The sequence below is a fragment of the Curtobacterium sp. 1544 genome (genome assembly GCF_040544915.1).
Lineage (GTDB): Bacteria > Actinomycetota > Actinomycetes > Actinomycetales > Microbacteriaceae > Curtobacterium > Curtobacterium pusillum_C.
The window spans coordinates 1-54098 of the sequence record NZ_JBEPKX010000026.1 but is presented as its reverse complement, the minus strand read 5'-3'; the positions used below and the strand labels follow the sequence as shown (position 1 = coordinate 54098).

Sequence of the window (54098 nt, the reverse complement as noted above, 5' to 3'; positions counted from 1 at the left end):
TCGGACGGTGCCGTGCTGCCGATCCTCAACCTCAACGGGTGGAAGATCGCCAACCCGACCGTCCTGGCGCGGATCCCCCACGACGACCTGCACGCGTACTTCCGCGGGCTCGGGTACGAGCCGATCGTGGTCGACTCCTCCCGCGTCGACGACGACCCGTTCGCGGTGCACGCCCTGTTCGACGGAGCCCTCCGCCGAGCGCTCGCCACGATCGACGACATCCAGGCCGCGGCACGTGCTCAGGCCCAGCGCGCCGCCGCCGGGCAGCCGGCGGGGGCCGCCGAGCTCCGCCCCCGGTGGCCGATGATCGTGCTCCGCACCCCGAAGGGCTGGACCGGCCCGAAGGAGGTCGACGGTCAGCAGGTCGAGGGCACCTTCCGCGCCCACCAGGTGCCCCTTCCCGCCGTCCGCGAGGACGACGAGCACCGTCGGCAGCTCGAGGAGTGGATGCGTTCCTACCGCCCCGAGGAGCTCTTCGACGACGACGGACAGCCGATCGGCATCCTCACCTCGATCCGGCCGACCGGCGACCTCCGGATGAGCGCGACCCCGCACGCGAACGGCGGACGGCTCCGCACCGCGCTCGACCGGCCAGGCCTGGAGGAGTTCGGCGTCCCCGTCGGCACCCCGGCGAGCGCCACCGGGACCCTCGGACCCTGGCTCGCCGCGCTCATCGAGCGGAACGGCTCGACGTTCCGCCTGTTCGGGCCCGACGAGACGATCTCGAACAAGCTCGACGCCGTGTTCGACGTCACGTCGCGCGTCTGGCGGGCCCAGCGTGCCGTCGGTGACGAGCACCTCGGTGCACTCGGCCGGGTCACCGAGGTGCTGTCCGAGCACCTGCTCGAGGGGATGCTCGAGGGCTACGTGCTGAGCGGACGTCACGGCGTCCTCAACACCTACGAGGCGTTCGCGCACATCATCGACTCGATGGTCGGGCAGTACGCGAAGTGGTTGGAGTCGTCGACCGACATCGACTGGCGCGCACCCGTCTCGAACCTGTCGATCCTGCTGTCGTCGCACGTCTGGCGACAGGACCACAACGGCTTCTCGCACCAGGACCCCGGGTTCCTCGACGTCGTCGCCTCGAAGCAGCAGGACCTCGTCCGGATCAAGCTGCCCGCCGACGCCAACACCCTGCTCGCGGTCGCCGCGCACGCGATGGAGACGACCGACCGCATCGAGGTCATCGTCGCGGGCAAGCACCCGGAGCCGGTCTTCCTGTCGCTGCCCGACGCGGTCGAGCACGTCGCCGCGGGGCTGGGCGTCTGGGGCTGGGCCGGAACGGAGGAGTCCGTCGGCCGCGTCGACGTCGTGCTCGCCTGCGCCGGGGACGTCCCCACCGTCGAGGCCGTCGCCGCAGCGGACATCATCCGCCAGCACGCCCCGTCCGTCGGCGTCCGCGTCGTGAACGTCGTCGACCTGCTGTCCATCGGTGACCCCCGGAAGCACGAGCACCCGATCAGCGACGACCGCTACGACGAGCTCTTCCTGCCGGGCACCCCGACCGTCTTCGCGTTCCACGGGTACCCGTCGCTCGTCCACCAGCTCACCTACCGGCGGCACGGGCACGACGACCTGCACGTGCACGGGTTCCTCGAGCAGGGCACCACGACGACGCCGTTCGACATGCTGATGCGCAACGAGATGGACCGGTTCGCACTCGCGCACGATGCGCTGACGCGCGTGGACGCTTCGGCGCACGAGGACCTGCTCGGTCGGTTGACCGAGGCGCGGGCCGCAGCACGGGCGTACGCGTACACGAAGGGCGAGGACCACCCGTCGGTCGGTGGGTGGGAGTTCTCGGGGTGGCCGGTAGGCGACTGACGTCGCCGGTCCTCCACAGCCTGGAGGAGCGGATCACGTTCCACAGGACCGGTCGCGCAGTGCGCGTGGCCGGTCGCCGTGCGTCACGGTGGTCGGCATGGACGTCGGGTGGACGAGCGCGGTGGTGTCGCTCCTGAGCGCATTGGTGGCGGTGGCGAGCGTCGTCGTCACGATGGTCGAGGGGCGGCGGGCGCGGCGGAATACAGAGTTCTTGGGACATCGCGACCACTGGTGGCAGCGTTGGTCGTGGGTGGTCGAGCGGGCGTTGTCGGACGACGAACGAGGGCGTGATGCGGCCGCCCTGATGACGCACGCGCTCATGACTCGTGCGTGGGTCACGAGCGACGACGCGTGGGTGCACGACGCCCTCGATGAACGCGAGACACGCAAAGCGCGAAAGCGTGGCGATGGAGAGGAACAGACGGACGATGATCTCCGACGAACCTGACGACACCTTCAAGGCACGACTCGACCGGATGGAACGTCGAGCACCGATCTTGCTCGCAGATCCGCACTACGGTCCGCTCTACCGGGCCAAGGGCGGCCCGGAGCTGATCGAAGAGATGCGGATCGAGTGGCGGGAGCGCGAGGAACGCGCACGGGCGCGGAAGCTCCGGTGGGAGGCCTCGATCAGCGAGGGCTGAGCGGCGGCACCACCGCAGTGCCACGCTGGACCGGTGAGCGACCTCGTCATCCCCGCCCCGCCCCTCCCGACCGTCCCGACCTCGACCGGCGGGCGGTTCCCGGTGCGGCGGGTGTTCTGCGTCGGACGGAACTACGCGGCGCACGCGCGGGAGATGGGCCACGACCCGGACCGCGAGCCGCCGTTCTTCTTCACGAAGCCGGCCGACGCGGTCGTCGTCGACGGTGCGGACACCCCGTACCCGAGCGTGACGGGACGGCTCGAACACGAGGTCGAACTCGTCGTGGCGATCGGGACCGGTGGCGCGGACATCGCCGTCGCGGACGCACTCGGCCACGTGTGGGGCTACACCGTCGGCCTCGACCTGACCCGCCGCGACCTCCAGGCCGAGGCGAAGCGGCTCGGCCGGCCGTGGGACACCGCGAAGGGGTTCGACGCGTCGGCTCCGGTGGGGATCCTCGTGCCGGCGGCGGACGTCGACCCGACAGCGGGGTCGATCGACCTCCGGGTGAACGGCGACCTCCGACAGTCCGGCGACCTCGCCGACCAGATCTGGTCGGTGGCCGAGACCGTCGCCGAGCTCTCCCGCTTCGTGGCGCTCGCTCCGGGCGACCTCCTCATGACCGGGACTCCGGACGGGGTCGGGGTCCTGGAACGCGGTGACGTCCTGCAGGGTGCGATCGCCGGCGTCGGGTCGGTCCGCACCCGTATCGTCTGACCGCACCGCTCCCCACGACCGTTTCACGCATGTGTCCGGGCCCTGGGAACGCTCGCAGCACCGGCGAGTAGCAATGTGTCGACGCCGCTGCGGGGTGCGCGGCGTCTCCACACACGGGACACGTCGTTCGTGACGGGGCGTCGAGCGTGTCCGGACAACGGAGGTGACGCCGTGCAGGAACACGACCTGCTCGCGACGTCCTGGACATGGGCGGGCACCGAGCCGATCGCGGAGCGCATCCGCGCCGTCGGTGCTGCCGGGTTCGCGGGACTCTCGCTCACGCTCGGGGACCTGCACGAGGTGCGGGCGACCACCGGGTTCGCCGAACTCCGCCGCGTGCTCGACGGAGCCGGCATCGTCTGGGTCCAGCTCGGACCGCTCGAACAGTGGTGGACCTGCTCCGGGCGCACTGCCGAGCAGGACGCCGATCGCGGGGTCGTGCTCGAGGCCGCCGCGACCCTGAGCGCCTGGCAGGTCGTCGTCCGTGCCGACACCACGCTCCCGGGCATCTCGCCCACCGCGATGGTCGACGACTGGAACGACCTCGCCGGTCAGGCCGCGAAGGTCGGTGCACAACTCGTCCTCGAACCGGAGCCGTGGTCGAACCTGCCGACGGTGGAACGGGCCTCGCGGTTCGTCGCTGCGGCCGGGCACCCGAACGGTGGACTCCTCGTCGACGCGATGCACGCGCTCCGGGGTGGCTCGACGCTCGCGTCCATCCGGCAGGGTGTCGCTCCGGCGACGCTCGCGGCGGTCGAGCTGAGCGACGGGTTGCTGCACACCCCGGCGGGCATGACGCTCGCCGAGGAGTCGCGCGAGGCACGCCATCTCCCGGGCGCGGGCGCGTGGGACATCCCCGGGTTCATCCGGACCGTGCGGGACCTCGGGTACGACGAGCCGTGGGGCGTCGAGGTCCGGACGGCGGCGCACCGTGCGATGCCGCTCGGGGACGCCCTCCGCACCGCCGCTGCGGCCACCCGCGCGGTGCTCGATGCCGCGGACGCGTACGGCACGCCGGCGGCACCGGCCATGCCGACCACGCCTGCTCCGACCTCCGCGGTCGACTTCGAGCCGCCGACGGCACGACCGCGGACCAGCCCGCGGCGCGATGCCGACACAGGAACGCCCGCGTAGCCTCGGCCGCATGACCGACCACGCAGCACACGACGACGACCTGCTCCGCCGTTCGCAGGAGTCCATCGACGAGGCGAAGGCCGCAGCAGCAGAGGTGAGCGAGCCCGAGGAGGACGAACTCATCGACGAGGGCGTGCCGGTCGCCGACGACGCCGAACCGACCGACGGCCCCGCGCCGGCCGCCTGACCGCGCTCTGTCGGCCGCCTGACCGCGCTCCGCGACGTCAGTCGATCTCGACGACGCGAACGGTGACGTCTGCCGGACGTCGGCCCAACGACTCATCGGCCGCCGCGACGACGGCATCACGGACGGCACGGACGAGCGCGATCGTCGGTGCCCGGCGGTCCGAGGTGACGACCACGCGGATCCGTGCGCCGTCCGCACGGTCCTGCACGAGCACCGCCCCGCCGTCGCGCGGCAGGTCCAGCACCGAGCGGATGTCCCGCACGAGCGTGGCGAGCTTCGGCCCCGGTGGCACGACCGACCGCACCCCGGGCACGCCGAGCACGACCTCGGTCAGTCCACGCGAGACGCTCCGCACGTCGGCGCTCATCGTCGTCTCCCGTCGATCAGGTCCGCCACCCGGACGGTGAGCGAGCGCACCGTGAAGGGCGCGTGCGCGGAGAAGGCCGCGGCCACGAGATCCCGGAGCGCCTCGGCTCGAAGGTGCACCGGCCCGTCGGCGGTCACCGCGATCGACACCTCGACGTCGACCTGGCCGCCCGGCCCCTCGACGTCGCCGGTGAAGCGGGTCCGCCGGACGGTCACACCAGGGACGTCGTCGCCGAGTGCCCGGACGAGTGCCCGCAGTGCGCCCTCGGTCACGACGAGCGTCGAAGCGGGGTCGTCGTCCGGCACCGGGATGTCCCGCCCAGCGTGCGCCGTGGTGCGGATGGACGTGAGCACGCTCGCGATCCAGCCGTCGTCCGCGCCGACGGCCTCGGCGTCGAGCAGGTCCCGCGACGCGGTCCGGAGCAGTTCGAGCCGGGCGAGAGCAGCCGCAGCCTCGGGGTCGTCCTCGATGTCCGGGCGGACGGGAGTCCGGTGCGAGTCGAGGTAGTCGGACAGCTCTTCGAGGGTGAAGGCGCCGAAGCGTTCGTCGTCGGTCATCGCCACCCCTCCATCTGTTCCAGGACACGACGCCGTGTCCGGGCGAGCACCCCGCGAACCGTCGCCTGCGGCATCCCCGTCGCCTCGGCGATCTCGGCGTAGGACGCCCCACCGATCTCCCGCATCACCCAGACCGCGCGCGGGCCGTCCGGGAGAGCCTGCACGATACGCGCGAGTTCCTGGACCTGCAGCCGTGCGCTCACCACGTCGTCGACCGGACGGTCGTCGACGGACTCGGCCACTGCCTCCAGGTCGAGGTGGGGGTGACGACGCCGGAGGCGGTCGAGCGCCTTGTTCGCGGCGATCCGGAACAGCCAGTTCCGCACCCGGTCGGGGTCGTCGACCCGGTCGATGCGCTGCCACGCCTGCAGCGCTGCCTCCTGTACGGCGTCGTCGGCCTCGCCGTCGCCGTGCCCGAGGATCCGTGCGGCGTAGGCACGCATGTGCGGACCGTACCGGCGGATGAGCACACCGAACGCGACGGTGTCGCCGTCCGCGCTGCGTTCGACCAAGGAGGCGTCCGACAGGGACGCCAGGGCGTCAGCGTCGCTCAGGATCGACTCCTCGGTGCTGGTTCGGATCGGGCATTTCGGGATGGAACGTGACGAACGGTGCATTGGTCACGTCATACATACGTGCCTACCAGGTGTGCTCCGCGCGCCCGGTACGAGAGCGCGTCGTGGCCGGCCATCCCTGAACGGTCGGTCACGGCGCTTCGACGGCGGCCCGTGCGTTCCCTGATCCGGCGCACGGGTCGCCTTCCCCCACGGTCGGGCGTTCCGCTACTCGTCGACCTCGTCGCCCAAGAAGTCCGCGTACGTGACCTCGGACTCCGACAGCGCGCCCGGATCGACCGGTGTCCTCGCTGACCGGTCCCCCGCGACCGTGACTCGTTCCTCCGCGGTGAACGGGGGCAGGTACTTGCTCGCGCTCATGCTCGCGCCCTTTCGTCCCGGTGAACGTAACAGCCCACGACGGAAACCCAGGCGATCAGGGCACAATCGTCCCCCGGTCGAGGGTCGAACGGGGGACGGAAGTTCGCCGCGGGCTGACCCCATGCGGACGCATGCTCAGGTCTCCCGGACGACGTCCGACGGGTCCTTGTCCACCCGCCATCCGCGCCAGGACGGCTGCCGCAGCCGACCGTCCGACGTCCACTCGGCGAACTCGACCTCGCCGACGCGCTTCGGAGTGACCCAGTGCGCGTCGCGCGCATCGGGTCGTGGGACGTCGACGAACGGCGAGGACTTCCGTTCCAGTGCGTCGAGCACGGTGCCGATCTCGTCGAGGTCCCGGTCGCGGAAACCCGTGCCGACCTTCCCGATGTACTCGAGCCCGTCGGGCCCCGGCACCCCCAGCAGCAGGGAACCGACGCCACCGGCCCGCCGGCCGCTGCCGGGCTTCCACCCGCCGACGACCACCTCCTGCGTGGCGTGGTGCTTCAGCTTGAGCCACGCTTCCGAGCGTCGCCCCTCGGCGTACTTCGAGGACCGCTTCTTCGCCACGACCCCCTCGAGCCCCTGCTCGGCGGAGTCGGACATCGCGCGTGCCAGGTCCCCCTGGTACGCCGGCGGGATCTCGATCGCACCGCCGGGTTCGACGACGGTCTCCAGGGCCTGCCGCCGAGCGTCGTACCCGAGCCGTGTCAGCTCGTGCCCGTCAGCCTCGAGCACGTCGAAGAGCAACAGACGGACGGGTGTGGTCTCGCGGGCGGCGTCGACCTCCCGCTTCCGAGTCAGCCCCATGCGGTTCTGGAGCAGCTGGAACGAGGGGCGTCCCCGATCGTCGAGCGCCACGATCTCACCGTCGAACACACCGTCCACGCCGGCTCGGTCGCCGAGATCCTGCAGCTCGGGGTACTGCATCGTCAGGTCGTTGTCGTTGCGGCTGCGGAGCGTGACCGCGCCGTCGCGGACGGTCGCGAGGGCGCGGATCCCGTCCCACTTCATCTCGAACGCCCAGTCCGCCGGGTCGAGGGTCGGTTCGCCCTTCGCGAGCGAGGCCTGCATGGTCCGGCGGTCCGCCGGCGCGGTCTCCGAGTCGGCGGCCCGGTCGATGCGCCCCTGCCCGTCGTGCGCGGTGCCGGACCGGGAGGCGCGGCTCGGCTCCGCCGGTCGGCCACCGTCCGCAAGGCGGTCCGGTTGGTCCTTCGTGCGGTGGATGAGCCAGTTCTTCTCGTCGCCGTCACGGCCGCGACCACGCCCACGGGTGTGCAGGAGCGCCAGACGGCGAGCGCCGCCGGTCCGACCGTGCAGGGTGACGATGACCTCCTCGCCCTCGCGCCACTTCTCGAGTTCGTACGTGCCGTCGTCCCAGATCGTGACCGTGCCGCCGCCGTACTCGTCCTTCGGGATCGTGCCCTCGAAGGCGCCGTACTCGAGCGGGTGGTCCTCGGTCTGCACGGCGAGGTGGTTCTTGCCCGGGTCCGTCGGTTCACCCTTCGGCAGCGCCCAGCTGACCAGGACGCCGTCGTGCTCCAGCCGGAAGTCGTAGTGGTCCCGGGTGGCGTGGTGCTCCTGGATGACGAACGTCGGGGTGCCGTCCTTCCGGACCGTCGGCGCGTCCTCGGGGACGGGCTCCGGCGTCTTCGACGCGTCGCGCTTGGCTCGGTAGGCGGCCAGCCGGTCGAGACCCGGCTGCTCGGCCTCGTTCGCCTGTCGGGTCCGATCGCCGTCCCAGTGACCGTGGTCGTCACGCCCGACCGCCAACGAGGCGGACGCGACCGGGTGCAGGAAGTCCCCCCGTGCCTCCAGGCGTTCCAGGACCTCGTCCAGCGTGAGCTGGGCCAACCCGCGTTCCTCGAGTTCCTTCCAGGTGCGAGGCGCGGCGACCGTCGGCCGGTCACGGCCGCGCAGCGAGTACGGCGCGATGGTCGTCTTGTTGCCGTTGTTCTGCGACCAGTCGACGAAGACCTTGCCGGTGCGTTCGGCGCGGCTCATCGACGACAGCACGAGGTCCGGCATGTCCTGCTCCAGCGCCTTGGCGAGCTCGTGCGCCACCTCTGAGACGTGCGCGGTCGTCGCTCGGCCGTCCAGCGCGGCGTAGAGGTGGATGCCCTTCGACCCGGAGGTCACCGGGTACGGGTCGAGCCCCATGCCGTGCAGGAGCTCCCGCGCCGCGACGGCCACCTCGACGCACTCGGGCAGGCCGACGCCGTCCCCTGGGTCGAGGTCGAGCACGAGCCGGTCCGGGTTCTGCTGGCCGCCACGGGGGCCGAACCGCCACTGCGGCACGTGCAGCTCGAGCGCGGCCTGCTGCGCCATCCACACGAGCGTCGGCAGGTCGTCGACGATCGGGTACTCGTTGTCGTGCTCGGAGTGGTGGATCGTGTGGTGCCGGACCCAGTCGGGGGCGGAGTCCGGCAGGTTCTTCTCGAAGAACACCTTGCCGTCCACGCCGTTCGCCCACCGCTTCCGGGTCACCGGACGGTCCTTCACGTGCGGGATCATCCACGGCGCCACCCGCTCGTAGTACTCGATCACCCGTCCCTTGGTCGTGCCGGTCTCGGGGTAGAGCACCTTGTCGGTGTTCGTCAGCGCCAGGCGGCGGTCCCCCACCAGGACCACGGTCTTGCGTGCCGTCGGACTCACAGCGCGACCCCGGTCGCACCGGCCACGGTGAGGGTCGTGCCGGACGTGTACGACGACTCCGGACCGGCCAGGTAGACGTACGCGCTGCCGAGCTCGACGGGCTGCGCGGGCCGACCGAACGGGGTGTCCTGGCCGTACGCCGCGATCTCGTCGCCCGGGTAGCTGATCGGTTGGAGCGGCGTCCACACCGGACCCGGCACGACGGTGTTCGCGCGGATGCCCTTCGCCGCGAGCTGCCGGGCCAGTCCGTTCGTGTACGTGATGATGGCTGCCTTCGTCGCCGCGTAGTCGATCATGCGGTCCTGCGGCTGGTACGCCGACACCGAACTCGTCGTCACGATCGCGCTGCCGGGGGCCATGTGCGGGACGGCCGCCCGGACCAGCCAGAACAGCGAGTACAGGTTGACCTTCATGGTCCGGTCGAAGTCCGCGGTCGGCTGCTCGGTGACGTCCTCATGCACCTGCTGGTGGCCCGCGACGAGCACCAGCGCGTCGAGCCCGCCGAGCTCGCTCACCGCGTCGCGGACGAGCGTCTCGCAGAACCCCTCGTCGGTGAGGTCCCCGGGGAGCAGCACGGCCTTCCGCCCGAGGTCGCCCACGACGTCCCGGACGGCTTCCAGATCGTCGCGTTCCTCGGGCAGGGCGTTCAGCGCGACGTCGGCCCCTTCCTTCGCCATCGCGATCGCTGCCGCTCGCCCGATGCCCGAGTCAGCCCCGGTGACGAGCACGCGGTAGCCGGGCATGCGCCCCGTGCCGAGGTACGACGTCTCCCCGTGGTCGGGCTCGGGGTCCATCGCACTCGCCAGCCCGGACCCCTGCTGCGTCTGTGCTGGGAAGGGTGGGCGCGGGAACTGCGAGCGAGGGTCCTGCTTGTCGAGCTGGCTCATGCGCCCATCGTGCTCGCGCGCCGCCCGCCCCGGTTCAGTCAAGCGGGAACTGTGGAGAACCCGTCGGCTGCGGGCGCTCCTGTGCAGACACGGGCATCATGTGCCCATGAGGTCGATCTGGAAGGGCTCCATCGCGTTCGGGCTCGTCAACGTGCCCATCAAGGTCTACGCGGCCACCGAGACCCACGACGTCTCGCTCCACCAGGTCCACGACGAGGACAAGGGCCGCATCCGGTACAAGCGCGTGTGCGAATTCGGCCACGAGGTCGAGTACGCAGACATCCAGCGCGCCTACGACGACGGCGACAAGACGGTGGTGCTGACGGCGGACGACTTCAAGAAGCTCCCCGAGGAGCAGTCCCACGAGATCGAGGTCCTCGAGTTCGTGCCGGTCGAGCAGGTCGATCCGATGATGTTCGAGAAGTCGTACTACCTCGAGCCCGATTCGCGCTCCCCGAAGGCGTACGTGCTGCTGCGCGAGACCCTGGCGAAGACCGACCGGCTGGCGATCGTGCAGTTCACCCTGCGCCAGAAGACCCGGCTCGGCGTCCTCCGGGTGAACGACGAGGTCATCCTCCTGCAGGGCCTGCTCTGGGGTGACGAGGTGCGCGCTGCGGACTTGAAGGCCCTCGACACGTCCGTCAAGGTCAGCCCGACCGAGCTGAAGATGTCGTCCTCGCTCGTCGACAGCATGTCGACGGACTTCGACCCCGACCGCTACACCGACTCGTACCAGGCGGAGCTGCAGCAGCTCATCGACGCGAAGCTCGAGGCCGGCGACGACATCGACACCGAGAAGACCTTCGGTGAACAGACGGACGAGGACGACGATGGCGAAGGTGGTGACGTCATCGACCTGATGGCCGCCCTGCGGGCGTCCGTGGACAAGAAGCGGTCTGGAGGCACGGGGTCGCGTTCCCGGAGCGGGTCCGGTTCCGCGAAGAACGAGTCCACGGCAGACGAGTCACCGAAGAAGGCGCCCGCCAAGAAGGCACCGGCGAAGAAGACGCCGGCGAAGAAGGCCCCTGCCAAGAAGCCCGCCGCGAAGAAGCAGGCGAGCTAGCCGGACCCGCGACACGAGGCGGAAACACGCGTCCGCCAGACTTGGCACATGACTCCAGAAGAGCCTGGGGCCTTGTCGTCGCCACCCGCGACCGATGGCCCGCCCGTCACCGTCTCCATCACCCGCCTGGTCGAACCCGAACGGATCCCCGACGTCACCCGGTGGGTGCAGTCCGGCGTGAACCTCGCGAACCGCTACCCGGGCTTCCTCGGCTCGGGGTGGGTGCGATCGCACGCGACGAGCCGCGAGTGGCACATGCTGTACCGGTTCGCCGACCACGACTCCCTCGCCACGTGGGAGAACTCCGACGACCGGCTGCGGTGGCTCGACCTCGGCCGTGACCTCGTGGTGGAGTCCCGCGTCGAGAAGCGCACCGGGATCGAGGGCTGGTTCGACGCCCCGGCCGATGCCCCGGCGTCGAGCGCTCCGCCGCGGTGGAAGCAGGCGGTGAGCATCTGGCTCGGGTTCTTCCCGGTGAACCTGGCCTTCACGTACCTGGTCGGCTGGCTGGTCCCCGCGTTCGGCCACCTGCCCGTGCTGCCCCGGGTGCTCGTGACGACGCTCGTGCTCACCCCCATCATGACGTTCTGGGTGCTCCCCTTCGTCACCCGGATGATCCGCCCGTGGCTGCTCGCACCCCCGCGCGCCGTGCGGGCGGTGCAGCGCGCCTAGACCCGGTCGTGCCCGAGCGCGCTCCAGCCGACCCGGAGCACGTACGGCCGTGCCTCGGTGGCCGACGCCTCGGTCTCGTAGGTCAGCGCGAGCATGGCGATCGCGCCGAAGGCGCCGGAGACCCGGGCCCGACGCTCGAGCGACGTGGCGTCGGCATGCTCCATGTCGATGCCGAACGCGGCGAGGAGCGCCCGGGCGACGGGTTCGAGCCGGATGCCGACGTCGTCGCCCCGACGGAGCGTGAACGCGGCGAGAGCGAGTTCCGCCCAGCCGGGTCGGGTGAGTGCGAGGTCCGTGATGCCGGCCAGTGCGGCGGCGTCACGGTCTGGTCCGGCGGGGACCTCCGACACGGCCGCCCGGATCACCTCGGTCTGCGCGGTGCACTGCGCCAGTGCCGCGTCGACGAGCGACTCCTTGTTCGTGAACCGCGCGAGGATGCCGGCCTTCGAGTACCCGGCCTGGTCCGCGACGGCCTGCACCGCGGTGTCCTTGATCCCACGCCGGGCGATGAGTCCGGCGGTGATGTCGAGGACGTCGCGGTCGATCTCCTCGCTGGACGGCCTGCCCCGGCGCGGGGTCATCCGCGACCCCGCAGCGACGACACCGCCAGGGTCACGCCCGTCATGAGCTCCCACGCCACGATCGTGTACACGGAAGCACGCTCCCACACTCCGTCGGGGAACACGTCGACGACGCTCGACGACGAGTCCACCAGGAGCATCACGAGCGACACGATGCCGACGACGCCGAGCACGACGCTCACGACCCGGTAGGCCCGGGGAGCCCGCAGCGCGGAGGACCCGGTGCCCGCCACGATCGCCAGGACGTTGCCGCTCAGGATCGCCACCGCAGCCCCGCTCACGTGCAGCACGATCGCACCGCTCTCGACGCTCGCCTCGCTGCCGTGGAACAGCCCGACGAGCAGGATGCCGACGAAGTGCAGCGCGGCGAGGACCCCGACCGCCGCCCGGACCCGGCTGGACGCCGACCGGACGAGGACCGCGACGAGCACCCCGGCCAGGCCGAACAGGATCCCGTGCCCGATGAACGTCGTGTTCATGACGGCGTGCAGCGGAGAGTCGATCGCCCGGCCCTGGAAGGACCCGACCTCGGGCACCCCGAGGTCCGAGATGTAGTTCGTGGCGTAGCTGTAGCGCGGGTACGCGGCGGCGGTGATCGCCTCGCCGGTCAGCCAGCCGACGCCGCCGAGGATCCAGAGGAGCGCTGAGAGGCCCATACCGCGAGTGTCCGTTTTGGTCATACTGTGACCATAACGGTCAAATCTGGGGCTCAGCCCAGGACGCTCAGCTGGTCGAGCCGCTCCAGGATCACGCCCTCGCGGAGCGCCCACGGGCAGATCTCCAGCGCGGGCAGGTCGAAGATGTCCAGGCACGCCTCGGCGACGAGCGCTCCCGGGACGACCTGGTGTGCCCGGCTCGGCGAGACCCCCGGGAGCTCAGCCAGCTCGGCCACCGACATCGTGAGCAGCGACGGCAGCTTCGTCCGCAGTACCTCCCCGTCGAGGGCGCGCGGCACGAGCGGCCCGGCACCGGACGGCGCGGCGCCGCAGATCCGGGCGATCGAGCGGAAGGTCTTCGAGGTGGCGACGGCACGGTCCGGCCGCCCGGCGCGCAGGAGGAGCCCGGCATCGCGGGCGATCTCGACCCGGATCTCGTGGCGGATCCGGCGGACGTCGTCCTCGGTGGGGGTCCCCGCGGCGAAGTACGAGCGGGCGAGCCGAGCGGCACCGATCGGCATCGACCACGCCACGTCGGGGGCCTCGTCGCCACCGCCGGCGATCTCGAGCGACCCGCCACCGATGTCGAACACCGCGAGCCGCCCGGCCGACCAGCCGAACCACCGCCGGACGGCGAGGAACGTCAGGCGCGCTTCGTCCTCGCCGGAGAGCACGGCGAGCTCGACGCCGGTGGCCGACTCGACGTGGGCCAGGACGGCCTCGGAGTTCACCGCGTCGCGCACCGCGGAGGTCGCGAACGCGAGCATGTCCTCGCACCCGCGTTCCTCGGCGACGCGGACGGCATCGGCGACGAACGCGGTCAGTGCCTCGACGCCCGCCTCCGTCACCGCACCGGCGTCGTCGAGGTGCTCGGCGAGCCGGAGCGGCTGCTTGAACGACGACGCCGGCAGCGGCGCCGCGCCGCCGTGGGCGTCGACCACCAGGAGGTGGCCGGTGTTGGACCCGATGTCGAGGACTCCCACGCGCATGCATGCAGAATACCGGCGCGTAGGGCCCGTGATGGCCGAGCCCGCAGGGAGGATCACCGGGCCAGGAACGACTCCAGTTCCGCGGTGGTCGGGTACGACGCTTGTGCGCCCGCCTTCGTCGCGGCGTACGCCCCGACACCGACGGCGAACCGAGCCGCGTCGACGAGGGCGTCCCCCGCCGCGAGCCGCAGCGCGACCGCACCCATGAACGCGTCGCCGCAGCCCGTCGTGTCGACCGGCTCGACCCGCACGGCGTCGATCGACACCGGATCGTCGTCGCCGTCGTGCACGGTGCAGCCCGCGCCACCCCGGGTCACGATCGACCGCTTGACACCGTGGTCCCCGAGCTCGGCTGCCTCGTGCTCGTTCACCAGCAGCACGTCGGTCAGCTCGAGGAGCTCGGCCGGTACGGCACCGAACGGGGAGAGGTTCGTCAGCACCGTGACGCCCGCGGCACGAGCGGCCCGGGCGGCGGCGAGGACGACGTCGATCGAGACCTCGAGGCAGAGCCCGAGCACACCGGCGCCCTGGAAGGCATCCGACGGCACGTCCGAAGGGGTCAGCGTGCCGTTCGCGCCGGCGGAGATCACGATGGTGTTCTCCCCCGCGCCGTCGACCGTGATGACGGCGGTGCCGGTGGCCACGCCCTCCCGGACGGCGATGTGCGTCGTGTCGACACCCGCCGCCGCGACGGAGTCGCGGAGCAGTGCACCGTTCCCGTCGTCGCCGACCGCACCGATCATGCGCACCGTGCCCCCGAGCCTCCCGGCAGCCACTGCCTGGTTGGCGGACTTGCCCCCCGGCAGGATGGCGAGGTCGGACCCCTGGAGGGTCTCACCGGGCTTCGGGAAGCGCTCCGTGCGGACCACGAGGTCCGCGTTGAGGCTCCCCACGACGACGATGCCGGTCATGCGGCGGCTCCTGTCTCGGCCGAGGCCGGGCGCGGGATGAGGAAGGACGTGGCGAGTGCCGCGCAGGTGATGACGGCACCGAGCAGCATGCCACCGGAGTAGCCGGCGGTGCCCGCGGACCCGCCGGTCCCGAGCGCGATCTGCAGGGCCGGCAGGACGGCGAAGCTGATGCCGGCACCGAGGTTGAACGCACCCGCGTTGAGACCGGGCAGGAAGCCCGGGTTCGACTCCGGCGAGAGCACGATGCCGAGGCCGTTCAGGATGATGTTCGCGATGCCGGCGTAGGTGATGCCGATCAGGACCGTCGCCGCGATGAGCACCGGCAGCGAGTGCACGCCGACCAGTGCCATGACCACGGTGGCGACGATGCTGCCGACGAGACCGACGCGCAGCACGGCGCGGTAGCCGAGCGTCGGTGCGAGCCGGCCGGCGAACGGTCCGACGACCCAGCCGACCAGCGCGTACGGGGTGAGGAACGCGAGCGAGGCGAGGTCGGCCTCCATGCCGAAGCCCGCGTCCCGGTTCTGCGCGAGGCTCGTGACGAGGCCGTTCACGACGGCGAACACACCCGTCATGGTGAGCAGGGTCGTGACGAGGAGCGCCCAGGTCGCACGGCGCTTGAGGAACCGCGTCTCGACGAGCGGCTCGCGCACCCGCGACTCGACCGCCCAGAAGACGCCGAAGGCCACGAGTGCCAGCACGATCCCGCCGACCACGAGCCCCCAGTTCGCCGCGGCGAGCTTGCCCGCCTCGTTGAACGCGGTGAGGAGTGCACCGACGCTGATGACGAGCGGGAGAACACCCCACCAGTCCATCCGGGTGCCGGCCGACGGCTTCGACTCGACACCCCAGGCCGCGACCATGACCGCCGCGATGACCGTGACGATCGCGATGACCCAGAAGATCCCGCGGAACCCGAAGTGCGTCGCGATCCAGCCACCGGCCAGGGCGTCGACGCCGGCGATGCCGCCGTTCACCGCGGTGAGCAGGCCGAGCGCGGCGCCGTAGCGCTTCGGGTCGGCGATCTCGTTGCGGAGGATGAGCAGCCCGATCGGCACGACCGGACCGGTCACGCCCTGGATCATGCGACCGACGAACAGCATCGGCACGTTGACCGCGAGGGCGGCGACCACGCTGCCGACGAGCATCACCGCGAGCATGCCGAGCAGGACGCGCTTGCGACCGACGATGTCGGACAGGCGCGGCAGGAACAGCGAGAACAGCGCGGCCAGGGTGAAGAACAGCGTCTGCGACAGGCCGATCGTGGCGTCGTCGGTGTGCAGCTCGCGCGCCATCGTGACCAGGGCGGGGCTGAGCATGCTCGCGTTGAGCTGGAACGCGATGCAGGCAGCGAGGAGCGCGGCGGTGAGGGCGCCGATCGACTTCTTCGTCGATGTGGTGGTCATGGGGGTCAGTGCTCCGTGGTGGTCGTGGTGGTTGCGGTCCGAGGGGTCCAGCCCGTGTCCGGGGTCTCGCCGATGCGCTCGAGGGCATCGACCACGAGGTCCCAGAACCGGCCGTGGTCGAGCTCCATCGCGGCGCTCGTGCGGCAGTCCTCCGGCGCGGGCGCGCGGAAGTCGGCGACCGTCATGCCGAGGGTCAGGGTGCCCTGCGTCTCGATGTGGATCGGGACCTTCACGGCACGGACGACGGTCGGGTCGATGACGTACGCGACGGCGCAGGGGTCGTGCACGGGCGGGGCGTCGAAGCCCTGGGCGTCCTTGTACGTCTGGCCGAAGAAGTCGAGCAGTTCGCCGACGAACGCGGCCGGCGCGGTGCCGACGGCGGCGATGCGCGCGGCGACCTCCGGGGTGGCGAGCGCCTGGTGCGTCAGGTCGAGGCCGACCATGACGACGTCCCAGCCCGCGTCGAAGACGATCGAGGCGGCCTCGGGGTCGATGACGATGTTGAACTCGGCGACCGGGCTCCAGTTGCCGACGTGCACGCCGCCGCCCATGAGCACGACCTGCTTGACGCGCTCGACGATGCGGGGCTCCTTGCGGGCCGCGAGGGCGATGTTCGTCAGGCCACCGGTCGGCACGAGGGTGACGGTGCCGGGCTCGTGCGCCATGACCGTCTCGATGATGAGGTCGACCGCGTGCCGATCGTCCAGCTCGAACGACGGCTCCGGGAGCATCGGACCGTCGAGACCGCTCTCGCCGTGGATGTCCGGCGCGACCTCGATCTCGCGCAGCAGCGGGCGGTCGGCGCCGGCTGCGAACGGCACCCCGGTGATCCCGGCGATGCGGGCGACGGCGAGGGCGTTGCGGGTGACCTTCGGGAGCGTCTGGTTCCCGACGACGGTGGTCACGGCCAGGAGCTCGATGTCCGGGTTGCCGTGGGCCAGCAGGATGGCGACGGCGTCGTCGTGGCCGGGGTCGCAGTCGAGGATGATCTTCTCGGGCACGGGCGTGCTCCACTTCTTCGGGGATGAGGTCTGGGCCCGACGTGGTGGGGGTCCGCGGCGGAGGATCAGCTCCCGCGGCACGTCAAGCGTTTGACATCAGAACACGTCAAGCGTTTGACGTCAAGTCAGAGCGGCACGTCCCGACGCGGCGCCCGGCCTCGCGCACCGCCGGTCGGTAGCATCGTCGGGTGCCATCCTCCGCCGCTCCCGGCCGCCGTGTGACCGCAGCGATGGTGGCCGAGCGCGCCGGCACGAGCATCGCCACCGTCTCCCTCGTCGTGAACGGCAAGGAGCGCGGGCGGGTCTCCGAGCCGATCGCCACACGGGTGCGCGACGCCGTCGACGCCCTCGGCTACGTGGTCGACCACGCGGCGAGCTCCCTGGCGCGGGGTTCCGGCGACCTCGTCGTCCTCATCGCCCCGGACCTGTCGAACCCGTTCTTCGCCGAGGTCATCCGTGGCGTGCGGGACACCGTCGGCGACCGCTTCCAGCTCGTGCTCTCCGTGACCGAACGCGGCGCGCAGCCCGTGGCCGCGGACGTCCGGCGCTTCGAACGACTCCGGCCGGCGGGGATCCTCGTCGACGCCCCGGCCGCCGGCGAGGCCATGACCGCCACCGTGCCCGTGGTGCTGCTCGACGCTCCCGGTGGCGAGGAGGCCGTCAACTACGACCTCTCCCCCGGCGTGCACGAACTCGTCGCGCACCTGCACGAGCGCGGGCACCGGCGGGTCGGCTACCTCGACGGGACCTCGCGGGCGGCGACGTTCGGCGTCCGTCGGGAGCTCTTCGAGCAGGAGTGCGCCGCGGTCGGCATCGAGGTCTCCGAGGTCACCGCCCGGGCCGACCTCACGGTGGACGCTGCGGCATCGGCGACGGAGCACGTCCTCGAGGCCTGGCAGGACGACGACGTCACGGCGGTCGTCGCGGCCGCCGACACCCTGGCGTACGGGGTGCTCCGGGTCGCCGGGCGGCTCGGCATCGCGGTCCCCGGGGAGCTGGCGGTCGCCGGCTTCGACGACCTGCCGTCGTCCTCGGTCACCGCGCCGGCCCTGACGAGCGTCGCGCTCCCGGGCGCGGACCTCGGCCGCGCAGCGGCGCTGCGGCTGCTCGCGACGCTCGACGGCACCGCGCCCGAGGCCGCCGTGCTGCCCGCGCGGCTCGTGCGCCGCGCGAGCACGGGCGCGTAGCGCGCCGCGCCGCGGTTCCTGTCCCGAAAAGCGACGACGGGGCCGTGGGCGCGTGGAGCGGCGGCCTGGAGGCACGGTGCGGGGCCGCCCCGCGCCTCCAGGCCGGCGGTGGTCGCGACCACCCCGCCAAGGCGACAGATCCCGCGGATGGGGACCGGCGAGACCGCGAAAGCGACAGTTCTCCGCGGATGTTCCGCGGAGAACTGTCGCTTTCGCGAAGGTGGGCGGGCCGGCCTACCGGTCGGCTTGCTCCGCCGACGCGGCCTGCTCCGCGGCCGGAGCCGCGTGGCCCGCGCGCTGCGCACGCTCGAGCTCGTCGGCCTCGTCACCGCCGACCGCCTCGCCGCGGGCGACCATGCCGGCCGTGTCGGAGAGCTTGATCTGCGGCAGGAACAGGGCGAGCAGGAACGCCACCGCGATGAACGGCAGCAGGTACCAGAACACCGGCGCCAGCGAGTCGGCGTACGCGTTCACGATGCCGTCCTGCACGGCCTCGGGCAGCTTCGCCACCGTCGCGGGGTCGATGCTGCCCGCCGACGACGCGGCATCGGTCGCCGAACCACCGGCACCGCGGAACACGTCGGTGAGCGACGTCGTGAGCCGGGCCGTGAAGAGCGCTCCGAACACGGCGGTGCCGAGGGAGGCGCCGACCTCACGGAAGTAGTTGTTCGTCGACGTCGCGGTGCCCACCTGCTCGGCCGGCACGGCGTTCTGCGCCACGAGGACGACCACCTGCATGATGAGGCCGAGGCCCGCACCGAAGACGAACAGGTACGCGCAGATCAGCCAGATCGGGGTGTCTGCCGCGAGCTGGGTCATGGCCAGCATCGCGAGGGCGACGAGGATCGTGCCGATGATCGGGAACATCCGGTAGCGGCCGGTCTTCGTGATCAGGTTGCCGGACGCGATCGAGGTGCCGATCAGGCCGACCATCATCGGCAGCATCAGCAGACCCGAGACCGCGGCCGAGGTGCCCGATGCCATCTGCAGGAACGTCGGGACGAAGCCGATCGCCGCGAACATGCCGATGCCGAGCACGAGGCCGATGCCGGTCGCGAGCAGGAAGGTCCGGTTCTTGAAGAACGACAGCGGCAGGACCGGGTCCGCCGCACGCGACTCGACGAGAACGAGGAGCGCGGCCGACACGACGAGACCGGCGAACCAGGCCCAGGTCTCGGGGACGTCCCAGCCGTGGTCCTTGCTGCCGCCGAACTCCGAGAAGAACACGAGGCACGTCGTCGCGGCGGACATGAACAGCACGCCGAGCACGTCGATGCGCTTCGTCGCCTTCTTGCTCGGCAGCGTGAGCGCGAACCAGGCGACGAAGAACGCCGCGATGCCGACCGGGATGTTGATGTAGAACGCCCAGTTCCAGGTGAGGTGGTCGACGAAGAAGCCGCCGAGCAGCGGGCCGCCGATCGCCGACAGGCCGAAGATCGCGCCGAGCGGGCCGAGGTACTTGCCGCGCTGGGAAGCCGGCACGATGTCGGCGATGATCGCCTGCGACAGGATCATCAGACCGCCACCGCCGAGGCCCTGCATCGCACGGAACACGACGAGCTGCGTGAAGTCGCCGGCGAAGGCACAGCCTGCGGACGCGATCGTGAACAGGGCGATCGCGATGAGGAACAGGTTGCGGCGACCGAGGACGTCGCCGAACTTGCCGTACACGGGCATCACGATGGTCGAGGCGAGGAGGTACCCGGTCGTCAGCCACGCCTGGTGCGCGACGCCGCCGAGCTCGCCGACGATGGTGGGCATCGCCGTGGAGACGATGGTCTGGTCGAGGCTGGAGAGCAGCATCCCCGCGATGAGCGCGGAGAAGATGATCCAGATCCGGCGCTGCGTGAGGAGCAGCGGCCCGTCGGAGCCTGGGCGAGCACGCTTGGTCGTGCCCGGCGCGGTGGCGCTCATGGAGTGGTGTCCTGTCCGGTCGTGATGGCCGCCCTCAGCAGGCGGAGGTTCGTGGTGAGCAGCTCGTCGAACGGCGGCCCGGTCGCTTCGTCGAAGGCGTCGTCGAAGAACGTCTCGGCGGTGACCTTGAGCAGTGCGGCCGCCGCCTCGGTGACCAGCCGTGCACGTCGGTCAGCGGGGTCGCCCCAGCCGAATCGCTGCCGCACGGCCTCGGTGATCCGGGCGAGCTGCACGTCGGTCGCGGAGAGGAACCGGGCGACGAGCGCCGGCTCCCGCTCGAACACCCGACGGACGAGGGCCTCGTCCGCACGGTCGATGCCGACGCGGTGGAACTGGTCGATCGCCAGCGCGACGATCGAGTCGAGCGGGTCGAGGTCGCCGGGGACGATCCCGCCCGCGGCGTACTCGTCGATCGCCTCGACGTCGGCGTTGATCTCGATGCCGAGCACGGCGTCGTCCTTCGACGCGAAGTGGTTGAAGAACGTGCGCCGGGACACCCCGACGGTCTCGCAGAGCTGCTCGATCGTGAAGCCGTGCAGCCCGTGCTCGACTGTCGAACGGCGCGCTTCGACGATCATGCGTCGGCGCAGCGCGCGGGTGCGTTCGGTGGTGCTCACCGAGCAAGAATTGCACTCTGTACCTGAAAGTGCAACGAGAGGTCGGGTTACAGCGCCTTCTCGAAGCAGAACGACCACGGCATCGTCGCGGCGTAGGGCTCGTACACCGGGATCCGCGTCCAGCCGGTCTTCTCGTAGAGCGCCACGGCCTCGGGCTGCTTGTCGCCCGTCTGCAGGATGAGCCGCTCCGCCCCCTGCTCCCGTGCGACCTGCTCCCCCTCGGCGAGCAGGGCGGTCGCCGCACCCTTGCCCCGCGCGGCGGCGAGCACGATGAGGCGCTTCAGCTCGACCTCGTCGCCGAGTCGTCGGACGGCGATGTGCCCGAGGGCCTCGCCGTCCTCGTCGATCGCGAGCAGCGAGGTGATGATCGTCGCCGGGTCCACGGCGAGCGCCCGGCCACGCTCGGCCGTCACCGCCGGGTCCTCGTCGCCGTTCGACGCGCCGTAGCGCTCGTGCATCTCCTCGTCCATGCGGGCGCGGAGCGCCACTCCTCGGGGGTCCTCCCACGCGGCGCGTTCGATCGTGATCACGACGGACGATCCTGTCACGGATGCCAGCGTCGGCGCGACGTCTGCTCCTCGTAGGGCTGCGGGTCCGGGTAGGTCAGGAGTTCGACGGTGCTCCCCCACGGCGTGCGGACGTAGACGAACCGGTTGCGGTCTCCGGCCTCGGGGCCCGGCAGCGGTCGCGGCTCCCCCAGCGCGGTGGCCCCGGCGGTGACGACCCGCTCGAGGGTGGCGTCGAGGTCGTCGACGTACAGCGCGAGGTGCTGCCAGCCCAGGTCCGACGGCACCGCGGGGTCGTCCTGGTCGACGTGGTCGAACGCGAACAGCTCGATGCCCGGACCGCCGGGCAGGGCGAGCATCCGGATCCGGACCTCACGAGCGGTACCGGGCACGCCGAGACGACCGGTGGTCGCCGGCCCCTCCTTCGGCGGCTCGTCGGCACGCAGCGTGTCGTACAGCACCTCGGCGTCGAAGGCCCGGACGAGGAAGTCGGTGGCGGCCTCGACGTCGGGCACGGTCACGCCGACGTGGTCGATGCCCCGGACGCTCATGCGGCCTCCGCCAACGCCGCGATCGGGCCGTCGCCGGCACGGAACGCGGCGAGCACCGCTGCCGCGTCGTCGTACACCTCGGCCGCACCGGCACCGCGGAGTTCGTCGCCGCCGATCCCACCGGTCATCACGCCGACGCAGGTCACGCCGACGCGGCCGGACGACTCGACGTCCCACATCGCGTCGCCCACCATGACCGCGGCGTCGGCGTCGACGCCGGCCTTGCGGAGCGCGACCTGGATGATCCCGGGGTCTGGTTTCGCCTGCTCGACGTCCTCGGAGCTCGTCACGGCCGCGATCCACCGCTCGGCGTCCAGCAGGTCCCGCAGCCGCACGAGCTCGTTCTCCGGAGCACTGGTCGCGAGGACCACGGCGTGCCCGGCCTCGGCGACCGCCTGCAGGAGCTCGCGCGCCCCCGGGAGCAGTCGGAGCCGCGGCTGGTGCTCGGCGAAGTACGCCGAGTGGTACTGCTTCGCGGTGCCCCGGGTGTCGTCCGAGGCGTCCGGGAGCAGTTCCCCGAGCAGCTTCGCGGAGTCCATGCCGATCGCCCGGTGGATGTGCCAGGCGTCGACGGACTCGCCGACCGCCAGGAACGCGCGCCACCAGGCGTCGATGTGGGCGTAGTTCGAGTCGACGAGGGTCCCGTCGATGTCGAACAGGACAGCGGTGGAGGGTGCGTCCGGCATCCCTCCACCCTGGCCTGGAGGCACGGATCGCCTCCCAGGGGCGACCCGCGTCCGTCAGACGGTGATCGACTCGCCTGCGGGCAGGATCTGCACCGGCACCGGTCCGAGGCCGTCCGGGCCGAGGAACCGCGCGGCGGACTGCTGTCCGAGCTCGCTGAGCATCGCCTCGTGGATCTGCACGGCGTGCTCCGGCGAGACCGCGCGGACGTAGTCGACGGCCTCGGCGGTGCTCGTCCACGGGCCGCTGGTCGGCAGCAGCAGGGTCTGCACCGGGACGCCGGGCTTGAGATAGGCGTCACCGGGGTGGAAGACGACGCCGTTCACGAGGTAGCCGACGTTCGCGATGGTCGGGATGTCGCCGTGGATGACGGCGTGCTCCTCGCCGAAGACCTGCACGGAGAACGGGCCGACCTCGAACGCGTCACCGGCGGAGACGGCGGCGACGCGGCCGTCGTGGGCGCCGAGCTGGTCGACGATCGCGGCGGGGCCACGGACGACGAGCGCGTCGTTCGCGTCGAGCGCGGCACGGACGGCGTCGACGTCGAAGTGGTCGAAGTGCTCGTGGGTCACGAGGACGGCGACGGCTGCCGTCGCGAGGTCGGCACCCTCCGGCGTGAACGTGCCCGGGTCGATGACGAGGGTGGCGCCGTCCTGCTCGAGGACGACGGTGGCGTGGTTGTACTTCGTCAGCTCCATGCCCCCGATTCTACAACCGTGTTGTACATCTCCGGGTCGATCCGGATGAGAGGTCGTTCACCGTTCGAGCCGTGCCGCGATGCGGTGGAACAGCTCCGGCACCCGGGCGAGCGCCGCACGGTCCGCCTCGGACAGCTCCGAACCGATCACGGACGCGAACGTCCCGGCCCGGGCGCTGCGCTCCCGCAGCATGACCGTGCGACCGGCGTCCGTCAGCCGGATCACCGAGACCCGCCGGTCGCCGTCCGCGACCCCTCGCTCGACGAACCCGCGCTCCTCGAGCTCCGCCACCGTCCGCGACTGCCCCTGGTGCTTCACCCCACGGGCACGGGCGAGCTCCGCGATGGTCTGCGGCCCCTGCCGGTCGAGCAGCCCCAGGCTCGCGCTCTGCGCCTGCGGCAGCTCGTCGGTGAGTGCCCTGGTGGCCCGCACGATCCGCCCGATCGACTCGCGGAGCTCCTCGGCGAGGTCGTCCGGGGTCGTCGTCATGCCCTCGACCGTACCGCCGGAGCCCAGCACCGGCGGCGACGCCGGACGTAACCCGCTGCCGGACGGACCGCTGCACGACGAAGTGTGACGCGCCTCCAGGCCGGATCAGCGGCCCCAGACGCAACGCGACGCAACCCGGGGACACGACCCGTCACCGAGCGTGCGGAGCCCGCACCGGCGACCCGATCATCGGGTCCCATGACCACCACCACCACCGCACCCGCCCGGACCGACCGCGCAGCGGACCTGGTCGACGCGCTCGGTCGCCTGCACCCCGACATCGAGGTGCGCCCCGCCGGCCGCGCGACGAGCGCCTACCGGTACGACGCCGGCACCACGCCCCGGAACGGTGCGCCCGTCGAGGGCGACGGGCCGGCCGTGGCGTTCCCGTCCGACGCCGCTGCGGTGCAGGCAGTCGTCCGGCTCGCCGGCGAACACGGCGTCTCGATCGTGCCCCGGGGTGCCGGCTCCGGACTCTCCGGCGGCGCCACCGCGACCCGGGACCAACTCGTCGTGTCCACCGAGCGCCTCGACCGCATCGTCGAGGTCGCTCCGCTCGACGAGGTCGCCGTCGTCGAACCCGGCGTCGTCAACGCGGCGCTCAACGCCCACCTGGAGCCGTACGGGCTGTTCTACGCACCCGACCCGGCCAGCTTCGAGATCTCGACGATCGGCGGCAACATCGCGACGAACGCCGGCGGCCTGCGCTGCGCGGGGTACGGCGTGACGCGGGAGTCGGTGCTCGGCCTCGACGTGGTGCTCGCGGACGGCAGCCTGGTGTCCGTCGGCCACCGGTCGGTCAAGGGCGTCAACGGCCTCGACCTGACCTCGTTGTTCGTCGGCTCCGAGGGCGTGCTCGGCATCGTCGTCCGCGCGATCGTCCGGCTCCGGCCGATCCCGGTCGCCCGCCGGACCGTCTCCGCGTTCTTCCCGAGCACGTCGGCGGGGCTCGACGGACTCGACGCGATCACCCGCTCCCCCGTCCGGCCCACCGTCGTGGAGTTCTTCGACGAGCCGAGCCTCACCGCGATCGACGCCTTCAGCGGCACCGCGCTGCGGGACCGGGGCGCGTCGCTCGTGCTCGTCGAGCTCGACGGCTACGGCATCGACGAGCAGACCGCCGACCTCACCACGGCACTGACCTCGTCCGGCGCCGTCGTGACCGCCGAGACCGCCGAGGACGGCCACGCCCTGTGGGAGCTCCGCCGGCACGGCCGCGGGCACACCGAACCGCAGTGGTTCGTCGGCGAGGACATCGCCGTACCGAAGTCCCGCCTGCGCGACGTGTACTCCCGGTTCGCCGAGCTCGAGGAGCGCTTCGACGTGCGCGTCTCGGCGGTGTCGCACGCGGGGGACGGGAACCTCCACCCCGCGATCACGCGGGCCATCGGCGACGCCGACCCCGCCGACCGCCCGGCTGCCCTCGACGAGGCCGCGACCGAACTCGTCCGCATCGCCCTCGCCGCCGGCGGCACCGTCACCGGCGAGCACGGCATCGGCACGGTGAAGCGGGAGTGGGCGGCGCTCGAGCTGTCGCCGCGGCACCTCGCCGCGCAGCGGGCACTCAAGGACGCCCTCGACCCGGCCGGGCTGCTCAACCCCGGCAAGGCCATCTGACCCGCTCCACCCGGAACCGACCCGCGCTCCACCCGACCCTGACAGGAACCCCCATGACCGATTCACCCCGCTGGCGCCGGCCCCTCGCCGGTCTCGCGATCGCCGCTGCGGCGGCCCTCGTCCTCACCGCGTGCTCGTCGGGCTCGCAGGCATCGTCGACGTCGGACGGCAAGCCCGTCGAGGGCGGCAACCTCACCTTCCTCATCCAGGGCTACGACAACGGGTTCGTGTCGAGCAAGAGCGCGATCTCGAGCTACGAGGGCAACCTCTGGGGCGAGATCACCGACAAGCTCGTGTACGTCGACGCGAAGGGGAAGACCAGCCCGTGGATCGCCACGAGCTGGGACCAGTCCGACGACGCGAAGCACTTCACGCTGCACCTCGAGAAGGGCGTGACTTTCTCGGACGGCACCGCGCTCGACGCCCAGGCCGTGGTCGACAACATCGACCTCTGGGCCCACGGCGACGCCGAACGGGGCATCAGCAAGGTGGGCCTCTTCCCGTCGAGCACCTTCATCGGGGCGAAGGCGACCGACGACCACACCGTCCAGGTCGACTTCTCGTCGCCCGCCCTCGGGTTCATCCCGACGCTCGGGTACCACGGCTCGATCCTGCTGTCGCCGAAGACCCTGGCGCTGCCCGTCGACCAGCAGGCCGACCTGTCGAAGGAGATCGGCTCCGGGCCGTTCACGGTGAAGTCGGTCAAGGAGGGCGAGGAGTACGTCCTGGCGAAGCGGAAGGACTACGACTGGGGGCCCGCGGCGCTCGGCCACACCGGTGCGCCGTACCTCGACACCCTGACCTACAAGGTGATCAAGGACGAGTCGGTCCGGACGCAGGCGGTCGTCGCGGGTCAGGCGGACGTGTCGTTCAACGTCGAGCCGCAGGAGATCGACTCGCTGAAGTCGCAGGGCTTCACGGTCGACACCCCGCGGTACCTCGGGTTCACCGACGGCTTCAAGGTCGACACCACCGCGTTCCCGACGAACGACGCCGCGGTCCGCAAGGCGATCCAGATCGGCATCGACCGGAAGGCGATCCTGAAGACCGTCTACACGTCGGACTGGCAGGCCGCGACGTCGTTCATCCAGGGCAACGTTCCGGAGGTCGCCGACGAGTCGAAGCTGCTCGCCTACGACCCGGACCGCGCCGAGCAGCTGCTCGACGACGCCGGGTGGACGACCGGCTCCGACGGTGTCCGGTCGAAGGACGGCAAGGACCTCGAGTTCACGCTCTCCCCCAACCCGTACGTGCCGTCGACGCAGGCCGAGGACGAACTGATCGCGCAGCAGCTCGCGAAGATCGGCGTCAAGGTCCGACTCAAGGTCGTCGACGTCGCCGGGTACGCCGCGGTGCAGGCATCCAACCCGCCGCTCTACCAGACCTCCCGCAGCTTCGTCGACGTCGGGACGGTCGCCGGCGTGCTCACCAGCCAGGACGGCGGCGAGGACTGGTTCGGCCTCGGCACCGGCGACGCGAAGCTCAACGAGCTGTCCACCGCCGTGGCCACCGCCTCGGACGAGACCGCCCGGAAGAAGGTCGCCGCCGAACTGCAGCAGTACGTGCTCGAGCAGGGCTACTTCGTCCCCACGGTGCAGCTCGTCCAGCGCCTGTACCTCATCTCGCCGAAGGTGCACGGGACGAAGTACAACGGCCTCGCCTACGCGAACTTCGCGACCGCCTGGATCGAGCGGTAGCCGTGTCGTACCTCCGTTACGCGCTGCTGCGGGTCGCGCAGGCCCTCGTCGTGGTCCTGCTGGCGTACGTGCTCACGTTCCTGGTGATCAGCGTGCTGCCCGGCGACGCGGTCACGAACGCGCTGCGCGACCCCCAGAGCGGCCTCAGTGAGCAGGACATCGCGAAGATCGTGTCCTACTACGGCCTCGACCAGCCCGTGCTCCTCCAGCTCTGGCTGTCGCTGTCCCGGTTCGTGGTCGGACAGCTCGGGTTCTCGCTGCAGTCGAACCTGCCCGTCACACAGGTCATCGCGGGCTCGTTGCCGTCGACGCTCGTGCTCGCCGGCTCGGCCCTGCTCGTGTCGATCGTCTTCGCGGTCGGCATCGCGTACGGCTCGCAGTACGCCCCGGGCGCCTGGCTCCGGAACGCGCTGCGGTCGGTGCCGTCGTTCTTCCTGTCCGTGCCGAACTTCGTGATCGGCCTGGTGCTCATCTCGTGGTTCGCGTTCCAGCTGCACACCTTCGCGGTGATCGAGCCGGACAGCCCCGTGGCGACGTTCTTCGCGGCCGTCACGCTGGCGATCCCGGTGTCGGCACCGCTCGCCGAGGTCCTCATCGCGAACCTCGACCACGAGTCCCGGCAGGAGTACGCGACCGTCGCGCGCTCCCGGGGGCTCTCGAAGGCGGGCCTGTTCGCCCGGCACCTGGTGAAGCCGTCGCTGCTGCCCGCGGTGACGATGGTGGCGCTCGTCGTCGGGGAACTGCTCGGCGGGTCCGTGATCACCGAGACGATCTTCGGTCGGGACGGCATCGGCGTGGTCGTGCAGAAGGCCGTCACGACACAGGACGTCCCGGTGCTGCAGGCCGTCGTGTCGCTGGCCGCGGTGGTGTTCGTGGTCGTGAACCTCATCGCCGACCTCGTGTCGCCGTTGCTCGACCCTCGCATCTCGCTGCGGACGACGTCGACGAAGGTACGCACCGCGACGGAGCTGGTGCCGGCATGAGCGCGGACCTCACCACCGTCCGGGTGGCCACGACGCCAGCGGTGCGGGCGGGGGAGCGCCGTCGCCGCCTGGCCGTCCCACCGACCGTGCTGCTCTCGTTCGCGGTGCTCGTGATCGTGCTGCTGTGGTCGCTCGCACCCGGCCTGTTCACCGGCCAGAGCGCCGTCACCGGGGACACGGCCGCGAAGCTGCAGGCACCGTCGGCCGCGCACTGGTTCGGCACCGACTACCTCGGCCGCGACCTGTACGCCCGCGTGGTGCACGGCACGGCGTCCTCGGTGACGAGCGCACTGGTCGCGGTGGCCATCGGCCTCGTGATCGGTGGTCTCATCGGGCTCGCGAGCGGGTTCCTGCGCGGCTGGGTCGACGTCCTGCTCGGGCGCGTCGTGGACGTCCTGCTCGCGATCCCGGGGTTCCTGCTGGCGGTGGTCATCGTCAGTTCGCTCGGTTTCCACACGATCAACGCCGCGATCGCCACGGGCATCTCGGCCGTCGCGGCCTTCGCCCGGCTCGCCCGCGCGGAGACGCTCAAGGCGCGGGGGTCGACGTTCGTCGAGGCCTCGACCCTCGTCGGCGGCTCTGGGGCCCACGCCCTGTTCCGGCACGTGCTCCCGAACGCGTACCGGTCGGTGCTCGCGCTGGCCGTGCTCAACCTCGGCACGTCGATCCTCGTGATCGCGTCGCTCGCCTTCCTCGGCTACGGCGACGCCCCACCCGCGTCGGACTGGGGGCTCCTGGTGGCCTCCGGCAAGACGTACCCGACGGCACCGTGGCTCGTGTACGCCCCGGCGGTCGTCATCGTCCTCACCGTGCTCTCGGTGAACCGGATCAGCCGCTGGCTGCGGAAGGCAGGTCGGTCATGACGGTCCTGGAGGAACGGATCACCGTGGACACGCTGCTCACGGTGCGTGGGTTGCGGGTCGCGTACGGCGGGACCGAGGTCGTGCACGGCGTCGACTTCGCGGTCCGCCGCGGGCGGACTGTCGCACTGATCGGCGAGTCCGGGTCGGGCAAGTCGACGATCGCGAAGGCGGTGCTCGGGCTGCTGCCCGCGGGTTCGACGGTCAGCGGCTCGGCGGACTTCGCGGGCGACGACCTCGTCACGCTGCCCGACCAGCGCTTCCGGGCGCTGCGCGGACGCCGGATCGGGTTCATCCCGCAGGACCCGGCGACCGCACTGAACCCGGTCCGGACGATCGGGTCGCAGGCGCTCGAGGCGGCCGCCCTCGCCGACGCCCCCACCGCCGAGGCACGACGGGCCGCGGTCCTCGCCGTCTTCGAGCGCGTCGGACTCACCGATCCCGAGCGGGTGTGGCGGTCGTACCCGCACGAGCTGTCCGGCGGCATGCTCCAGCGCGTGCTCATCGGCCTCACCGTCCTGCCCGAGCCGGACCTCGTCGTCGCCGACGAGCCGACGAGCGCCCTGGACGTGACGATCCAGAAGCGGATCCTCGACCTGCTCCAGCAGCTCCGAGCCGAGCGGGGGATCAGTCTGCTGTTCATCACGCACGACCTCGCCGTCGCGGCCGAACGGGCCGACGACCTCGTCGTGCTGCGGGACGGCGTCGTCGAGGAGCAGGGTCCCGCCGCCGAGGTGTTCCGCGCCCCGAAGTCCGAGTACGCCCGGCTCCTGCGCGCCGACGTGCCCGCGCTCAGCCCGGACCGCTACCGGTCCGGCGACGTCGGCCGCACCGCCGCCAGCCCCGATCGCCCTGCGCACGTCTCGGTGTCCGGGGTCGCCCGCCACTACGGCCAGGGCGACCGCACCGTCCGGGCCGTCGACGGGGTCTCGTTCGATGTCCGCGCCGGGACCACGCACGCGCTCGTCGGCGAGTCCGGCTCCGGCAAGACCACCACCGTCCGCATGCTGCTCGGCCTCGAACGCCCCGACGCCGGGGTCATCGCCGTCGACGGCGCCGAGGTGCACGGGCGCTCGAGGGCCGAGCTGCGCCGGGTCCGCCGACAGCTGCAGCTCGTCTACCAGAACCCGTTCACGTCGCTCGACCCGACGTGGCAGGTCCGACGGATCGTCGGCGAACCGCTCGACCGCTTCCGGATCGGTACTCGCGCCTCCCGGGCGGCGGCCGTCCGCGAGGCACTCGAGTCCGTCGGCCTGGACGAACGGTACCTGCGTCGCCGCCCCACCGACCTGTCCGGCGGGCAGCGGCAGCGGGTCGCGATCGCCCGTGCCCTCGTGCTCCGGCCCGAGGTGGTCGTGCTGGACGAACCGACGAGCGCGCTCGACGTCACCGTGCAGGCCGGGATCATCGGGCTGCTCACACGGCTGCAGCGGGAACTCGGACTGACTTACCTGTTCGTCTCGCACGACCTCGCCCTCGTGCGGCAGGTCGCGGACACCGTCACGGTGCTGCGGCACGGCCGGGTCGTCGAGTCCGGGCCGGTGGAGCAGGTGTTCCACGACCCGCAGCACGAGTACACGCGCACCCTGCTCGACGCCGTCCCGGCAGCCAGCTGAAGGAGAAGCCATGACGATCACCACCGCCAGCACGAAGCCGTCCCTCATCCGGGCGTTGACCGCGCCGAAGGGGTTCGGCGACCAGACGCTGCGCGACCCGCGGCCCGACGCGATCGAGCTGCTCGGCGGCATCCCCGACCCGGGCGTGCTGCCCGCGGCCGAGCTCGCCGAGGCCACAGCCCGCGTCCTGACCCGTCCCGGCCTGCCCGCGCTGCAGTACTCGCGGACCGCCGGCATCTCCCCGATCCGCGAGTGGATCGCCGCGCGCGAGGGCGTCCCCGTCGACCGGATCGTGATCACGAACGGCGGGTTCCACGGCCTCGCCCTGGCGATCCAGGTCGTCCTCGAGCGCGGTGACCTCGTGGCGGTCGACAACCCGGTGTTCCCGCTGTTCCTCCGCGGGCTGGAACTGTCCGACGCACGGACACTGCCGATCCCGGTGGGTCCCGACGGACTCGACCTCGACGCCCTCGAACGCGAGCTGGAGGCCGGCGCCCGACCTCGTGCGCTCTACACCGTGCCGGACTTCCACAACCCGACGCAGGGCACGCTGCCGGCCGACGAACGGGAGCGCCTTGTCGCCCTCGCCGAGCGCCACGACTTCGTGGTGTTCGCCGACAACCCCTACCGCGAGCTCTGGTACGGCGACGGCCCCGAGCCCGTCGACGCCTTCAACCACTCCGAGCACGTCGTGCACGTCAACACGTTCACGAAGACGCTCGGTCCCGGTCTCCGGCTGGGGTGGATCGTCGTGCCGGAGCGCTTCGCGGGCGACGTCGTCGCGCTCCGGAGCCGGCAGGACTCGCACAGCTCGACGTTCGTGCAGGCCGTCATCGGCGAGCTCGTGACCGCGGACGAGACCCTGTTCGACCGCACCCTCGACCGTGCTCGCGCGCTGTACCGGTCCCGCGCCGAGACGCTCGCCTCGGCACTCGCCGACGCGGCCCCCGGCGTCTTCGAGGCGACCGTCCCCGGCGGCGGGCTGTTCCTCTGGCCGCGGATCGCCGACGACCGGATCGACGCCGACGCCCTCGCAGCGGCGGCGAGCGCCGAGGGCGTCGAGTACCAGCGCGGCGGGTTCTTCCCCTCCGGGCCGGGCACCGACGCGGACCGGCACCTCCGGCTCGCGTACGGCCACGTCGACGAGGAGCGGCTGCGTCTGGCGGCGACGCGCCTGGGGCAGGCCGTCGCGCGCTTGTGAGGTGACCAGCAGAGGGACGGGAGGCGGGGGGGGCGCGGGGCCCCCCCCCCCCCACCCCCCCGGGGCCCCCCCCCCCCCCCCCCCCGGGGGGGGGGGGGGGGGGGGCGGGGGGGGGGGGGGGGGGGGGGGCCCCCCCGCGGGGGGGGGGGGGGGGGCCCGGCGGCCCCCCCGCCTCCAGTCCGCCATGGGGCCACCCCCAGGGCACGCCGGGTTGGATCGGGGGATGCTCCGCGTGTCCGTCGTCATCCCCGTGCGCGACGACGCCGTGCACCTGCGACGGTGCCTCGACGCCCTCGCGGTGCAGTCAGTGCTCGCCGACGAGGTCATCGTCGTCGACAACGGCAGTCGCGACGACAGCGCGGCGGTGGCCCAGGCGGCCGGGACGATCGTGCTCACCGAACGGGTCCGCGGCATCGCCCGGGCCTCTGCCCGTGGCTACGACCGGGCATCCGGGGACGTACTCGTCCGGCTCGACGCGGACTCGGTCCCGCCGCCCGGGTGGATCGCCGACGCGCTCCGGCTGCTCGACGACCCCGAGGTGGTCGCGGTCACCGGACCCGGGTGCCCGCACGACGGGAGCCCGGTCGTCGGTCGGGTCTGGGACGCCGTCTACATGCGGCCGTACTTCGCCCTGATGTGGGCGGCGCTCGGACGGCCGCCGCTGTTCGGGTCCGCGATGGCGATACGCCGGGACACCTGGCTCGCGATCCGGTCCCGCGCCCACCGGCTCGACCCGGAGGTGCACGACGACGTCGACCTGAGCATGCAGCTCGACCCCGCGTGGCGTGTGGTGGCCGATCCGGCGCTCACGGTGCAGGTGTCCGCGCGGCCGTTCTCCGGTCTCGGGTCCGCGGTGCTCCGGACGCGGCGGGCGTTCCACACGTTCCGGGTGAACGGGCGACGGGCGAACCCGGTGCGGCGGTGGGCGCGGCGGGCACGGGTCGCGGCGCGGCGGCGGGCCGTCAGCGGGTGGTGGCGCGCGCGCTGACGCGCCGACTCAGGGACGGTAATCGCGGGGGTCGTTGGGGTTGTCGAGGGGCAGCTGCCTCGGCCAGGTACGGCCCTGCGAACCAGCGAGCGCACTGACGGTCCCTCGCCACACGGCGATGAGGACGGTCGGCAGCCAGCCGCGCTTCTTCGGGTCGGCGAACCCGTCGTCACCGTACGGCCGGTCCCAGTCCGGATCACCCATGCGCCCTCCTCGGTTCGTCCCCGATGCTACGGGCGTGCGGTTGCCGGTTCCGCAGCGCCAGGACACGGTTCGGTGACGACCGGCGGCGCGGACCGTGCCGGAGCCTAGGATCCGAACACGGGCACCCGGACCGGGCGGCCACGACGCGCAGCACAGGGGGACGACATGCGACGACGGACCAGCATCGGGATCACGGCGGCGGTCCTCGTTGGCGTCGCGCTGACGGGGTGCACGCAGGGCTCGGCAGGCGCGGGCAACAGTCCGACGAGCACGACCGGCTCCGCCGGGGGCACGAGCAGCCCGACGGCGTCGGCGACCGCCACTCCACGCCCGACGTCCACGATCACCGCGGTCCCCGGAGTGGACGACGACGCCGGGCGCCTCCCCGACTCGTGCTCCGGACTCATCACGGCCGGGAAGTGGGACACCGCCTTCGCGGACGCCCCGCTCAACGACCCGGCGGTCGTCGGGGACCCGGTGCAGACCCCGAAGGACGACCTCACCCCGGTGCTGCAGCCGGACGGCAAGCGGCTGTACTGCGTGTGGCGGGACCCGCGGGCGGACACGACGTTCCTGTCGATCCGGGTCGCGGTCGTCGACTCGACGAAGGCCTACCCGCACTTGCAGTCGGCGCTGTCGGGCTACGACTGCTCCCTCGACGGGTACGGGTACCGCTGCCAGAAGGTCTCGCAGAACGCCCAGTACCCGGTCACCGACGGCGACACCTACTACACGCGCGGTGACGTCGGCATCCACATCGAGCAGTCGAACGTCACGACCTCGGGGTTGCTCGACGACGTGGTCAGCCACACCTTCTAGGAACGGCCGGTCGGCCGTGCCCGCACGTGCGCCCGCTCCCCCTGCGGGCCGTACAGGCAGAGCACCTCGGTCACCTCGTCGGTCACGTTGCCGATCCAGTGCGGCGTGTGGGTGTCGAACTCCGCGACCTCGCCGGGCCCGAGGTCGAGGTCGTGTTCGCCGAGCACGAGCCGCAGCCGCCCGGACAGCACGTAGAGCCACTCGTAGCCCTCGTGCGTCTTGAGCGACGGTTCACCGCCGGGCGAGTTCGGCGGGAAGAGCTGTTTGAACGACCGCACGCCCCCGGTCCGCCGGGTGAGCGGCACGACGACACGGCCACCGTGCAGCTCCGGCTTGAGGTGCACACGCGGGTCCCCGGTCTGCGGCGCCCCGACGAGGTCGTCGAGGGGCACCTGGTACGCCCGGGCGAGCGGCAGCAGGAGTTCCAGGGTGGGCTTCCGCTGGCCGGACTCGAGCCGCGAGAGCGTGGACACCGAGATGCCCGTCTCCGTCGCGAGCGCCGCGAGCGTGACGTTGCGGTGTGCCCGGAGGGCGCGCAGTCGCGGGCCGACCCCGTCGACGACCTCGGCGGTCGTGCGCGGGGTGATCCGTTCCTCCCGGCCGTGTGCCATGCCGACCATGTTGCCAGGTCGGCAAGCATCGTTGCCAGATGTGCTCGGGGTCTCGCAGGATGCACGCATGCGTGATCACTACGACGTCATCGTCATCGGCGGAGCTGCGGCCGGTCTGTCCGCCGCCCTCATCCTCGGTCGCTCCCGGCGCTCCGTCCTCGTCGTCGACGCGGGCGAACCCCGCAACGCACCCGCGGAGGGTGCGCACAACTACCTCGGGCGCGAGGGCGCGTCGCCGTCGGAGCTGTACCGGATCGGGCGCGACGAGGTCGCCGCCTACGGCGTCGAGGTGACGGCCGGGAGGATCGTGGCCGCGTCCGCCACCGACGGTGACGGGGTCGACGCGGTCGGCTTCTCGGTCACCCAGGACTCCGGCGCGGTCGTGACGGCACGCAGGCTGGTCGTCGCCTCCGGCGCCGTGGACGTCCTGCCGGAGGTCCCGGGCCTCGCCGAGCAGTGGGGGCGCGGGGTCGTGCACTGCCCGTTCTGCCACGGGTGGGAGGTCCGTGACCAGCGCATCGGCGTCCTCGTGACGACACCGAACGGGGTGCACCACGCGCTCATGTTCCGGGCGCTGAGCGAGGACGTGACGGCGTTCGTCACCGATCCGGCGCTCGTCGACGACACCGCCCTGGCTGGTTTGCGGGCACGTGGAACACGCGTCGTGCACGGCCCGGTCGCCGAGGTGCTGTCCGTCGACGGTGCCCTCAGCGGGGTGCGGCTCGGGTCCGGCGAGGTCGTGCCGCTCGACGCCCTCGCCGCCGCCAGCACGGTCGAGGCCCGGGTCGGGTTCCTGTCCGGGCTGGGGCTCGAGGCGGTCGACCAGGTCATGGGTGACTTCCGGTTCGGCAGTGCCCTGTCGGTGGACCCGGCCGGGCAGACCTCGGTGCGGGGCGTGTACGCGGCGGGGAACGTGGCATCCCCGATGGCCACGGTCATCGCGTCGGCGGCTGCCGGGACGCAGGCCGGCGCCGCCGTGCACGGCGACCTGGTGCAGGCGGACCTGGCCGCGGCGCTCGCCGGCGCAGGCGCAGGCGCAGGGCGAGTCTCGGTCTGAGCGACACTTCTCGCGTTCGGAGCCGCGAGAAGTGTCGCCTGCCCCGAGTCTCGGCGGAGTCGGCCCGAGACTCGGGGGCGGTCAGTCGACGCGGTAGCCGGCCTGGGCAGCCAGGAGCGGCGCGAGTGTGTCCAGCTGGTCGGCGGCGATCGTGGCACCGCGGAACCCCTCGAGCCGCTCGACCCGGTCGAGGTCGGCGCCCCGGAGGTCCACGTGGTCGATCCGGGTGTTCGACCCCTCGGCCGCCCGGATCCGCGTGCCGTCGAACGACACCCGGAGCAGTCGGGCATCGGCGATGTCGAGCTCGTCGATGACGCAGTCGCGGAACACGACGTCGGTGAGCGTCGAGCCGCGGAGGTTCACGAACCCGAGCTTCATCCCGACGAACTCGACGCCGTTCAGCCCCGCGTCGTACAGCTCGGCCGAACCGACACGGCCGCCGGCGATCCGGACCTCGCGCCACGCGCTGCTCGATGCCCGCAGGACCGGGGCGTCGAGGACCTCGACGATCGAGTCGCGCACCCGGAGCCCGCGCAGGTCGGCACCGTCGACCCGGAGCGTCCCGATCACCGACTCCTCGATCTCGACGTCGGGCAGGCGCTCCCCGGCGAGGTCGAGGGTCTCGATGCGCTTGCCCTCGATGCGGTCGCCGGTCAGGACGTCACCGGGCCCGGGCGTCCAGTCGTCGAGGTCGGCGGGTTCGGTCAGGGTGATCCGTGGGGCGTCGGTACCGGAGCTGCGGGGCATGGGCTCAGTCTGCCGGGTGGGACCGACGTCGGAGCTCGCTGTCGAGCACGTAGTCCTTCGCGGGGCCGTGTGCCTCCCACCGGACGGTCCAGCGGTCGGCATCGCCGGCGAGGACCCCCGTGTAGTCGTCGGGCGCGCACCCGTGGTCGACGCGCTCGCCCCAGACCCAGTCGTGGAAGGGGCGGCCGTCGGCGAAGAACACCGTCCACCGGTCGTCGTCGGCTCTCCGCACGTGCAGGGTCCTCGACACGGGCACGGTCCGCCCGTCGAAGGTCATCGTGCCGGACTCGTCCCAACGGACCTCGTCCGGGCCGGTGCGCGTCAAGCAGGTCGTGCCGGTCACGATGCCGTCGACCCCCGCCCGCCGATCATCCACGCGGCGACGGAGCACCCACTCCCCGAGCAGGTCCGTCGGCAGCAGCACCCGCCCAGGCTAGCCGCGCAGCGCGTCCGCCCGGGCCGCACGGTGCTCGTCGTCGGAGATGACGCCGCGGGCGTGCAGGTCGTCGAGTTCGGCGAGCCGCTGTTCGAGGGACCTGACGGGTGCCAACGTGGCGCTCTGCGTGGCCTGGAAGGCGAGGTCCTCCGTCAGGGTCAACGGGTTCTGCCCGCGGTTCGCCATGCGGGTCGACCGGTACACCGCGAGGACGATCACGGCGATCGTCCCGAGGACGACGATCACGCCGCCGACCATGACGAGCGACCAGACGACGTCGTAGCCGGCCGGGACCAGCGGGCTGTTGGTCTCCTCGAACGCCATGGTTGCCCCCTCGTGCTCGTTCGGTACCGCGATCGTAGCGGCCGCGCGCCCAGGCTAGCCGCGCAGGGGCCCCGAACCCGGCACCCGCGCCCCGTCCGCCAACCCGGCCACGAGCTCGCGCAACGCCTCCTCGGAGGTGTGCCGCGCCTCCCACCCGAGCACCGACCGTGCCTTGTCCGTCCGCATCACCGGCACCTGCGCCGCGATGTCCACCCACCCGGCGTCCGTCGGCTGCAGGCGCAACCGCCAGGTGAGGGTGACGATGCCGCGGATGAGCCACATCGGCGCACGGATGGCCCCGAGCATCCCGAACGCCCGGGCGAGCCGAGGCGGGTTGAGGACGGGCGAGGCGGCGATGTTGAACGCTCCCCCGGCCCGCCGGTCGATCGCACGCCAGTAGGCATCGGCGACGTCGTCGGCGTGCACGGCCTGGAACACGAACGGCAGCGGCAGCGGCAGGACCGCCCACCGGATCCAGCGGACGATCGACATCGGGACGAGGTGGCCGAGGAAGAGCCCGCGTATCTCGGCGGCGGCGGCCCGCTGGAAGATCAGCCCGGGCCGCAGGCGCGTCACCACGACGTCCGGGTGCTCCGCCGCGAACCGGTCCATCGCCGCCTCGTTCGCGGCCTTGTGGACCGAGTAGGTGGCGGTCGGGATCCCCGTCGCCGGCCAGCTCTCGTCGACCGAGGTGCGCTTGCCGTCGACGTCGACCCCGCGGTAGGTGCCGACCGACGAGGCGACGACCACCTGCGGGACGCCGGCGCGGGCGACCGCCTCGAGCACGTTCGCGGTCCCGGTGACGTTCGTCCGGTACTGGGTCGGGATGTCGTGCGTCGGTTGCAGGGCCCACGCCAGGTGGACCACGGCGTCGGAGCCCTGGAACACCGCGGTGAGTTGGTCGACGGCGTCGTGCGCGCCGACGTCGACCGCGTGCCACACCGCGGACCCGTACGGCTCGGCGCGGAGGTCCGGCAGTCGGCGCGCGACCCCGACTGTCTCGACCGAAGCACGCTCGGCCGCCAGCCGTCGCACCACCGCCGTCCCGACGTTGCCGGTCGCCCCGACGACGACGATCCGCATCAGGCGGCGGCCAGCGACGGGTCGAGCACGACCTTCACGCAGCCGTCCTCCTTCTTCTGGAACACCTCGTACATGTGCGGGGCGTCCTCCAGGGAGACCCGGTGCGTCGTGAGGTCGAGCGTCCCGAGCGGGTCCGAGCCGTCCGACACGAGCGGCATCAGGTCGTCGATCCAGCGGCGGACGTTGCACTGCCCCTCGCGCACGGTGATCTGCTTGTCGAACAGGGTGAACATCGGCATCGGGTCCGCCCGCCCGCCGTACACACCGCTCAGCGAGACGGTGCCACCACGGCGGACGAGGTCGATCGCCGCGTGCACGGCAGCGAGCCGGTCGATGCCGGCAGTCTCGATCGCCTTCTGCGCGATCGCGTCGGGGAGCAGTCCGGCGGCACGCTGCGCGAAGCTGGCGAACGGGTTGCCGTGGGCCTCCATGCCGACCGCGTCGACGACGCCGTCGGGGCCGCGACCGTCGGTGAGGTCGATCAGCTGCGGCACGACGTCCTTCGTCAGGTCGAAGACCTCGGCGCCGTGCTTCGACGCGAGGTCGCGCCGCACCTGCTCGGGGTCGACGGCGAGCACCCGGTAGCCGAGGTGCGCGCCGATGCGGGCGGCGAACTGTCCGACCGGGCCGAGGCCGAGCACCGCGAGCGTGCCGCCCTCGGGCACGTCGGCGTACTGCACGGCCTGCCAGGCGGTCGGCAGGATGTCGCTGAGGAACAGCCAGCGGTCGTCCGGGCTGCCGTCGGAGGGCACCACGATCGGCCCGTAGTCGGCGTGCGGTACCCGGAGGTACTCGGCCTGTCCGCCGGGGACCTGGCCGTACATCTTCGTGTAGCCGAACAGCGAGGCACCGGTGCCGTACTCGGCGGTCTGGGTGGTCTCGCACTGCGACTGCAGGCCGTTGCGGCACATCCAGCAGTGCCCGCAGGAGATGTTGAACGGGACGACGACGCGGTCGCCGACCTTGAGGGTGGTCACCTCGCTGCCGACCGCCTCGACGATGCCCATCGGCTCGTGGCCGAGGACGTCGCCCTTGTCGATGTAGGCGCCGAGCACGCGGTACAGGTGCAGGTCGGAGCCGCAGATCGCGGTCGACGTGATCCGCACGATCGCGTCGGTCGGCTCCTGGATGGTCGGGTCGGGGACGGTCTCGACGGACACCTTCTCGGTGCCCTGCCAGGTCAGTGCGCGCACGTCGCGTTCCTCTCGTGGTCGCTTCGGGCCGGCCGGGAGGCACGGCTCGTCTCCCACGTCGGTACCCGCCCGTCCCGTGGTGCGTTCCCAGCCCCGTCCGCTGCGCGCGTTCCGCGGCGGACGCGAGCCGTGCCTCCAGGCTCAGACCACGGGGTCCGCCAGGACCGCGTCGAGCACCCGCTCGTGCTCCGACCGGTCGCCCGGACCCGCACTGTCGGTGAGCATGATGAGCGACTTCCACAGTGCCCACCCGCGTCCTCGGGCCCAGGTGCCCGCGTCGAGCCCGACGACGTCCCGGAACACCCCACGGGCGTCCGCGTCGAGGAACGTCCACGCGAGCACGAGGTCGCACGCCGGGTCGCCCACACCGCACGTCCCGAAGTCGATGAGGGCGCTGAGTCCGCCGGACCCGTCGACCAGGAGGTTCCCCGGCGCGACGTCCCCGTGGAACCAGACGCCGGGTCCCTCCCACGCCGACCCGACGGCCTCGTCCCAGACCCGCTCGCACGCCCGGCGGTCGACGGCAGCACCGAGGGCGTCGACAGCGGCGACGACCTCGGACGCGTAGTGCGACGGGTGCGCACCCCGGTGGAACGAGTGCGCCCCGGCGACCGGGCCGTCCGCGGGCGGGATCACCCGCAGCTGCCGCAGCACCGCGCCGACGTCGGCCGCGAACCGCGAGTGATCGAGCGGCGGCGCCCGGAGCGCGTCCGTGCCGTCGATCCAGCGCCGGACCGACCACGGGAACGGGTACCCGTCGGTCGGGGCGCCGAGGCCGACCGGCTCCGGCACGGGCACGTCGAGCCGGGGTGCGAGGTACGGCAGCACCCGCTGCTCCTTCTCGACCGCCGCGACGTACCCGGCCGCACTCGGCATCCGGACGGACAGCTCGCTGCCCAGCCGGTACGTGCGGTTGTCCCAGCCCTGTGGATCGACCTCGTCCACGGGCAGGCCGGCCCACTCCGGGAACTGCTCGGCGACGAGTCGCTCCACGAGCGCGGCGTCGATGTCGGGGCGAGGCACCTCGGTGTGCATGCCCCCACGGTAGCGACCGGCGGTGTCGTGGTGGCCGATCGGCCATCCGGGGTCGATCGGCGGGCCGATGCGGGCAGCCGTACCCGCTCGGGACACTGGGGGCGATGGACCACCGCACCACCCGACGCACGCTCCTCGGCGGCGCCGCCGGCATGCTCGCGGCGACGGCGCTCGCGGCGTGTGCGACGACCGGCCCGGCACGTCCGACGCGCACCCCCACGCCCGTGCCCACGCCGACACGGACCCCGACCGCGACACCGACACCGACACCGACACCGACCCCACCGCCGCCGCTCGCTCGACGCCCGCTGCCGGCCGGCACCGTGACGGCGCTCCCGCAGGGGACTCCGGGCATCGCGTGGACGGTCGACGACGGCGCCAGCTCGGACGTCGTCGAGGCCTACGCCCGGTTCGCCGCCGCCACCGGGACGCGCCTGACGTTCTTCGTGAACGGGGTCCGACCGTCGTGGACCGAGCACGCCGACCTCCTGCGTCCGCTGATCGAGTCCGGGCAGGTGCAGATCGGCAACCACACGTGGGACCACCCGGCGCTCACGAAGCTGTCCGACCAGGGGATCGAGGACCAGCTCACCCGGAACCACGAGTTCATCGAGCGAACCTTCGGCGTCGACGCCCGCCCGTACTTCCGACCGCCGTTCGGCTACCACGACGCCCGGGTCGACGCTGCCGCGGCCCGGGTCGGGTACTCGACTCCGCTGCTCTGGTACGGCACGCTCGCCGACTCGGGGAACATCACGTCGGACCAGATCGTCGGGTTCGCCGAGCAGTGGTTCCTGCCCGGGCACATCGTCATCGGGCACGCGAACTTCCCCGGGACGATCGGCGCACTGCCGCGTCTGGGGCAGCTGCTCGAGCAGCGTGGGCTCGCGACCCACACGCTCGACGACGTGTTCAGTCGGTAGGTTCGGCCAGCGCGAGCAGTGCGGTCCGCGCGACCGCGAGCTCACGGTCGTCGAGGTAGGGCTGCATCGACGTCGCCGCCGCGAGCCCCTCGGCCGCGTGCCGCACGACCAGGGACCGGTCCTCGGGCAGGCCGTCGCGGGCGAAGGTCTCCCGCCAGTACGTCGCGTCCGCCGCGATGACGGGTTCGACGCCGGGGACCGCGGTGAGCCCGGTCCACATCGCCGTCGGCGAGAACACCGCCATCGCCCGTTCGCTCCCGCCGCACAGGGTCCGGACGTAGGCGCGCAGGACCTTCCCGGCGCGGTTCTCGGCGAGGTCGACGTGCCGCATGACCTCGTCCTTGAACGTCTCCAGCCCGTGCTCCGCGACCGCCAGCAGGAGTTCGTCCTTCGACGGGAAGTGGTGCAGGAGCCCGCTCTTCGACACCCCGGCGTCGGCGGCGATCTCGGCGACGCTCACCCGGGTGCCGCGTTCCCCGAGCAACCGTTCGGCGGCCTCGAGCACGGCCGACCGCGTGCGTTCCCGGTCGCGGGTGCCGTCAGTCGTCCTGCTCACGGGTTCCATCCTGCCGGTTCGGGATCACCCGCAGTGCGACGACCGCGGCGACGGCGAGCAGGACGGCCGCGCAGACCGAGGCGAGCTGCATGCCGCCGGTGAACGCCTCCCGCGCGTGCTCGAGGAGCGGCGAGGACCCGTCGAGGACCTGCGACGCACTCGCGAGCGACTCACGGATCGCGCTCCCCGCGCTCGCCGGGACCTCGAGGTTCGCCCGGTAGAACGCCGTCTGCAACGACCCGAGCACGGCGATGCCCAGCGCCACGCCGAGCTCGTACCCGGTCTCGGAGATCGCCGACGCCGCGCCCGCACGCTCCCGGGGCGCAGCGGCGACCACGGCGTCGGTGGCGAGCGTCATCGAGACCCCGACGCCGAGACCGACGACCGCCAGGGCGATCGCGATCCCCCAGTAGGTCGGCAGCCCCTCGGCGAACGCGAGCCCCGCCATGCCGACGGCCGCGACCGCCAACCCGAGGCCGATCGACCGCCCGGGGCCGACGTGGCGGGCGAGCAGGCCGATCACGGCGATGACCGCGATCGAGGCCAGGGTGGCTGGGAGCTCGGCGGCGCCGGCGAGCAGCGGCGGGAAGCCCCGGACGAGTTGCAGGTACTGCGAGAAGAAGAACAGCAGGCCGCTCAGCGCGAAGACCGAGAGCGAGTTCGCCACCACGGCACCGGAGAACGCCGGGATCCGGAAGAGCTGCAGGTCGATGAGCGGTGTCGCCAGGCCCTTCTGCCGCCGGACGAACCACCAGCCCGCGGCGATGCCGATGAGCGCAGCGATCGGGACGGTCCAGTCGAACCCGTGCCCGACGAGGTGCTTCACGGCGTACACGAGCGGCACGATCGACAGCACCGACAACACGGCGGAGAGCAGATCGATCGGCGTCCGAGCACCACCCCGGGACTCGGGCAGCAGGATCGCCCCGGCGACGACGATCACCACGATCACCGGGATGTTGATGAGGAACACGGACCCCCACCAGAAGTGCTCGAGCAGCGCGCCGCCGACGAGCGGACCGGCGGCCGCGCCACCTGTCGCACCGGCGGACCACACCGCGATGGCGGTCGTGCGCTGCCGGGCGTCGCGGAAGACCGCACGGACGAGGGACAGCGTCGACGGCATGAGCGTCGCGCCGGCGATGCCGAGCAGGGCCCGGGCGGCGATGAGGAGCTCGGGGGTGGTCGCGAACGCCGCGGCGGCCGAGGCCAGCCCGAACGCGATCGACCCGATGAGCAGCAGGCGCTTCCGCCCGATCCGGTCGGCGACGTTGCCCATGGTCACGAGCAACCCGGCGAGCGCGAAGGAGTACACGTCGCCGATCCAGAGCACCTGCGTCGCCGTCGGGTCGAGGTCGGCGGTGAGCGACGGGACCGCCAGGGCCAGCACGGTGCCGTCGATCGCGAGCAGCACGACAGCGAGGGTGAGCACGCCGAGGCCCGCCCACTCCCGAGCGGTGGCGCGGTGGATCGGCGTGGCGGTGGTCTGCGTCATGCCGTCAGCCTAACCGACCATCTGGTCTGTTCAGCGGACTGCACAGTCTGTGATCAAGATCGCCCGACGGGTCAGCCGCCCAGCCGGTCGCGCTCCGCCCCCGGCAGGTGCTCCGTCGCGGTCTGCCGCGCCGCCGGCGTCAGGAACCGCCCGCTCCGCTCGAGGAACGCCACGAGCGCCGGCTCCGACGCCCGCTTGCCGGTCTCGCGCAGTACCCACCCGAGCGCGGACTGCACCGTCTCGCTGCGTTCCCGCACGAGCCGCCCCGCGATGGCGAGCGGGACCTCCGCGTCGCCTCGCTTCGCGAACGCCAGGGTCGCCACCACCGCGATCCGTCGCACCATCGCCACGTCGGACTTCACGAGCGCGAACAGCGGCCCGGTCGATCCACCGACCAAGGGTGCCCCCACGATCTCCTCCGCCGCGAGGTCCACGAGCGCCGTGTCGTCGAACCGCTCCGCCTTCGCCGCCGCGAGGTACTCGTCGGTCAGCTCGGGATCGGGTCGCTCCCGAGCAGCCTGCACGAACAGCAGCACCGCGACCAAGCGCGCCCCGGGATCCTCACTCCACAGGAGCGCGGACCGCTCACCCTCGTCGAGGTCCGCGAACTGCCGCGCGACCCTGCGGGCCGCAGCGACGTCACCGTCGGTCCGTGCGAACGCCGCGAGCACGGCCTCCGCATCCGCGTGCCCACGTCCACCACCGGCCTGGAGGCGCGTCACGCGACCTCCCCGTCCGTCGCCTCGTTCCGTGGTGCGGTCCGACGACCGCGGCGCAGGACGATCACCGCGACGACCACCAGGAACGCGGCGAAGAGCCAGGTGCCCACCTGCGGGTCGACGAGGCGGGCGATCCACGCGCCTCCAGGCGAACAGACCGCGGCCGTGACCCCGACGGTCAAGCCGACCCGGAGCTCGACGGCGCGGCGACGGAGGTTCGCCACCGTGCCGGACACCGACGTCGGCACCATCGTGAGGAGGGACGTGCCCTTCGCGAGCAGGTCACCGGCACCCAGGACCACCTCGAGGCCGGGCACGATGACGACACCGCCACCGACCCCGACCAACCCGGAGAGCACGCCGGACAGCAGACCGAGCAGCAGGAGCACGACGGCCTCGACGACACCGAAGTGGACGTCACCGCCGCGCGTCGGCACCGTCGTGAACAGCGAGACCAGCACGACGGCGATGAACCCGACGAAGATCCACGGCAGGACCCGCAGCGGGAGTGCACGCAGCAGCCTCGCTCCGACCGGGGCGCCGACCACGCTGCCGATCGCCAGGGTGAGTGCCGCGAGCCAGTGCACCTCGCCCTGCACGGCGTAGGTGATCGCACCGACGACCGCCGCCGGGGCGATCGCCACGAGCGAGGTCGCGGACGCCCGGCGCTGGTCGAGGTGCAGGAACGCCATCAGCGCGGGCACGACGATGACCCCGCCGCCGACGCCGAACAGGCCGGAGAGCACCCCGGCGACGATCCCGATCGCGACCAGCACGATCACCTGCCCGCGGCGCTTCTCCATCCCGCCAACCCTACGACGCGACCGTTCGATCCGAGCACGGTTGAAGCCCACCACCGGGGCAACGGTGATGGGCTTCGATTTGCTCTCCGAGTGGAGTGCCAACGGGACCAGAGGTGTCCCGAGCGCGAACGCTCGGGACCAGCGTACGTGACCCCGGTCACGCATCCACCCCTCGGCACTTCCGCTCCTCGTGTCCGCCGGCGCTGACACCGGAGGTGGTCTCGATGTCGAACGACAACGGGTCCGAGCCCAGGCGTCGAGTGTCCTGGCTGGGGGTCGCGAGCTTGCTCGTGGCCGTCACCAGGCTCGTGCTCGACCTCTGGCGGAAGGACTGAGACAGGCGGCCCGCACCACGGGTGCGGGCCGTTCGGGTTCGGGCCACCTCCGTGGTCAGGAGCAGTAGTCGTACGCTGGCTCGTCCGCGGCGCCGACGTAGACCCTCGACACGGTCGCCCCGTCGGCCGGGATCTGGAAGACGATGAACCGCCCACCGTCCGGGACGGCCCAGAAGGTGTCGCGCGTGCCGCCGACGGGGTCCTTCCGGGTCTGCACCACGTTCGGGTACGCCGCCCGGATCTCGTCCAGCGTGCTCCCGAGCCCGATGCCCGCGCGGGTCCTCGGCCCGATCTCGGGCTGGGCCGCCGAGCTGTCCGTCGGCCCCGAGACGACCACGGTCTGCACGACGCCGTCGCCGACGATCTCCACCACCTTGCCGTCCGGCCGCTCCCAGATGCGCGCGTTCGGGTTGGGGCAGCCCCACTCGTAGATGACGGCCCCCGTGTCGTCGACCAGGGGCGGCGCCGGGGTGAGGCCTTCGCGGAGGGCGGCGTCGTCGGCGCCGGTGGCGCTCCCGAGCGTCGCGGGGCCGACCCCGTCCGCCGTGATCGTCCACGTCGACCAGTCCGTGGCCGAGTAGGGCGGCGCGGTCGGCGTGGGTGTCGGAGTCGGAGTGATCAGGACGGGGGCGGACGACGGGGTGATCGTGCGGGCGGGTTCCGTCGGCGTCGGCGTGGACACCGGTGCCGCTTCGGGGGTCGTCGGGATGAGGCCGAGGGCGACGCCGCCACCGGCCGCCCCGACTGCCAGCAGGGCGACGACGGCGATCGCGACGCCGGTGCGACGACCCCGGCGCTTCCGTGGCTCGGCTCGTTCGAGCACGTTCTGCTTCATCGAGACGAGCATCCGCTGCAGGTCGTCTCCGACCGGGGGGTCCGACCTCATCGCTGCACCTCCTTCGTCGCGCGGGAGCCTCGTCGTGACGAGGTCCCTCCGGGACGAAGACCGAGCGACTGCGCGGCCTCCGACCACGTCCGACCCTCGAGGAGGCAGAGCTCGACGAGCCGCCGGTCGGTGTCGGGGAGTGCGAGCAGGTCCTGCTGGACCAGCCGGAGCGGGTCGCCGCCGACGACGTCCGCGCCACGGGGTCCGGCGTGCGAACGACAGACGGCGAGCAGCCACGGCAGCAACCGGCCCGTGGGCAGGTTCAGGCCGGCGGCGTGGTCCCAGAGCGAGAGGAACGACTCCTGCACGACGTGCTCGACGTCGGCAGGGGTCCCGCAGACCGCCCAGGCGTACCGGGTCAACACCGGCGCGAACCGGTCGAACGCGGTCGCCAGCGCGGCCTTGTCCCCGGACACCAGACGGCGCACGAGGGACGGATCATCGTCAGTCACGGCACTCCCTTCACTTCACAGTGTCGGGAGATCGACGATCCTGACAGGGTTCGCCCATCGGGGGACGATCACCGGAAGTGCAGGACCTTCAACGGGTCCACGAGCGTCGCGCCCTGTCGGACCTCGACGTGCACGTGCGGGCCGGTGGACTGCCCGGTGTTGCCGGACTTCGCGATCTCGTTCCCCTTCGACACGATCTGCCCCTTCTTCACCTCGATCTTGCTGAGGTGCGCGGTGAGGACGGTCGTGGTGCCGTAGGTGACGATGACGTAGTTGCCGTAGGACGGGTTGTTCGCGACGGTGCTCGTGACCGTCCCCGTCGCCGAGGCGTACACGGGGGTGCCGGTGCCGACCGCCGCGTCGGTGCCCTGGTGGTAGCGCGGGACGTGCCCGGCGCCGCGGTCGTCCCCGTACTTGCCGGAGATCTTCGTGCTCGCGACCGGCCAGAGCAGCCCGGTGACGGGGCGGGTCGACCACGCGCGGGTGTCGGTCTTTCCGTAGACGACGACGTTGCCGTCGACCTGCACGAGCAGACGTCCGGCGCCGGCCCTGCTCGTGTGGCTCGCCCACAGCGCCTTGTTGGTGGCGGAGTAGACGACGAAGTTGCCGTCGGTCTGCACGGCCGCGTACGCACCGGGGTTCCCGCCGGTCTTCGTCGCCCAGACCGTCTTGCCGTTGACGGCCTGCACCAGGATCCCGTCGGTGCGCATGGTGAGGGTGCGCCCCTGCGACGGGTCGGAACGCAGGACGGTGCCGGGCAGGATGACGTTCCCGGCGACGACGCTGTCCTGGTAGCTCGAGAACTCGATGATGTTCTGCTTGGCGGTGTTCGTCATGCGCATGGTGCCGTCGGCGCGGATGCCGAAGTCGCGGCCGACCTGCCCGGCTCCGCCCCAGAGCGCCGCACGCGAGGTCCCGTACCAGATCGCCAGCGTGCCGTTCGTCCGGATCTGCGCGGACGCCCCCGGCTTCCCGGCGGTGTTCGACGCCCACAGGACCTTGCGGCCGATCCCGTACTCGACGAGGTTGCCGTCGCCCTGCATGACGAGCTGGAACTGCCCGTTGACCGAGGTGATCGAGTCGCCCGGCCAGAGCGTCGTGCCAGCGGGAGCCGCACCCTTGTAGACCGCGGGCGCGGCGGTGGCGGGCTCCGCGGTGCCGACGAGTCCGGCCGCGACGGCGGTGACCGCGAGGGCGGTGGCGAGCAGACGGAGACGCACGGGTCGTGCGACCGGACGTGCCGTGGACGTGGTGCTGCGCATGATTCCCCTGACCTGTGACCGCCGGACGACGATCGGAGCGTGGCGATCACGCCCCTGCGCGATCGTTCGGCAGCGCGCTCTCGACACGCCGCCGAACGATGGTCACTTGTTCAGGGAGGCTGCACAACCCCCTTGACACCTCGGGGAGGACCCCAGTTCCAGGGGGCCGACGCGCGTCACGGCGCCTGGAAGAACTCCTTCGGCGTCGCCAGGAGCGCCTCGAGCTTGTGGAAGGACTGCGTCCAGCCGGCGATGTTCATGTCGCGCATGACCTCCGGGAACGGACCCTGGGTCAGGGTGACGATCGTGCCGTCGCCGTCCTCGGCGAACTCGAGCGTGAGGGACAACGGCGTCCCGTCCTCGATGCCCGGGATGCCGTGGGCCGTCGAGGTCCCCACGATGACGCGGTTCTCCTCGATCTCCTGCAGGACGGAGGTCACGGGCGACGACCACTCCGCGTTGTCGTTGCTCACCATCGTCAGGTTCCAGGCCCCACCGACGCGGGCGTCGACCTCGACGGTCGCGACGGGGACGTGGAAGCCGAGCGGCCCGAACCACAGCGCGAGCAGCGCGGGGTCGACGAAGGCGCGGTAGACGTCCGCGACGGGGTGGGCGAAGCGGTGGGTGGCGTGGGCGGTGAACTGCTCGGTCATGACTGCTCCTGCGGGTCGGTGGTGATGGCGGGGGTGGGTGTGGCACTGGACGCACCGACCACGCGGGTGTGGTCGCGCTGGGCGGCGAGCACTGCCTCCAGGCTGTCGAACCGGCGGTCCCAGACGGGCTGCAACCCGCCCAACCAGGTGCCGAGTTCGTCGACGGCCTCCGGCCGGAGACGGCACGTGCGCCAGGTGCCGTGCCGTTCCCGGGTGATGAGCCCAGCGCGTTCGAGCACACCGAGGTGACGCGAGATCGCCGGGGCACTGACGTCGAACGGCGCGGAGAGGTCGGTGACGGTCGCCTCGCCCTTGCCGAGCCGTTCGACGATCCGGCGACGGATCGGGTCGGCGAGCGCCGACAGGACGACGTCGATGCGGTCGGTGTCCATCGTCGCCTCCTTGGTGAACCAGGCGGTTAATTAACCGCTGCGTTCAGTATCGATCTACCCACACTGATCCGCAAGGGCCGGGTCGACATCCAGTATTCTGCCGTACACTTGCAAGCGTGATGCGAACCCGACTGCTCAGCACGCTCGTCCCCGCCGCCGCGCTCCTCGTGGCGCTCACCGCCTGCAGCACCGGCGGTGCTCCCGCAGCACCGACCGACGACCGCAGCGCGAGTGCGACCGCCGATCCGACGTCGCCGCCGGCGTTGCGACCGGGCTGGGACGCGGCCACCGGCACCATCACGCTCGGCGACGGCCCGACCCGGATCGACGTCTGGTTCGACCCGATGTGCCCGTACTGCAAGCAGTTCGACGAGGCGCAGCGCGAAGCCCTGGCCGACTGGTCGACACGGGACGGCTCGCAGGTCGTCCTGCACCCGCTCACCTTCCTCGACCGCGCGTCGCAGGGCTCGGCGTACTCGACCCGCGCCGCGACCGTGCTCGCCACGGCCGCCGAACAGGATCCCGCGACGGTGCTGGCGATCCTGCTCGACCTCTACGACCGGCAGCCCGCGGAGCAGACCGCGGGGCTGGACGACGCCGCGCTGCGCGCGATCGCGTCGGCGCACGGGGTCGACGCCGCGGAGGCGCTCGCGGACCGGCCGTGGGACGCGACGTTCCGGAAGACCTCCGCCGAGGCGTTCAGCGGGCGCGACGCGATCACGGGCACGCCGACGATGCGCGTCGACGGGCGCGAGGTCCCGAGCGGGCAGCTCTACGAGCCCGACCTGCGGAGGCAGGTCGACACGTACCTCGACCAGCGCTGAACCCCGGGGCCGCCCGACGAGGACAGGATGGAGGCATGCCGACGCCGAACCCCGCCTTCGTCCCGCCTGCCCTCCACACCACACGCCCGGACATCCGCGGCACGTTCGGGACCGCAGCCTCGACGCACTGGATCGCGACGGCGACGGCCCAGTCCGTGCTCGAACGCGGTGGGAACGCGTTCGACGCAGCGACCGCCGGTGCGTTCGTGCTCCAGGTCGTCGAGCCGCACCTGAACGGGCCCGGCGGCGACCTCACCGCGATCTTCGCCACCGCGACCAACCCGACCCCGGCGGTCCTCGTCGGCCAGGGTCCGGCTCCGGAGGGCGCGACGCCGGGGCACTACCGCGCCGAGGGACTCGACCTCGTCCCCGGGTCAGGCGCCCTCGCCGCCGCCGTCCCTGGTGCCGTCGACGCGTGGTTGCTGCTCCTCCGGGACCACGGCACGTGGGAGCTCGCCGACGTCCTCGCAGCGGCTGTCGGCTACGCCCGCGACGGCCACCCCGTCACACCGGCGGTGGTCCGCACCATCACCACCGTGCGGGGCCTCTTCGAGGAGCACTGGCCCACCTCCGCCGCGCAGTGGCTGCCTGGAGGCACGGTGCCGGCCCCAGGGGACCTGGTGCGCAACGAGGCGCTCGCCTCGGTGTTCGAGCGGCTCGTCGCCGCTGGCGACGGCGCGGGCAGCCGGTCCGCCCGCATCGACGCGGCACGCACCGAGTGGGCGGAGGGTTTCGTGGCAGAAGCCATCGACCGCTTCGTCCGCACGCCCCACCGACACTCGTCGGGCAGCGACCACGCCGGGGTGATCCGAGCCTCCGACCTCGCGGCGTTCCGGGCCTCGTACGAGCCCGCGACGACCGCGGAGTTCCGCGGGTGCACGATCGCGAAGACCGGACCGTGGGGCCAGGGTCCGGCGCTGCTGCAGACCCTCCGATTGCTCGAACCGTTCGACGACGCGCTGCTCGACCCGTCGACCGAGGTCGGCGCGCACACGATCGCCGAGGCGCAGAAGCTCGCCCTGGCCGACCGCGAGGCGTTCTACGGCGACGGCGACGTCCCGCTCGACGTGCTGCTGTCCGACGCCTACACCGACGAACGCCGCGCGCTGATCAGCGACCGCGCCTCGGCCGAACTGCGCCCGGGGTCCGTCGACGGCGTCGTGCACGCGATCCCACCGGTCCGGACGCTGGCCGAGGCCGAGCGCGTCGGCACGGTCGCAGCGCAGGGAGTCGGCGAGCCGACCGTCCGGGTCGAGGCATCGACAGCCACGCCCGTCGAGGACCGCGGTGAGCCCTTCGTCGCACCCGACGGCGACACCCGCGGTGACACGGTCCACATCGACGTCGTGGACCGCTGGGGCAACATCGTCAGCGCGACCCCGTCCGGCGGCTGGCTGCAGTCGTCCCCGACGATCCCGGAGCTCGGGTTCTGCCTCGGTACCCGCCTGCAGATGACCTGGCTCGAGGAGGGCACCGCCTCGACCCTCCGCCCCGGCGAACGCCCCCGCACGACCCTGACCCCGACGATCGTCCTGCGTGACGGCGCTCCGGTGCTGGCGCTCGGCTCACCGGGCGGTGACCAGCAGGACCAGTGGCAGCTGCTGTTCCTGCTGCGGTGGATCGTCGGCGGGTACTCCCCGCAGCAGGCGATCGACGCCCCGGCGATGCACACGACGTCGTTCCCGGGGTCGTTCTGGCCGCGCACGTGGGAGCCCGCGGGACTCGTGGTCGAGGACCGCCTCGGCGACGAGGTCATCGCTGGACTCGGGGCCCGCGGCCACGTCGTCACCCGCGCCGGCGACTGGGCACTCGGCCGACTGACGTGCGTGACGCGTGACCCGGCGACCGGGGTCCTCGGTGCCGCGGCGAACTCGCGCGGCGCGCAGGGCTACGCGGCCGGACGCTGACGCCGACGCCGCACGGCCCGGACCCACCGCACGAGGTTCACGACCGGGTACGCCAGCGTCAGCAGCGCGACCACTGCCATCCCCAGCGCGGCGACCCAGGCGGGTTCGGGCCGCACCATGATCAGGACGATCTGCACGACGGCGTTGACGCCGACCGCGGCCAGCACGACGGACGCGAGGATGCGCCACACCAGGCCGGAACGCGTCATCGGCGCTTCGGCGTCGGCGCCGTGGTCCGGCGGCGCGTAGGCGAACCCGACGCTGCCGGGCGCCGCGTTCGCGATGCTCATGCGGGTCGTCGCCTCATCGTCGAGACGCGGGGCCCGGTATCGCTGCGGCTCGTCCGGCACGGTGACTACCGCTTCGCCCGGACCCACCGGACGAGGTTCACGATCGGGTAGGCGAGGGCCAGCCCGGCGAGGACGAGCAGTGCGAGAGCCCCGACCCAGGCGCCGCTCGCTCCGTCGACGTTGGCGGTCTGCCACAGCGGGACGGAGCGCACGATCGCGTTGATCCCGATGGCCGCCAGCACGAGCGATGCGACGATCCGCCAGACGAGTCCGGCCCGGCTGACCGGGACGGCTTCGGCCGCTCCGGCGCCAGCGGTCGGAGCGTCGTACGTGAGCCCCATCGTGAGCTGACCGCCGTCGCCGTCCGCCGTCCGCGGTCGAGCAACCGCTGCTGAGTAGTCCGGATTCTTCGACATGATCGGCTCCCACCCCGGCGCGCCCCTCGCACCGTTTCCCCCACGATACCGAGGCGCTCGCCAGACGGCGGGAACCGTTACCGGATCGTCAGACGGCAGCAGCGGAGGGCACGACGACCGCGCGGCCCGAGAGCTCGCCGGCCTCGAGCTTCCGGTACGCCTCGAGCGCGTCGTCCAGCGCGTACCGCTCGACGTCCGGGACGATCTGCCCGGCACGGTACATGGCGACGACCTCGTGCAGGTCCTCGATGGTGCCCCAGTACGTGTTCGTGATCGTCGACTCGTACGGCGTCGCGAAGAAGTTCCACTCGGTGGTGCCGCCCGCGATCCCGACGACCGTGAAGCGCCCGCCGATAGCCATCGACGCCTGGGCGGTCGTGATGGTCGGGGTGGCCCCGACGAAGTCGAACGCCGCATCCACCCCGCGACCGCCGGTGATCTCGCGGATCGCGGCGACCTGGTCGGGTCCGCCCGGCACGGTGATCGCGCCGCGGGCAGCCGCACGGTCCATGGCGTCCTGCTTCATGTCCGTGGCGATGACGGTGGCGCCGGTCAGCGCGGTCAGGATCTGCACGGCGATCTGCCCGAGTCCGCCGAGTCCGACGACGAGGGCGTACTTGCCGCCGCCGGCCAGGTTCGGCAGGGCGTTCTTGATCGCGTGGTACGGCGTGAGGGCCGCGTCGCTGAGGGGTGCGGCGGCGACGGGGTCGGCGTCGCCGAGCGGCACGAGGTTCCGGGCCGGGACGGTGACGTACTCGGCCATGCCGCCGTCACGCCCGAGGCCGATGCCCATGTACGGGTTCGTGGCGGCGTTCTCGCAGTAGGTGTCCTGCCCCTTCGAGCAGTACGAGCAGTGCCCGCAGCCGACCGGTCCGTAGACGAGGTAGGCGTCACCGACGGTGAAGCCCGAGACGCCGTCGCCGAGTTCCTCGACCCAGCCGGAGTTCTCGTGACCGAGGACGAACGCGGGTGCCTGGGCGCCAGGCTGTCCCTCCTGGAACTCGCGGTACACGGCGACGTCCGAGTGGCAGGCACCGGCGCCGGCGACCTTGAGCAGCACCTCCCCCGGGCCCGGAGTGGGCTTCGGGACCTCCGTGAGGGACGGGAAGGTCTGGTACTGCTCGAACACGACGGCGCGCATGGGGTCTCCTTTGAACACCACTAAAGCTACACCTGTCGCGTAAACCACCGAGGTCGGAACCTGCGTCTTCCCCGTGAGCCGGTTGCGAGAACGATCGTTCTCCGCTTGACTCGGCATCGACGGTCCCGTTCGGGACCACTCCCCACACGAAAGGAGCGGCCATGCCCACGCGCACCGCACGCACCGCCTGGAACGGCGGCCTGAACGACGGCTCCGGCCAGGTCGAACTCTCCAGCTCCAAGGTCGGCACGTACGACGTCTCGTTCCCGAAGCGCGCCGCCGAGGACGCCGACGGCACCACCAGCCCCGAGGAACTCATCGCCGCGGCGCACTCCGCCTGCTACGCCATGCAGTTCTCCGCGATCCTCGGCGAGGCCGGCGGCACGGTCGAGGCACTCGACGTCAAGGCCGACGTCTCGCTCGGCCCGGACAGCGCCGGCGGCTTCAAGCTCACCGGCATCGTCCTCACCGTCAGCGGCGAGGTCTCCGGCATCGACGAGGCGGCCTTCCTCAAGGCAGCCGACGACGCCAAGGCGACGTGCCCCGTCAGCAAGGCGCTGACCGGGGTCGACATCACGCTGCACGCGACGCTCGAGCAGTAGTCAGCACCACCGGACGGACGGGAGGCGGGGGGGGCCCCGGGGCCCCCCCCCCCCCCCCCGCCCCCCCCCGGGGGCGGGGGGGGGGGGGGCCCCCCCACCCCACGGTACCCGTGGGGGCTGTCGACCCCCACCGCGA

Annotated in this window: 61 protein-coding genes (1 of these 61 running past the window's edge); 22 read left to right on the top strand and 39 right to left on the bottom strand. The window is 72.1% G+C overall.

All coding sequences use genetic code 11. From position 1 onward, the window contains the following. The 6 genes from ABIC61_RS14265 to ABIC61_RS14240 form a co-directional block, all read left to right on the top strand. Positions 1-1827, top strand: partial view of a phosphoketolase family protein gene (locus ABIC61_RS14265; RefSeq protein ID WP_354030443.1) — the 3' portion only. 579 nt of this gene lie to the left of the window's left edge; the window shows 1827 of its 2406 coding nt (coding positions 580-2406); its start codon lies beyond the left edge, outside the window; it ends in the stop codon at positions 1825-1827. 97 nt (positions 1828-1924) lie between these two features. Then, complete coding sequence (locus ABIC61_RS14260; protein WP_354030442.1) at positions 1925-2275, top strand: hypothetical protein; 351 nt, start codon at positions 1925-1927, stop codon at positions 2273-2275. Next, positions 2256-2471, top strand: a complete 216-nt coding sequence (locus tag ABIC61_RS14255) for a hypothetical protein (RefSeq protein WP_144756521.1) — start codon at positions 2256-2258, stop codon at positions 2469-2471. The genes ABIC61_RS14260 and ABIC61_RS14255 overlap by 20 nt, the downstream gene beginning before the upstream one ends. Positions 2472-2504: 33 nt before the next feature. Then, on the top strand, positions 2505-3188 hold the full coding sequence (locus tag ABIC61_RS14250; RefSeq protein WP_354030441.1) for a fumarylacetoacetate hydrolase family protein: 684 nt from the start codon (positions 2505-2507) through the stop codon (positions 3186-3188). A gap of 171 nt (positions 3189-3359) precedes the next feature. Beyond that, positions 3360-4322 carry a sugar phosphate isomerase/epimerase family protein gene (locus ABIC61_RS14245; protein WP_186322093.1) on the top strand — a complete coding sequence of 321 codons (963 nt, stop codon included), beginning with the start codon at positions 3360-3362 and terminating at the stop codon, positions 4320-4322. A 10-nt stretch (positions 4323-4332) separates the two neighbouring features. After that, positions 4333-4509: a hypothetical protein gene (locus tag ABIC61_RS14240; protein ID WP_186322094.1), complete on the top strand. Its 177-nt coding sequence runs from the start codon at positions 4333-4335 to the stop codon at positions 4507-4509. Positions 4510-4546: 37 nt separating this feature from the next. On the opposite strand, the gene ABIC61_RS14235 is transcribed toward ABIC61_RS14240, so the two are convergent. The 6 genes from ABIC61_RS14235 to ABIC61_RS14210 form a co-directional block, all read right to left on the bottom strand. Then, positions 4547-4876 (bottom strand): hypothetical protein, encoded by a 330-nt coding sequence (locus ABIC61_RS14235; RefSeq protein WP_354030440.1) that lies wholly within the window; start codon positions 4874-4876, stop codon positions 4547-4549. Further along, positions 4873-5433, bottom strand: coding sequence for a hypothetical protein (locus tag ABIC61_RS14230; RefSeq protein WP_354030439.1), 561 nt, complete (start codon positions 5431-5433; stop codon positions 4873-4875). The genes ABIC61_RS14235 and ABIC61_RS14230 overlap by 4 nt, the downstream gene beginning before the upstream one ends. Further along, positions 5430-6050 carry an RNA polymerase sigma factor gene (locus ABIC61_RS14225; RefSeq protein WP_354030438.1) on the bottom strand — a complete coding sequence of 207 codons (621 nt, stop codon included), beginning with the start codon at positions 6048-6050 and terminating at the stop codon, positions 5430-5432. The genes ABIC61_RS14230 and ABIC61_RS14225 overlap by 4 nt, the downstream gene beginning before the upstream one ends. A 165-nt stretch (positions 6051-6215) precedes the next feature. Beyond that, positions 6216-6368, bottom strand: a complete 153-nt coding sequence (locus tag ABIC61_RS14220; protein WP_158521878.1) for a hypothetical protein — start codon at positions 6366-6368, stop codon at positions 6216-6218. A gap of 135 nt (positions 6369-6503) precedes the next feature. Beyond that, the gene (locus ABIC61_RS14215; RefSeq protein WP_354030437.1) at positions 6504-9023 is read right to left on the bottom strand and encodes an ATP-dependent DNA ligase; all 2520 of its coding nucleotides are present in this window, start codon (positions 9021-9023) and stop codon (positions 6504-6506) included. Further along, positions 9020-9910: an SDR family oxidoreductase gene (locus ABIC61_RS14210; protein WP_354030436.1), complete on the bottom strand. Its 891-nt coding sequence runs from the start codon at positions 9908-9910 to the stop codon at positions 9020-9022. Before ABIC61_RS14210 ends, ABIC61_RS14215 begins: the two co-directional genes overlap by 4 nt. 106 nt (positions 9911-10016) lie before the next feature. On the opposite strand from ABIC61_RS14210, the gene ku reads away from it, so the two are divergent. Together ku and ABIC61_RS14200 are read left to right on the top strand one after the other, a co-directional pair. Continuing rightward, positions 10017-10973 carry a non-homologous end joining protein Ku gene (gene ku / locus ABIC61_RS14205; protein WP_354030435.1) on the top strand — a complete coding sequence of 319 codons (957 nt, stop codon included), beginning with the start codon at positions 10017-10019 and terminating at the stop codon, positions 10971-10973. Between the two features lie 48 nt (positions 10974-11021). Beyond that, positions 11022-11645 (top strand): antibiotic biosynthesis monooxygenase, encoded by a 624-nt coding sequence (locus ABIC61_RS14200; protein ID WP_502908815.1) that lies wholly within the window; start codon positions 11022-11024, stop codon positions 11643-11645. On the opposite strand, the gene ABIC61_RS14195 is transcribed toward ABIC61_RS14200, so the two are convergent. From ABIC61_RS14195 to uriH, 6 genes are read right to left on the bottom strand one after another with little or no spacing between them, the layout of a single operon-like run. Next, positions 11642-12226: a TetR/AcrR family transcriptional regulator gene (locus tag ABIC61_RS14195; RefSeq protein ID WP_354030433.1), complete on the bottom strand. Its 585-nt coding sequence runs from the start codon at positions 12224-12226 to the stop codon at positions 11642-11644. The two genes, ABIC61_RS14200 and ABIC61_RS14195, sit on opposite strands and share 4 nt — an antisense overlap. Further along, positions 12223-12882 carry a DUF998 domain-containing protein gene (locus ABIC61_RS14190; protein WP_354030432.1) on the bottom strand — a complete coding sequence of 220 codons (660 nt, stop codon included), beginning with the start codon at positions 12880-12882 and terminating at the stop codon, positions 12223-12225. The genes ABIC61_RS14195 and ABIC61_RS14190 overlap by 4 nt, the downstream gene beginning before the upstream one ends. A gap of 53 nt (positions 12883-12935) precedes the next feature. Beyond that, positions 12936-13871 carry a Ppx/GppA family phosphatase gene (locus ABIC61_RS14185; protein WP_354030431.1) on the bottom strand — a complete coding sequence of 312 codons (936 nt, stop codon included), beginning with the start codon at positions 13869-13871 and terminating at the stop codon, positions 12936-12938. Positions 13872-13924: 53 nt separating this feature from the next. Further along, a complete protein-coding gene (locus ABIC61_RS14180; RefSeq protein ID WP_354030430.1) occupies positions 13925-14782 on the bottom strand; it encodes a ribokinase in 858 nt (285 codons plus the stop codon). Further along, a complete protein-coding gene (gene uriT / locus ABIC61_RS14175; protein ID WP_354030429.1) occupies positions 14779-16188 on the bottom strand; it encodes a uridine transporter UriT in 1410 nt (469 codons plus the stop codon). Before uriT ends, ABIC61_RS14180 begins: the two co-directional genes overlap by 4 nt. A 5-nt stretch (positions 16189-16193) precedes the next feature. Continuing rightward, positions 16194-17189: a uridine-preferring nucleoside hydrolase UriH gene (gene uriH / locus ABIC61_RS14170; RefSeq protein ID WP_354030428.1), complete on the bottom strand. Its 996-nt coding sequence runs from the start codon at positions 17187-17189 to the stop codon at positions 16194-16196. Between the two features lie 188 nt (positions 17190-17377). Between uriH and ABIC61_RS14165 the strand changes: the two genes are divergently transcribed. Beyond that, a complete protein-coding gene (locus ABIC61_RS14165; protein ID WP_354030427.1) occupies positions 17378-18376 on the top strand; it encodes a LacI family DNA-binding transcriptional regulator in 999 nt (332 codons plus the stop codon). A 234-nt stretch (positions 18377-18610) separates the two neighbouring features. On the opposite strand, the gene ABIC61_RS14160 is transcribed toward ABIC61_RS14165, so the two are convergent. The 7 genes from ABIC61_RS14160 to ABIC61_RS14130 are packed head-to-tail and all read right to left on the bottom strand — an operon-like array spanning position 18611 to position 23835. After that, on the bottom strand, positions 18611-20290 hold the full coding sequence (locus ABIC61_RS14160; protein ID WP_354030426.1) for an MDR family MFS transporter: 1680 nt from the start codon (positions 20288-20290) through the stop codon (positions 18611-18613). Continuing rightward, on the bottom strand, positions 20287-20907 hold the full coding sequence (locus ABIC61_RS14155; protein WP_354030425.1) for a TetR/AcrR family transcriptional regulator: 621 nt from the start codon (positions 20905-20907) through the stop codon (positions 20287-20289). Before ABIC61_RS14155 ends, ABIC61_RS14160 begins: the two co-directional genes overlap by 4 nt. Positions 20908-20954: 47 nt before the next feature. Beyond that, positions 20955-21437 (bottom strand): GNAT family N-acetyltransferase, encoded by a 483-nt coding sequence (locus ABIC61_RS14150; RefSeq protein WP_354030424.1) that lies wholly within the window; start codon positions 21435-21437, stop codon positions 20955-20957. Between the two features lie 14 nt (positions 21438-21451). Continuing rightward, a complete protein-coding gene (locus ABIC61_RS14145; RefSeq protein ID WP_354030423.1) occupies positions 21452-21964 on the bottom strand; it encodes a VOC family protein in 513 nt (170 codons plus the stop codon). After that, complete coding sequence (locus ABIC61_RS14140) at positions 21961-22650, bottom strand: HAD family hydrolase (RefSeq protein WP_354030422.1); 690 nt, start codon at positions 22648-22650, stop codon at positions 21961-21963. The genes ABIC61_RS14145 and ABIC61_RS14140 overlap by 4 nt, the downstream gene beginning before the upstream one ends. A 54-nt stretch (positions 22651-22704) precedes the next feature. Continuing rightward, positions 22705-23346 (bottom strand): MBL fold metallo-hydrolase, encoded by a 642-nt coding sequence (locus ABIC61_RS14135; RefSeq protein ID WP_354030421.1) that lies wholly within the window; start codon positions 23344-23346, stop codon positions 22705-22707. Positions 23347-23403: 57 nt separating this feature from the next. Beyond that, positions 23404-23835 (bottom strand): MarR family winged helix-turn-helix transcriptional regulator, encoded by a 432-nt coding sequence (locus tag ABIC61_RS14130; RefSeq protein WP_144756559.1) that lies wholly within the window; start codon positions 23833-23835, stop codon positions 23404-23406. A gap of 198 nt (positions 23836-24033) precedes the next feature. Here ABIC61_RS14130 and ABIC61_RS14125 point away from each other — a divergent pair, with 198 nt between their 5' ends. From ABIC61_RS14125 to ABIC61_RS14095, 7 genes are all read left to right on the top strand, one after another. Further along, positions 24034-25452: an FAD-binding oxidoreductase gene (locus tag ABIC61_RS14125; RefSeq protein ID WP_354030420.1), complete on the top strand. Its 1419-nt coding sequence runs from the start codon at positions 24034-24036 to the stop codon at positions 25450-25452. A gap of 53 nt (positions 25453-25505) precedes the next feature. After that, the gene (locus ABIC61_RS14120; protein WP_354030419.1) at positions 25506-27149 is read left to right on the top strand and encodes an ABC transporter substrate-binding protein; all 1644 of its coding nucleotides are present in this window, start codon (positions 25506-25508) and stop codon (positions 27147-27149) included. Between the two features lie 2 nt (positions 27150-27151). Further along, entirely contained in the window at positions 27152-28132 is a 981-nt protein-coding gene (locus tag ABIC61_RS14115; RefSeq protein WP_354030418.1) for an ABC transporter permease, read from the top strand. Next, positions 28129-28995 carry an ABC transporter permease gene (locus ABIC61_RS14110; protein WP_354030417.1) on the top strand — a complete coding sequence of 289 codons (867 nt, stop codon included), beginning with the start codon at positions 28129-28131 and terminating at the stop codon, positions 28993-28995. Before ABIC61_RS14115 ends, ABIC61_RS14110 begins: the two co-directional genes overlap by 4 nt. Continuing rightward, the gene (locus ABIC61_RS14105) at positions 28992-30608 is read left to right on the top strand and encodes a dipeptide ABC transporter ATP-binding protein (RefSeq protein WP_354030416.1); all 1617 of its coding nucleotides are present in this window, start codon (positions 28992-28994) and stop codon (positions 30606-30608) included. The genes ABIC61_RS14110 and ABIC61_RS14105 overlap by 4 nt, the downstream gene beginning before the upstream one ends. A gap of 10 nt (positions 30609-30618) precedes the next feature. Further along, positions 30619-31809, top strand: a complete 1191-nt coding sequence (locus tag ABIC61_RS14100; protein WP_354030415.1) for an aminotransferase-like domain-containing protein — start codon at positions 30619-30621, stop codon at positions 31807-31809. Positions 31810-32032: 223 nt separating this feature from the next. Next, entirely contained in the window at positions 32033-32797 is a 765-nt protein-coding gene (locus ABIC61_RS14095) for a glycosyltransferase family 2 protein (RefSeq protein WP_354030414.1), read from the top strand. A 9-nt stretch (positions 32798-32806) separates the two neighbouring features. Here the strand turns inward: ABIC61_RS14095 and ABIC61_RS14090 are convergent, their stop codons facing one another. Then, positions 32807-33001 (bottom strand): hypothetical protein, encoded by a 195-nt coding sequence (locus tag ABIC61_RS14090; RefSeq protein WP_354030413.1) that lies wholly within the window; start codon positions 32999-33001, stop codon positions 32807-32809. 165 nt (positions 33002-33166) lie between these two features. Here ABIC61_RS14090 and ABIC61_RS14085 point away from each other — a divergent pair, with 165 nt between their 5' ends. Then, positions 33167-33820 carry a hypothetical protein gene (locus ABIC61_RS14085; protein ID WP_354030412.1) on the top strand — a complete coding sequence of 218 codons (654 nt, stop codon included), beginning with the start codon at positions 33167-33169 and terminating at the stop codon, positions 33818-33820. Here ABIC61_RS14085 and ABIC61_RS14080 read toward each other — a convergent pair. Beyond that, complete coding sequence (locus tag ABIC61_RS14080) at positions 33817-34440, bottom strand: helix-turn-helix domain-containing protein (protein ID WP_502908814.1); 624 nt, start codon at positions 34438-34440, stop codon at positions 33817-33819. The genes ABIC61_RS14085 and ABIC61_RS14080 overlap by 4 nt on opposite strands. A gap of 58 nt (positions 34441-34498) precedes the next feature. Here ABIC61_RS14080 and ABIC61_RS14075 point away from each other — a divergent pair, with 58 nt between their 5' ends. Further along, positions 34499-35488, top strand: coding sequence for an NAD(P)/FAD-dependent oxidoreductase (locus ABIC61_RS14075; protein ID WP_354030410.1), 990 nt, complete (start codon positions 34499-34501; stop codon positions 35486-35488). A gap of 81 nt (positions 35489-35569) precedes the next feature. On the opposite strand, the gene ABIC61_RS14070 is transcribed toward ABIC61_RS14075, so the two are convergent. The 6 genes from ABIC61_RS14070 to ABIC61_RS14045 all read right to left on the bottom strand — a co-directional run bounded on the left by ABIC61_RS14070 (position 35570) and on the right by ABIC61_RS14045 (position 40306). Further along, complete coding sequence (locus tag ABIC61_RS14070; RefSeq protein ID WP_354030409.1) at positions 35570-36235, bottom strand: pentapeptide repeat-containing protein; 666 nt, start codon at positions 36233-36235, stop codon at positions 35570-35572. A gap of 4 nt (positions 36236-36239) precedes the next feature. Beyond that, positions 36240-36659, bottom strand: a complete 420-nt coding sequence (locus ABIC61_RS14065) for a DUF6314 family protein (RefSeq protein ID WP_354030408.1) — start codon at positions 36657-36659, stop codon at positions 36240-36242. Positions 36660-36668: 9 nt separating this feature from the next. Next, complete coding sequence (locus ABIC61_RS14060; protein ID WP_354030407.1) at positions 36669-36995, bottom strand: SHOCT domain-containing protein; 327 nt, start codon at positions 36993-36995, stop codon at positions 36669-36671. A gap of 54 nt (positions 36996-37049) precedes the next feature. After that, positions 37050-38078 carry an NAD-dependent epimerase/dehydratase family protein gene (locus ABIC61_RS14055; RefSeq protein ID WP_354030406.1) on the bottom strand — a complete coding sequence of 343 codons (1029 nt, stop codon included), beginning with the start codon at positions 38076-38078 and terminating at the stop codon, positions 37050-37052. Beyond that, the gene (locus ABIC61_RS14050; protein WP_354030405.1) at positions 38078-39271 is read right to left on the bottom strand and encodes a zinc-dependent alcohol dehydrogenase; all 1194 of its coding nucleotides are present in this window, start codon (positions 39269-39271) and stop codon (positions 38078-38080) included. The genes ABIC61_RS14055 and ABIC61_RS14050 overlap by 1 nt, the downstream gene beginning before the upstream one ends. Positions 39272-39412: 141 nt before the next feature. Further along, on the bottom strand, positions 39413-40306 hold the full coding sequence (locus tag ABIC61_RS14045) for an aminoglycoside phosphotransferase family protein (RefSeq protein WP_354030404.1): 894 nt from the start codon (positions 40304-40306) through the stop codon (positions 39413-39415). 104 nt (positions 40307-40410) lie between these two features. Between ABIC61_RS14045 and ABIC61_RS14040 the strand changes: the two genes are divergently transcribed. Then, positions 40411-41229 (top strand): polysaccharide deacetylase family protein, encoded by an 819-nt coding sequence (locus tag ABIC61_RS14040; protein ID WP_354030403.1) that lies wholly within the window; start codon positions 40411-40413, stop codon positions 41227-41229. On the opposite strand, the gene ABIC61_RS14035 is transcribed toward ABIC61_RS14040, so the two are convergent. The 9 genes from ABIC61_RS14035 to ABIC61_RS13995 form a co-directional block, all read right to left on the bottom strand. Beyond that, the gene (locus ABIC61_RS14035) at positions 41219-41785 is read right to left on the bottom strand and encodes a TetR/AcrR family transcriptional regulator (RefSeq protein ID WP_354030402.1); all 567 of its coding nucleotides are present in this window, start codon (positions 41783-41785) and stop codon (positions 41219-41221) included. The genes ABIC61_RS14040 and ABIC61_RS14035 overlap by 11 nt on opposite strands. Then, positions 41769-43280, bottom strand: a complete 1512-nt coding sequence (locus ABIC61_RS14030; RefSeq protein WP_354030401.1) for an MFS transporter — start codon at positions 43278-43280, stop codon at positions 41769-41771. Before ABIC61_RS14030 ends, ABIC61_RS14035 begins: the two co-directional genes overlap by 17 nt. A gap of 71 nt (positions 43281-43351) precedes the next feature. Then, entirely contained in the window at positions 43352-44002 is a 651-nt protein-coding gene (locus ABIC61_RS14025) for a DNA alkylation repair protein (RefSeq protein WP_354030400.1), read from the bottom strand. Then, positions 43999-44967 carry a sulfite exporter TauE/SafE family protein gene (locus ABIC61_RS14020; RefSeq protein WP_354030399.1) on the bottom strand — a complete coding sequence of 323 codons (969 nt, stop codon included), beginning with the start codon at positions 44965-44967 and terminating at the stop codon, positions 43999-44001. Before ABIC61_RS14020 ends, ABIC61_RS14025 begins: the two co-directional genes overlap by 4 nt. A 225-nt stretch (positions 44968-45192) precedes the next feature. Continuing rightward, entirely contained in the window at positions 45193-46023 is an 831-nt protein-coding gene (locus tag ABIC61_RS14015; RefSeq protein ID WP_354030398.1) for a hypothetical protein, read from the bottom strand. After that, positions 46020-46475 (bottom strand): RNA polymerase sigma factor, encoded by a 456-nt coding sequence (locus ABIC61_RS14010; RefSeq protein ID WP_354030397.1) that lies wholly within the window; start codon positions 46473-46475, stop codon positions 46020-46022. Before ABIC61_RS14010 ends, ABIC61_RS14015 begins: the two co-directional genes overlap by 4 nt. Positions 46476-46543: 68 nt before the next feature. Then, entirely contained in the window at positions 46544-47737 is a 1194-nt protein-coding gene (locus tag ABIC61_RS14005; protein ID WP_354030396.1) for a peptidoglycan DD-metalloendopeptidase family protein, read from the bottom strand. Positions 47738-47913: 176 nt separating this feature from the next. Beyond that, complete coding sequence (locus tag ABIC61_RS14000) at positions 47914-48390, bottom strand: SRPBCC family protein (RefSeq protein ID WP_144756612.1); 477 nt, start codon at positions 48388-48390, stop codon at positions 47914-47916. Next, positions 48387-48782: an ArsR/SmtB family transcription factor gene (locus ABIC61_RS13995; protein WP_354030395.1), complete on the bottom strand. Its 396-nt coding sequence runs from the start codon at positions 48780-48782 to the stop codon at positions 48387-48389. Before ABIC61_RS13995 ends, ABIC61_RS14000 begins: the two co-directional genes overlap by 4 nt. A 119-nt stretch (positions 48783-48901) precedes the next feature. Between ABIC61_RS13995 and ABIC61_RS13990 the strand changes: the two genes are divergently transcribed. Both ABIC61_RS13990 and ABIC61_RS13985 read left to right on the top strand, forming a co-directional pair. Next, positions 48902-49606: a DsbA family protein gene (locus tag ABIC61_RS13990; RefSeq protein ID WP_354030444.1), complete on the top strand. Its 705-nt coding sequence runs from the start codon at positions 48902-48904 to the stop codon at positions 49604-49606. Positions 49607-49641: 35 nt separating this feature from the next. Continuing rightward, complete coding sequence (locus ABIC61_RS13985; RefSeq protein ID WP_354030394.1) at positions 49642-51513, top strand: gamma-glutamyltransferase family protein; 1872 nt, start codon at positions 49642-49644, stop codon at positions 51511-51513. Here ABIC61_RS13985 and ABIC61_RS13980 read toward each other — a convergent pair. The 3 genes from ABIC61_RS13980 to ABIC61_RS13970 all read right to left on the bottom strand — a co-directional run bounded on the left by ABIC61_RS13980 (position 51495) and on the right by ABIC61_RS13970 (position 53360). Then, entirely contained in the window at positions 51495-51803 is a 309-nt protein-coding gene (locus ABIC61_RS13980; protein WP_354030393.1) for a hypothetical protein, read from the bottom strand. The two genes, ABIC61_RS13985 and ABIC61_RS13980, sit on opposite strands and share 19 nt — an antisense overlap. A 65-nt stretch (positions 51804-51868) precedes the next feature. After that, on the bottom strand, positions 51869-52219 hold the full coding sequence (locus tag ABIC61_RS13975; RefSeq protein WP_354030392.1) for a hypothetical protein: 351 nt from the start codon (positions 52217-52219) through the stop codon (positions 51869-51871). A gap of 88 nt (positions 52220-52307) precedes the next feature. Further along, positions 52308-53360, bottom strand: coding sequence for an NAD(P)-dependent alcohol dehydrogenase (locus ABIC61_RS13970; RefSeq protein ID WP_354030391.1), 1053 nt, complete (start codon positions 53358-53360; stop codon positions 52308-52310). 161 nt (positions 53361-53521) lie between these two features. On the opposite strand from ABIC61_RS13970, the gene ABIC61_RS13965 reads away from it, so the two are divergent. Beyond that, positions 53522-53962, top strand: a complete 441-nt coding sequence (locus ABIC61_RS13965; protein WP_079237841.1) for an OsmC family peroxiredoxin — start codon at positions 53522-53524, stop codon at positions 53960-53962. The last annotated feature ends 136 nt before the right edge of the window (positions 53963-54098 follow it).

What these genes read in the sequence shown, in the direction of transcription:
- ABIC61_RS14080 (WP_502908814.1), bottom strand. Translation starts at nt 34,440, where the DNA reads ATGGTCGGCATGGCACACGGCCGGGAGGAACGGATCACCCCGCGCACG.
- ABIC61_RS14185 (WP_354030431.1), bottom strand. Translation starts at nt 13,871, where the DNA reads ATGCGCGTGGGAGTCCTCGACATCGGGTCCAACACCGGCCACCTCCTG.
- ABIC61_RS14200 (WP_502908815.1), top strand. Translation starts at nt 11,022, where the DNA reads ATGACTCCAGAAGAGCCTGGGGCCTTGTCGTCGCCACCCGCGACCGAT.
- ABIC61_RS14130 (WP_144756559.1), bottom strand. Translation starts at nt 23,835, where the DNA reads ATGACGACGACCCCGGACGACCTCGCCGAGGAGCTCCGCGAGTCGATC.
- ABIC61_RS14260 (WP_354030442.1), top strand. Translation starts at nt 1,925, where the DNA reads ATGGACGTCGGGTGGACGAGCGCGGTGGTGTCGCTCCTGAGCGCATTG.
- ABIC61_RS14095 (WP_354030414.1), top strand. Translation starts at nt 32,033, where the DNA reads ATGCTCCGCGTGTCCGTCGTCATCCCCGTGCGCGACGACGCCGTGCAC.
- ABIC61_RS14055 (WP_354030406.1), bottom strand. Translation starts at nt 38,078, where the DNA reads ATGCGGATCGTCGTCGTCGGGGCGACCGGCAACGTCGGGACGGCGGTG.
- ABIC61_RS14230 (WP_354030439.1), bottom strand. Translation starts at nt 5,433, where the DNA reads ATGACCGACGACGAACGCTTCGGCGCCTTCACCCTCGAAGAGCTGTCC.
- ABIC61_RS14210 (WP_354030436.1), bottom strand. Translation starts at nt 9,910, where the DNA reads ATGAGCCAGCTCGACAAGCAGGACCCTCGCTCGCAGTTCCCGCGCCCA.
- ABIC61_RS14125 (WP_354030420.1), top strand. Translation starts at nt 24,034, where the DNA reads ATGACCACCACCACCACCGCACCCGCCCGGACCGACCGCGCAGCGGAC.
- ABIC61_RS14240 (WP_186322094.1), top strand. Translation starts at nt 4,333, where the DNA reads ATGACCGACCACGCAGCACACGACGACGACCTGCTCCGCCGTTCGCAG.
- ku (WP_354030435.1), top strand. Translation starts at nt 10,017, where the DNA reads ATGAGGTCGATCTGGAAGGGCTCCATCGCGTTCGGGCTCGTCAACGTG.
- ABIC61_RS13990 (WP_354030444.1), top strand. Translation starts at nt 48,902, where the DNA reads ATGCGAACCCGACTGCTCAGCACGCTCGTCCCCGCCGCCGCGCTCCTC.
- ABIC61_RS14220 (WP_158521878.1), bottom strand. Translation starts at nt 6,368, where the DNA reads ATGAGCGCGAGCAAGTACCTGCCCCCGTTCACCGCGGAGGAACGAGTC.
- ABIC61_RS14070 (WP_354030409.1), bottom strand. Translation starts at nt 36,235, where the DNA reads ATGCCCCGCAGCTCCGGTACCGACGCCCCACGGATCACCCTGACCGAA.
- ABIC61_RS13970 (WP_354030391.1), bottom strand. Translation starts at nt 53,360, where the DNA reads ATGCGCGCCGTCGTGTTCGAGCAGTACCAGACCTTCCCGTCCCTCACG.
- ABIC61_RS13965 (WP_079237841.1), top strand. Translation starts at nt 53,522, where the DNA reads ATGCCCACGCGCACCGCACGCACCGCCTGGAACGGCGGCCTGAACGAC.
- ABIC61_RS14005 (WP_354030396.1), bottom strand. Translation starts at nt 47,737, where the DNA reads ATGCGCAGCACCACGTCCACGGCACGTCCGGTCGCACGACCCGTGCGT.
- uriT (WP_354030429.1), bottom strand. Translation starts at nt 16,188, where the DNA reads ATGACCACCACATCGACGAAGAAGTCGATCGGCGCCCTCACCGCCGCG.
- ABIC61_RS14085 (WP_354030412.1), top strand. Translation starts at nt 33,167, where the DNA reads ATGCGACGACGGACCAGCATCGGGATCACGGCGGCGGTCCTCGTTGGC.
- ABIC61_RS14030 (WP_354030401.1), bottom strand. Translation starts at nt 43,280, where the DNA reads ATGACGCAGACCACCGCCACGCCGATCCACCGCGCCACCGCTCGGGAG.
- ABIC61_RS14060 (WP_354030407.1), bottom strand. Translation starts at nt 36,995, where the DNA reads ATGGCGTTCGAGGAGACCAACAGCCCGCTGGTCCCGGCCGGCTACGAC.
- ABIC61_RS14135 (WP_354030421.1), bottom strand. Translation starts at nt 23,346, where the DNA reads ATGGAGCTGACGAAGTACAACCACGCCACCGTCGTCCTCGAGCAGGAC.
- ABIC61_RS14120 (WP_354030419.1), top strand. Translation starts at nt 25,506, where the DNA reads ATGACCGATTCACCCCGCTGGCGCCGGCCCCTCGCCGGTCTCGCGATC.
- ABIC61_RS14180 (WP_354030430.1), bottom strand. Translation starts at nt 14,782, where the DNA reads ATGACCGGCATCGTCGTCGTGGGGAGCCTCAACGCGGACCTCGTGGTC.
- ABIC61_RS13980 (WP_354030393.1), bottom strand. Translation starts at nt 51,803, where the DNA reads ATGAGCATCGCGAACGCGGCGCCCGGCAGCGTCGGGTTCGCCTACGCG.
- ABIC61_RS14255 (WP_144756521.1), top strand. Translation starts at nt 2,256, where the DNA reads ATGATCTCCGACGAACCTGACGACACCTTCAAGGCACGACTCGACCGG.
- ABIC61_RS14045 (WP_354030404.1), bottom strand. Translation starts at nt 40,306, where the DNA reads ATGCACACCGAGGTGCCTCGCCCCGACATCGACGCCGCGCTCGTGGAG.
- ABIC61_RS14195 (WP_354030433.1), bottom strand. Translation starts at nt 12,226, where the DNA reads ATGACCCCGCGCCGGGGCAGGCCGTCCAGCGAGGAGATCGACCGCGAC.
- ABIC61_RS13975 (WP_354030392.1), bottom strand. Translation starts at nt 52,219, where the DNA reads ATGTCGAAGAATCCGGACTACTCAGCAGCGGTTGCTCGACCGCGGACG.
- ABIC61_RS14105 (WP_354030416.1), top strand. Translation starts at nt 28,992, where the DNA reads ATGACGGTCCTGGAGGAACGGATCACCGTGGACACGCTGCTCACGGTG.
- ABIC61_RS14020 (WP_354030399.1), bottom strand. Translation starts at nt 44,967, where the DNA reads ATGCGTGACCGGGGTCACGTACGCTGGTCCCGAGCGTTCGCGCTCGGG.
- ABIC61_RS14075 (WP_354030410.1), top strand. Translation starts at nt 34,499, where the DNA reads ATGCGTGATCACTACGACGTCATCGTCATCGGCGGAGCTGCGGCCGGT.
- ABIC61_RS14100 (WP_354030415.1), top strand. Translation starts at nt 30,619, where the DNA reads ATGACGATCACCACCGCCAGCACGAAGCCGTCCCTCATCCGGGCGTTG.
- ABIC61_RS14040 (WP_354030403.1), top strand. Translation starts at nt 40,411, where the DNA reads ATGGACCACCGCACCACCCGACGCACGCTCCTCGGCGGCGCCGCCGGC.
- ABIC61_RS14110 (WP_354030417.1), top strand. Translation starts at nt 28,129, where the DNA reads ATGAGCGCGGACCTCACCACCGTCCGGGTGGCCACGACGCCAGCGGTG.
- ABIC61_RS14235 (WP_354030440.1), bottom strand. Translation starts at nt 4,876, where the DNA reads ATGAGCGCCGACGTGCGGAGCGTCTCGCGTGGACTGACCGAGGTCGTG.
- ABIC61_RS14090 (WP_354030413.1), bottom strand. Translation starts at nt 33,001, where the DNA reads ATGGGTGATCCGGACTGGGACCGGCCGTACGGTGACGACGGGTTCGCC.
- ABIC61_RS13995 (WP_354030395.1), bottom strand. Translation starts at nt 48,782, where the DNA reads ATGGACACCGACCGCATCGACGTCGTCCTGTCGGCGCTCGCCGACCCG.
- ABIC61_RS14015 (WP_354030398.1), bottom strand. Translation starts at nt 46,023, where the DNA reads ATGAGGTCGGACCCCCCGGTCGGAGACGACCTGCAGCGGATGCTCGTC.
- ABIC61_RS14140 (WP_354030422.1), bottom strand. Translation starts at nt 22,650, where the DNA reads ATGCCGGACGCACCCTCCACCGCTGTCCTGTTCGACATCGACGGGACC.
- ABIC61_RS14160 (WP_354030426.1), bottom strand. Translation starts at nt 20,290, where the DNA reads ATGAGCGCCACCGCGCCGGGCACGACCAAGCGTGCTCGCCCAGGCTCC.
- ABIC61_RS14000 (WP_144756612.1), bottom strand. Translation starts at nt 48,390, where the DNA reads ATGACCGAGCAGTTCACCGCCCACGCCACCCACCGCTTCGCCCACCCC.
- ABIC61_RS13985 (WP_354030394.1), top strand. Translation starts at nt 49,642, where the DNA reads ATGCCGACGCCGAACCCCGCCTTCGTCCCGCCTGCCCTCCACACCACA.
- ABIC61_RS14225 (WP_354030438.1), bottom strand. Translation starts at nt 6,050, where the DNA reads ATGCACCGTTCGTCACGTTCCATCCCGAAATGCCCGATCCGAACCAGC.
- ABIC61_RS14145 (WP_354030423.1), bottom strand. Translation starts at nt 21,964, where the DNA reads ATGAGCGTCCGGGGCATCGACCACGTCGGCGTGACCGTGCCCGACGTC.
- ABIC61_RS14190 (WP_354030432.1), bottom strand. Translation starts at nt 12,882, where the DNA reads ATGGGCCTCTCAGCGCTCCTCTGGATCCTCGGCGGCGTCGGCTGGCTG.